This window comes from Chryseobacterium sp. 2VB (assembly GCF_005503635.1).
Classification (GTDB): domain Bacteria; phylum Bacteroidota; class Bacteroidia; order Flavobacteriales; family Weeksellaceae; genus Chryseobacterium; species Chryseobacterium cupriresistens.
Map to the genome: position 1 here is coordinate 1 of NZ_SCNC01000010.1, position 57,671 is coordinate 57,671.

The following is a 57,671-nucleotide window of genomic DNA, read 5'->3' on the forward strand; positions in this document are numbered from 1 at the left end:
AATAATGGGCTTTTAGATATGCAAAAAAGGAAACCGCATTAGTCTCCCTTTTCAATTTTCTGTATCATATAAAAGCTTACTTCATTTTGTAGCGAATGTATTGTTATAGCACAAGCTAAAACACCCAAGAGCATACTTACAATAACAATTGGAATGTACATACAGATGTACTCAAAATACTTAATTTTCATCTTTATTAGTTTGATTGTAAAATTTGTTGATTTTCTTTGATAAGACTTTCATCTAACTTTATTGCACCAGCTGCTTTATTTTTTAGTTCATCAACTACTTTCGCATAAATTTGAGTAGTGGTGACTTTAGTGTGACCCAGCATTTTACTAACAGTATAAATATCTGTTCCTAAAGAAAGTTGTAGTGTTGCAAACGTATGCCTGAAGCAGTGAAAAGTGATATGTTTGGTTATCCCAGCTGCTTGCATCCATTTTTCAAGCGGTCTGGAAATCCACGAGCTATCATGCAAATTTTCAAATACAAGTTGTTCTGGTAATCTTGGAGTTCCGCACAATTGAATTGCTTGTTCAGAAATTGGTGTATACTCAACCCCTTTTGTCTTTTTCTGTCTGAAGTGAATTTTGATTCGATTGGATTGCACATCAAGTTCTTTCCACGTAAGCCTTTTAATATCGCAATGTCGTAAACCCGTTAGAGCAGAAAATAATGATGCTCGTTTCAGTTCATCATTTTCACAAGGTGTATTTACTAAAAGATTAAGTTCCTCCAGAGAGAGATGTTCACGGAAAGATTCCTGCTCTCCAATACCTTTAATCTTTGCTGATAAGTCAATCATAAAATATCCATCTATAAAAGCTTGGGAAACTATTGCTTTAAAAATAGAAAAGTACGTTGCAGCACTATTATTTGAAAGTGTTCCTTTCTTATTTCCACGATATGGTGCCGACAAAAGATAAAGCTTAAAATCGTCAGCAAAACTTAAATCAATTTTAGAAAACCTTAAATCATCACCCGCAAACTCTACAATAAATTCAATTAGACATTTCCAGTTAGTTCTAATGGAATCTGAACTGTTTGCAGACCCGTGCCTTTTCTTCAGTAAACGATTACAGTAATCTGTAAACTTCTCTTTTTGCTTTTCTTGTAATTCAGCTTTTACAGCATCACCTTCACTATATAGATCTACACTATCATACTCTTTTTGACGAAGTTTGCGAATTCCATCTGCATATAACATAGTTTCACGATCGCGTTCACTTTTGCATATAATGACACCATTATCATCACGCCTTGGCTTAAATGTCTTTATACCACTTTTTGAATTAGTACGACCTGTTCTTTTTTTATCCCATTCAACAGTCTGAACAATTCTATTCAAATATTCCCTATCACGTTGAGGCTCATCTTTGCCAGCTACAAAAATTGGATAACTTTCCAAATAGACATACCATTCATTTCTGTCTTCAGCTTTACGCAGTCTAACGGTCACTTGAGTTTTTGAAAGTTGTTTCATACGCTAGTCTATAGTTCCATTATATAATTTATCAATCTCGCTTTTTGGAGCATAAACATAGTTACCAATTTGACGAGTAGGAATTGAGTATTTTCTAATATGCTTGTATACGCTGGTATCGTGTAATTGAAATTTTTTGGAAATCTCTCCTATCGTATAACAATTCTCTTCAGCAAGATCGTAAACAAAAGGATTTGTACTGATTTTTTCTGTTTTTGGCTTAGATATAGGGAAAAGTTTTTCCAAAGCCTGTCTATCTACTCTAATTAATCGAGATCCCTCGTTAACAGAAGGAACACTTTTATTTTTAATTAGCCTGTAAATTGTTGTTTTCGCAATATCAAAAATCAATATTGCTTCAGGAACAGTGATAAATGTTTTATCTATTGGAATCTTTGCAATCAAACCTTGTCTTCGCATTTCCCTCTTCTCTTCCGTTTTTCTTTTTTGATAAGCCTTCTTGGAACATTGTTCTGTACAATAAACCGAAGTTACAGTCTTTGGTGTAAACTGCTCTGAACAATGTGGACATTCCCTTTTAATCCTCTTAATCATATTTTTAGAAAAACTAAAGATATAAAAAAAATCCTTAAGTTCCACTTCTTCGCATATTAAGTTCCGGTACAAATATGGTACAAATGTCTAATTAAAAACGGTTAAAAACACGCAAAATCAAACAATATAAAAAAAACAAAAATCCCCACAGACAGCTGTCTGTGGGGATTTTCGATATTTTATTAATTATTATTAATCAATAATTACTTAACTTCTTCGAAGTCTGCATCCTGTACATCTTCAGCTCCGGCGTTTCCACCAGGGTTCTGAGCACCTGCATCAGCACCTGGCTGCTGGCCAGCTGCGTATAATTCTTCAGAAGCGGCCATCCAGGCTGCATCTAACGCTTCAGTTTTAGCTTTTACGTCATCAGCATTTTTAGCTTCGAAAGCTGTTTTCAATTCTGCATGAGCTGCTTCGATGGCTGCTTTTTTGTCAGCAGAAAGTTTCTCACCGAATTCTTTCAGTTGTTTTTCAGTCTGGAAGATCAATCCGTCAGCTTTGTTGAAGATTTCAACTTCTTCTTTTCTCTTAGCATCTGCTGCAGAATTTTCCTGAGCTTCTTTCTTCATTCTTTCGATTTCTTCGTCAGAAAGACCTGAAGAAGCCTGGATTTTGATAGACTGCTCTTTACCAGTTCCTTTATCTTTAGCAGATACGCTTAGGATACCGTTCGCATCAATATCGAAAGTTACTTCAATCTGAGGAACTCCTCTTGGTGCTGGTGGAATATCTGTAAGGTCAAATCTACCGATTTCCTTGTTATCGTTGAACATTGGTCTTTCCCCCTGTCCTACTCTGATGCTTACAGCCGGCTGGTTGTCAGAAGCTGTAGAGAATACTTCAGATTTTTTAGTTGGGATCGTAGTGTTCGCTTCAATTAATTTTGTGAATACAGAACCCATTGTTTCGATACCTAAAGAAAGTGGAGTAACGTCAAGTAATAATACATCTTTTACATCACCTGTCAATACACCTCCCTGAATAGCTGCACCAATGGCAACAACCTCATCCGGGTTTACTCCTTTAGATGGTTTTTTACCGAAGAATTTTTCTACTTCTTCCTGGATAATCGGGATTCTTGTAGAACCACCTACCAGGATTACTTCGTCGATATCAGAAGTTGATAAACCAGCATCTTTTAATGCCTTAGCAACAGGCTCCATAGATCTTCTTACAAGATCAGCAGATAATTGCTCGAATTTAGCTTTTGTTAAAGTCTTCACTAAGTGTTTAGGACCTGTAGCAGTAGCTGTTATATATGGTAAGTTAATTTCAGTCTGAGGAGAAGAAGACAATTCAATTTTAGCTTTTTCAGCTGCTTCTTTCAATCTTTGAAGAGCAATGGCATCAGCTTTCAAGTCTACACCTTCTTCAGCTTTGAACTCGTCAGCCATCCAGTTGATGATCACATCATCAAAGTCATCACCTCCCAGGTGGGTATCACCGTTTGTAGACAATACTTCGAATACACCGTCTCCAAGGTCAAGGATAGAGATATCGAAAGTACCACCACCAAGGTCATATACTGCAATTTTCTGATCTTTATGGTTTTTATCAAGACCATAAGCTAACGCTGCAGCGGTAGGTTCGTTGATGATTCTTTCTACTTTAAGACCTGCAATTTCACCAGCTTCTTTAGTAGCTTGTCTCTGCGCATCGTTGAAGTATGCAGGAACAGTGATTACCGCTCTTGTTACTTCCTGGCCAAGATAATCTTCAGCAGTTTTCTTCATTTTCTGAAGCGTCATTGCAGAAATTTCCTGTGGAGTATATTCTCTATCGTCGATTTTTACTTTTACTGTATCGTTTGGTCCGGCAACTACTTTATAAGGTACTCTTGTGATTTCAGAAGCATCATCTTTAAAGTGTGTTCCGATAAATCTTTTGATAGAGTAAACAGTTTTTGTTGGATTCGTTACAGCCTGTCTTTTTGCAGGATCACCTACTTTTCTTTCTCCGTCTTCCGTAAAAGCTACGATAGAAGGAGTAGTTCTTTTACCTTCTGCGTTAGGAATAACAACAGGGTCTTTCCCCTCCATTACAGCAACACAAGAGTTGGTTGTTCCTAAGTCAATTCCAATTATTTTACTCATAATATTTTATATTTTTTCTATTTTTAATTTTAATTTACACTCTCAATTTCTCAATATCTGTACCATTCAAAAAAATATGACAAAATGACACAATAAAAATAAAAACCCCATTAAAGCTGGGGTTTTGAAATTATATTCAGGAAAAAAAATCATTTTTTTGAATGGAGATGTGTCAACTTTCATCAGTTTGCCGTGAGATTTTATTTACTTTCTTTTAAAACCTGAATCAAAAAATAGCCAAGATCCGGATCCACAGGATATATTCTTCCAGTATTAATGCCAACTCCCACTCCATTTGTTCCAAAACCTACACCGTCTATTCCGATACCTGAGAAACTGTAGAATTTATTAAACTGCTCCGGTTTCCATTTTGCCCATACCGTCATTCCTGTAATCCCTCCTTTTACTATTTTCACCTCTTCATTTTCCTTTAGAGTAATGGCTGCAAATGTATTGTCTGTCACTTCTCTTTTCTCTCCGTTTACTTTAAACTTTGAAGTATTTCCGCCGTTTAGAATGGGCTCGCCAATAATATAAATTCTATTTTTTTCAATAAGCGTACTTTGATGTCTGATGTCGGAATCCTGTATATAATAAGTATCTATTACTAATTCAGATTCATTTTGATGATCTCCTTCTTTAAAGCTTACAATGTGATAAGCATTCGCTCCTGAACTTTTTGCTTTATCAGCAATGGCTGTAAATAAATGTCCGAGATAAGTATTGGGATAATAAGCTTTGTACCTTCCTACAAATGCTGATTTATAGTTTTCCTGCTGCTGTAAAGGAATCATAAATTTCCGGGGAGACAGGTTTTCCAGATTTCCTTTCTCCAGAACCTCTACATATTGACTGTGCCCCCAACCAAATAACTGCAGCAGAAGTATGATTATCAATTTTTTCATGACTAAAAGTTTTTTATAATCCCGGTAAATATTTTCAAATAATGAATAAATTTTTGATAATAACCTGATATAAATATAGCAAAAACAACTGATAACCAGACCTTTTACAAGAAGTCCCAATAAATAGAAGGAATCCCACATTCAATCTTCAAAAATTAATCAAAGTTTAACCTAAGAAATAGAGGCAGAATCTTTGTGAATTATTATTTTTGATAAAATATACACATTTAGAATGTCAATACACTTTAATCCCCGAGATATTACATGGCTTGCCTTTAATGAAAGAGTTTTGCAGGAAGCCATGGATGAAAAAGTTCCCTTACATTTAAGAATACGTTTCCTCGGAATTTTCTCCAACAATTTAGATGAATTTTTCAGAGTGCGTGTTGCCGGATTAAAGCGCGCCATGGATTTCAAGGAAAAAGTGATTGCCGAATCTTTTTATCAGCCGCCATCCAAGATCCTTCAGAGAATCAATGAAGTTGTGATGAGACAACAGCTGAATTTTGATAAAACCTGGAAAAAAATCCAGACCGAAATGGCTGATCATAAAGTTTTTATTAAGAATGCCAAAAACCTGACAGCCAACCAAAAAGAATTTGTCAGACAATATTTCGATGAAGTGGTAGAATCCAATGTGATCCCGATTCTCCTTCACGAAAATACTCCTATGCCTTATTTGCGTGATAAAAGTCTTTATCTGGGAGTAGCCATGAGAAAAAAAGACTGGCAGTATTCCAGTAATTATGCCATTATTGAAATTCCTTCCCGTTTTATAGGAAGATTCGTATTGCTGCCAACAGAAGATCCGGAAGAAAAAAATGTAATGCTTCTGGAGGATGTAATCGCCTTCAACCTTCCGCACATATTTTCTTATTTCGGATATGATGAATTTGCAGCCAATGCATTTAAAGTAACAAAAGATGCCGAACTGGACCTGGATAATGATATCAGAACCAATTTTGCAGAAAAAATAGAAAAGGGACTCAAAAACAGAAGAAAAGGAAAGCCTACCCGTTTTGTTTTTGATAAAGATATGGATAAAGCTCTGCTGGAACTTCTTATCAGAAAGCTTAACTTAACCAAGAAAGACAGCATCATTCCGGGAGGCAAAATTCATAATTTCAAGCATTTCATGGATTTTCCCGATGTTTTTGAAAAGTATGAAAGACCTGTAGAAAGAACCTCTTTTACGCATCAGGCATTTGAGCATGGGGAAAGAGTGACAGATGTCATTTTAAAAGAAGATGTACTTTTAACTTTCCCTTACCACAAGTACAATCCGGTGATTGATCTTCTTCGCGAGGCTGCGATGGATCCGGATGTAAAATCAATACAGATTACCGCTTACCGTCTTGCCAGCAGCTCAAAAATCATCAATGCCCTGATCTACGCGGCCAGAAATGGTAAAGAGGTAACGGTAATGCTTGAACTTCAGGCAAGATTTGATGAAGAATCCAATCTTGAATGGAAAGATATGCTGGAACCGGAGGGAATTACCGTACTTGTCGGCATTCCAAACAAAAAAGTACATGCCAAACTTTGTGTCATCAAGAAGAGAGCCCACAATAAAACAATCCAGTATGGCTTCGTAAGTACCGGAAATTTCAACGAAAAAACAGCCAGAATATATGGTGATCATCTGCTGCTGACTGCTGACCGCGGCATCATGGCAGATATCAATAAAGTCTTCAATGTGTTGAAAAAACCGAAAGATGATTTTATTTCCATTTTGAAAACTTGTAAAAATTTATTAGTTTGCCCTCAGTTTATGCGTGAAAAGATTGTTCACCATATCGATAAGGAAATCGAAGAAGCTAAGGCAGGACGAAGAGCAGAAATCATTGTCAAAGTAAACTCAATGAGTGACCGCGCACTGATTGAAAAAATATATGAAGCTGCTAAAGCCGGAGTGGTAACCAGAATGATTGTAAGAGGTATCTATTGTGCTGTAAATCAAAAGGAATTCAAAGAAAAAATAAAAGCTATCAGTATTGTAGATGAATACCTGGAACACGCCAGAGTTATGTATTTTTACAATAAAGGGGCTGAAGACATGTACATTTCTTCCGCAGACTGGATGACAAGAAACCTTGACTACAGGATTGAAGCAGCCGCTAAAATCACTGATAAGAACCTTAAGAAGGAATTAAAAGATATTCTTGATATCCAGCTTAGAGATAACGTAAAAGCAAGGATTTTAGATAAAAAACTGAGCAATGAATACGTAAGAAATGATAAAAAAGAATGCCGATCACAAATAGAAACCTATAAATATTTAAAAGCTAAAACAAGCAAGAAATGAAGATAGCAGCGATAGACATAGGGAGTAATGCAGCCCGCCTTCTTATCAATGAGGTAAAGATCAATAACAGAAAGCCTGAATTTATTAAGCTGAACCTTCTCAGAATTCCTCTGAGACTGGGAATGGATGTTTTTACCATCGGAAAGATAGGTCCGGAAAGAGAAAAAATGGTCATTGATTCTATGAAAATCTTCAGTGATCTGATGAAAATATACAAAGTAGACCACTACAGAGCCTGTGCTACCAGTGCTATGCGTGATGCTGCCAACGGTAATGAAATTATTGATCTCGTAAAAAATACCTCCGGAATTGATATTGAAATCATTTCCGGTGATGAAGAAGCAACGCTGATCTACGAAAATCATGTTGCAGAAGGTCTTGACAAAGAATTTGCCTATCTATATATTGACGTGGGCGGAGGTTCTACAGAGCTTACTTTCTACGAAAATGGTAAGATGGTTTACGAAAAATCTTTCAACATCGGAACGATCCGTCTTCTCAACAATCTTGTTACGATGGATAACTGGAAAGAAATGAAAGAGGAAATCAAGAAAAATATTGTCAGTAAAAAGCCGATTGTTGCCATCGGTTCGGGAGGAAACATCAACAAAGTATTCTCTATGAGCAAGACCAAAGATGGAAAACCAATGTCTCTGTCTCATCTGAAAAAGGTTTACAAAGAATTCAATGAACTTTCTGTGGAAGAAAGAATGACCAACTACAACCTTAGAGAAGACCGTGCTGACGTACTGGTACATGCCCTGGGAATTTTTAACAATGTTATGTCATGGTCTGATATCAATAAAATCTTTGTTCCTAAAATTTCCGTAGCAGACGGATTGATCCATAATATTTACAGTCAGCTGCAACATAAAAAATAAAGCTTATAAAGATATTGAAGGCCAGCGCAAAAATGCGCTGGCTTTTATTTTAAAAGTTTTCCCCATTGTCATTGCGAGAAGCATAGCGACGAAGCAATCTGTATAATTAAGTTTTAGCTAAATCCAGTACAAGGCGGCTCATTTTTAAGGCGGGCTAAAGCCCACCCCTATTGAATTATTGAATCCGGACATTTAAGACAATATCTTTTATCTTTTATCCAAAATTTTAAAGTAAAACCCTATGCCTATCCGTCATACCTATATCAATAGCAAAGCAATGAACCCAATCAAAATAATTCTTACAGGAGCTACGGGAATGGTAGGCGAAGGTGTTTTAATGGAATGTCTTGAAAACCCGGATGTTTCCGAAATCCTGAGCATAAGCAGAAAACCCTCCGGGAAAACGCATCCTAAGCTGAAAGAATATCTCGTCCCTGACTTTTTTTCGCTCGATCTGAATGATGAAAAACTAAAAGGTTATGATGCCTGCTTTTTCTGTGCAGGAATCAGCAGTATAGGCATGAACGAAGAAGAATACACCCAAATCACTTATGATACAACCCTTCATTTTGCAAAAGCTGTTTTGAACCAAAATCCTGAAATGGTGTTCAACTATGTTTCCGGGGCAGGTACAGACAGCACAGAGAGTGGAAAAATGATGTGGGCCCGTGTAAAAGGAAAAACAGAAAATGATCTGAAAAGAATGAATTTCAGAGGCGCTTATAATTTCCGTCCGGGATTTATGAAACCTGTTGAGGGTCAAATCAATGTAAAATGGTTTTTTAAACCTTTTATTTGGATTTTTCCTGTATTTTTTCAGTCAAAATCATTAACTTTACACGAAGTGGGTAGAGCAATGATCAATGTGACACAAAAGGGATACCCTACATCTACTTTAGAAATTAGAGATATTAAAAATTTAGCGCTATGAGAGACATGTTAAAAAGAATTGTTCTGGTTATTTTTGTACTCTTGCTTGTGACTGCTGTTTCAGGATATTTTTATATGCAGAAACATCCTTTGGAAGGAAATAAATCAGGAACAATTTTAAACTTTTCGGGAAAATCAGGAAAATAATTTCACTATAAAGTTTCTTATTCACATAATTTTTATCTTTTATTGGAAATAAACCTATTTTTTAAACATTTCTTAAAGTTCCATTAAAATAATTGCAAGGTATAAAGTTCATTTTTGTATTTATCTAATTGAAATAAAAAATGATCAACAACTACCTATTAAAAGGGTCTGTGATTGCCGCATTCTTCTTTCAGAGCGGTCTTTTCGGGCAGACACTGATTCATTACTGGAATTTTAACGATAATGCTTCTGCATCCACAATTACGACCCCTACTTCTACGATGGTAAATGGTTCTCTTGCACCTATAGCAGGAGGAACGAGTGTTATTGATTTTGCCGGAGGTACCGGACAGAATTTTAGTCTGCAAAATTTAAATGCCAGAAACGGTGATGGATCCGGAACCCATTTAAGATTCAACAATCCGATTGGAGGGGCTTTACAGTTTAACCTTCCTACAACGGGCTATAATAACATTATTGTTAAGTTCACCACCAGAAGATCCGGTCAGGGAGCAGGAACACAGACCTGGTCTTATTCCACAGACGGAACTACTTTTGTACAGTTTCAGACCGTGAATCCTCAGGATGCAGATCCCCAGCTGATAACACTCGATTTTTCTGCTGTACCGGGTGCTAATAACAACCCTAACTTTAAATTAAAGGTAGAATTTTCCGCAACGGGAGGTGGAACAGGCGGGAACAACCGTTTTGATAACTTTACAGTAGATGCTGTTCCAGCAGGAGGCCCTGATACTACTCCACCAACGGTTACTTATTTACCTGCTCACAATACCAATAATGCTTCGACGGCTGTAAATCCGACCTTATCTTTTAACGAAAATATAAGGCTAACAGATAATTCTGCGATCAACGATTACAATGCACAGAACCTTATTGATTTCCGTCTGGGAAATTCTTCAGGTACCCCAATTCCTTTCACTACAACATTCACTAACAATACCATCACTGTAATTCCTGCTTCCGGACTTGTGCCGGGGCAAGCCTATTATTTAGCGCTTAAGCCCAATATGGTGGAAGATTTTAGTGATAATGGAATTACCACTGTTACTTCGAGTACTTTTACTACTGCTGGAACAACAGTTGCTTTAGAAAAGAATTTTATTAAGGTTAATGAAAATGCGGGAAATCTTGCATTTAAAATCAACATTACCAATCCTTCTGCTTCTACGGTAAACCTTGTTGTAAAGCCTGCTCCTTTCAGTACAGCCGATTCCAATGATTTTACTTTAGCCAACCAGACTATTAACATTAGTCCATCTACAACGAGTTACACCGTCAATATTCCGATTATTGATGACACAGTGGCAGAACAGCAGGCTGAATATTTTGTAGTAAGTCTTGAAAATCCTGTGGGAGCTACTATTTCAGGAGACAATTCTGCAACGGTTTATATCGTAGACAATGATAAACCGGCTCCGGTTCCTTCCCATCAGATTCAGCTGAATTATCTTCTAAGTTTTGACCCGTCAGGAAATAATAACAGTTCTACAGAAATTGTGGTTCATGATCCGTCAACACAACGTTTATTCACAATCAGTTCGATTACTGATGTATTTGATATTATTGATTTCAGTAATCCTTCAATACCTTCAGTCATAAAAACAGTCAATATGGCTCCTTATGGTGGTATCACAAGTATCGCTGTGAAAAACGGAATCATTGCAGCCGCCTCTCCCAATACTGATCCTCAGCAAAATGGATCTGTAGTATTTTTTGACATCAACGGAAATTTCCTGAAGCAGGTAACTGTAGGAGCTTTACCGGATATGGTGACATTCTCCCCTGACGGAACAAAAGTAATTACTGCCAATGAAGGAGAACCTAATGATGCTTACACTATTGACCCTGAAGGCACTATCAGCATCATTGATATTTCCGGAGGTATCGGAAATCTTACCCAAAGTAATGTAACAACACTTAATTTTAATAGTTTTGATAATCAGGTAGCAGCATTAACCGCTGCCGGTTTAAGAAAAGTAAGAACGAGTAATACCCTTTCTCAGGATCTGGAACCGGAGTATATAACCATCAGTGCCGACAGTCAGAAAGCATGGGTAACTCTTCAGGAAAACAATGCCATTGCTGAGATTAATCTGGTTACAAAAACCATCACAGGAATCTGGGGATTGGGAAAAAAAGACATGAGTATTCCGGGTAACGGTTTTGATGCCTCAGATAGCAATGGAGAGGTTTTAATTGCCAACTGGCCGGTAAAAGCTTACTATGTTCCGGACGCTGTACAGAATTATAAAATAGGAAGCACCAATTATATTATAACGGCTAATGAAGGTGATGAAAAAGATCTTTCAGGATTCAGCGAAAGAACTACAGTAGGTGCTAACAATTATACTTTAGATCCTGTATTGTTTCCGAATGCAGGTATTTTAAAAGCAGCTTATAATCTTGGCAGATTCAGGGTTTCATCTGCTACAGGAAATATGGATACAGATTCGGAGTTTGAAGAAATGGCGGCTTTAGGAGCGCGTTCTTTCTCTATTTTCAATGCTGATACTAAACAGATTGTCTACGACAGCGGAGATCAGTTTGAAAGATATATTTCAGCTTATCATCCTTTAATTTTCAATGCGGATAACGAGTCTAACGGTATTAAAAACAGAAGCCGCGCCAAAGGCCCGGAACCGGAAGGAGTTGCTTTAGGAAACATCAACGGACAGACGTATGCTTTCATCACACTGGAAAGAACCGGAGGTGTTATGGTTTATAATATTACGGACCCTAATAACCCTACGTTTACAGATTACAAACATTCCCGTTCTACTTCAGCATACGGAGGAGACAATGGTCCTGAAGGAATCATTTACATTGCCCCTGAAAATACAACAACCAATAAAGGGTATGTGATCGTTGCGAATGAGATCAGCGGAACTTTATCCATGTATGAAGTAGCCACGCCTGCTACGCTTGGAACAGGTGAGATAAAATCTGAACAGGCAGCTTTCAATGTATTTCCAAACCCTGTCAACAAAGGAAATACACTTTATTTCAACAGAAAACAGGATTACGAATTGTACGATATGTCCGGAAAATTGATCGGAAAAGAAAAGGATGCTTTAACAATCAATACTTCTACACTTTCTGCCGGTGTTTATCTGGTAAAAACGTCAGAAGGACAGATCAAGAGAGTTATTGTAAAGTAAATATACATTACAGCATACCATTTTATCTAAGGCTTCGGATTTTCCGGGGCTTTTTTGTCATTGGAATATACAATATGCCATATGAAGACTCTTTATTTAAGATGATTTAACTTTTGAAACACTTGGAAGAAAGCATTTTATATCTATATTTATCCCGAATAAAAAACCAATTCGCATGAAGAATATTAAAACCGCAGGAATTCTTACTTTCCTGTTGCTGGGAACAGCTACTGCTTTCTCACAATCCAGAAAAACAGAATCTACAAAAGGTGTGGAGAAAACCGAAGGCAATAAAGTGGTACATGTAGAAGGTGTAGGACATACACTCAATTATACACTCAGCGGAGGCGTTGTTGAGGTAGAAGGTGGTGATAACAAGCTTACGGTAAAAGGGAGTGCAAAAAAAGTTACAATCTCAGGAACAGGTAACAAAATATACATCGATAAAGTAGACAAAATATCCATGGAAGGTGGTGATAACACCGTTTACTACAGAACTTCAGGAACAAAATCAGGGAAACCGGATGTTTCTATTACAGGAGTGGGAAATAAGGTTGTAAAACAATAAAAAAACATTTTTCGGAATCTGAAAAATCTCATCCTAGACCTAAAGTATCAATTAATTAAAAACCTGCCGGGCTTTAAAAACCCGTCAGGTTTGGTTCACCAAGCTGAACCAAACTTCTTGCTATTAATACAAATAAAAGACAGTCCTTAAAAATTCCTGCTTATAAAATATCTCCTTGTGACCTTTTTCAAATAAAAATCTCAATCAAATTTATTATATTATTTGTATATTTAAATAACATTTTAATATTTAACAGTAAAACCATTTTACAGTTAAAAAACACAAAACCAAAAGAAATCATGAAAAAAGTACTATTGTTCTCATTAAGCTTATTTTTCAGCTTATATTTTGCTCAGGTAGGGATAAACACAAGCTCTCCCACTGCAACTCTTGATGTAAAAGCATTAACAACAGCCACAGCTCCTGCTATTGCTGAGGGATTAATCACTCCTAGATTATCAAGAGCTGACCTTATTGCTAAAGACGGGGCTTATAATTCCCCACAAACAGGTACATTGGTGTATGTATTAGATACAACAGGTACCCTTACAGTAAAAACAAACAATGTTACTACACCCGGCTACTATTATTTTGATGGAACTATCTGGCAAAAAGTAATTACCTCTGTTCCCAGCGATACCAGTATATATAATACAGATGGTACGATACAAGCAAATCGTACTGTCGCCATGACTAATAAAACATTATCTTTTACGGCAAGTACCCCCAGTGTCAATCAATTTAATATTGACGGCACTACTTTTTCAGTAGATACACAAAATGACAGAATAGGAATCGGGACTTCCGCACCTACTACTAAATTGGATATTAATGGTAATGTGAGAATTGGGACTGCTGCAAGTTCCAATTCATCAACTAATGTTTCTACCCTTGTGAGAGACAACACAACAGGAGAAGTGAAAATTGCTGTTTCATCAACCGGAAATACATCACCGCTAAATTATATTGTTTATACAATTTCTAACGTTAATGGAGACTGGATTGCTAATTATGACACTAAAATAAGCAGCACAGATTATACTGTGACAGTAGTAGGAAATAGTTTTAACACCTCTTTAAATACTAATACAGGAACAACACCTCCTACTTATGCTCCCGCAAATGTGTTTGCATTTACTTCTGCCGGAACATGGCGTTTATCAGCTGACTATTTAGCCACGGCTACTCCAGGTGGAGTGAATGGAACATGGACAATCTACTGCCTTGTTATCAATAATAGTGTACTTAAAACGCTTACACCAGTGTCTCAAAACTTAGGAGGATTAAATAGTGGAGCAGCAGCTGCACCTCCGGCAGGATTATAATTTTCATTTATTACGTGAAAATATACTCAAAAATTAATAAACCTGACGGGTTTGGTTAAGCTTGGTGAACCAAACTTATTGTTATTAATGCAAATAAAAAGACAGGCCTTAAAAAAAGCCTGTCTTTTTAAAAATATCTCAGATATAATTTACTCTACGTTGATTACCTTTTCGATTTCCGGAGCATGTTGTTTGATTGTATTTTCAACACCCAGTTTTAAGGTTGAAAAATTCAATGAACACCCGGAACAGTTACCTAAAAGTTTTACAAACACCTGATTATCTTTCACATCAATAAGCTCAATATCACCACCGTCTTTATTCAAAAACGGCCTGATGCTTTCCAGAGCTTCCATTACTCTTGTTACTGTATCTTCGTGCGTTATGTTTGTTTCCATATTTTTTCAGTTCAATTCGGTTTCTTCAAATTTTATTGAAATTATTATTATTTTGCTTTTGGCGAGCACCCTGCCATTGTGGAAATCTTCACTGCTTCAGTGGGAGGAAGATTTTTATTTCTTTTCACTAAGCTTTCTACCATTTTTCTGGCAGTTTCTTTGTAGATATCTGCAATTTTAGATCCTTCCTGAAGTGCTGCCGGTCTTCCAACGTCACCTGCTTCTCTGATGCTCTGGATTAGTGGAATTTCACCCAATACCGGAATTCCAAGATCTTCCGCTAAATATTGTGCTCCCTGGTTTCCAAAGATATAATATTTATTGTCAGGAAGTTCTTCCGGTGTAAAATACGCCATATTTTCGATCAAACCAAGCACAGGAATGTTAATACTTTCCATCTGGAACATGGCAATTCCTTTTCTTACGTCTGCCAATGCAACATGCTGAGGTGTACTTACAATGACCGCTCCTGTTACCGGTACTTCCTGGATAATTGACAAGTGAATGTCACCTGTTCCCGGAGGAAGGTCAATTAGAAGGAAATCCAGTTCTCCCCATGCAGCATCTCTGATCATCTGGTTCAAAGCTTTTGAAGCCATAGGACCTCTCCATACTACTGCCTGATTGGCTCCTGAGAAGTATCCTATTGAAAGCATTTTTACTCCATAATTTTCGATAGGCTTCATCAGATTCTTACCATTCACTTCTACAGAAATTGGTTTTTGTCCCTCTGTATCAAACATGGTAGGAACTGAAGGACCGTAGATATCAGCATCCAGTAATCCTACTTTAAAGCCCATTTTAGCTAACGTTACTGCCATATTTGCAGAAACTGTAGACTTCCCTACTCCTCCTTTACCCGAAGCAATAGCGATAATATTTTGAATTCCCGGAATCTGTTTTCCTTTGATCTGACTTTGCTGAATTTCACTAGGCTCCGGAGAAACGATTTTAAGTTTTAAATGAATGTCTTCTCCAAACTCACTGGCAAAAGCCTGTTTCATGGCAGCCTCCAGTTTTTTCTTTTCGTGCATTGCAGGCGAATGGGCAGTCATATCAATATAAACATCGTTACCCATAATCTGAAGATTATTCACCAAATCGTCTACTTCTATTTCTTTAAGGAATTCCTGAACCTTTTCTTTCGTCAACATATAAATATAAATTGTTTACAAATTTACGCATTTTTTCGGTAATTTAGAATCAATAAAATCTATAATATCAGGTGATAAATCAGATCGTTAAAAATTTCTTATTCTGTTTTTTTATTCTGATACCACATTCCTCCCCCAGAAAGCAATTGATATGAAAACGACCTCCTATCCTTCCAAATATGCACAGCCAAAAGGAATTATTATTGTTGGAAAAACAAAATTCAAATGGTATGACCTGGCCAATGATCCTGCAGAAGTTTCACAACAGGACATTGAAAATGCCCAAAAGTGTATTGAAAGTGCTGAAGAAAACTTTAAAAACATTGATGATCTCGGATTTGTCATTATGCACCGCTGCGGAAAAAACTATCTTTTACTGGTATGTACATGGGGAAATGAAAACGAATTATGGGAGAGCGTGTATTATGATGGTTCCGGACAATTTGAAATATGGGACAGAAACAAAACCCACCTCCCGACGTATTGTGTCTGGGAAATGGGTATTGTCTATCATGAATCTCAGTCCTGGAAAAAATATCTGGGCTCCGGAAGAGAAGACAAAGATAAAGAGACCTATCTCAATCATTTTTTTGAAGGAGAAGTGTAATTTTAATTGGCTCTGTCTTCTTATGAATGAGATCGTTTTTAACAGGACAAACGGTAATGATCTTTTATTGCATCACTTTTACTGTTTTTCAATATCTTCGTCTGATAAAATCAGAACATGAAAAAAGGGCTTATTGCATTTTCTATATTTATTACTCAGATCATTTCTGCACAGAGCTATTCCCAATATGTCAATCCGTTTATAGGAACCGGAGGACATGGCCACACTTTTCCCGGGGCAATCGTTCCATTCGGGATGGTACAGCTTTCTCCCGATACAAGAATTGATGGAAGCTGGGACGGATGCAGCGGATATCATTATTCGGATTCTGTAATCTATGGTTTTTCTCATACTCATCTGAACGGAACGGGAGTTTCCGATTATGGAGATATCATGCTGATGCCTACGATGGGAAACCCAGGTCTGGGCAGCAAGGATTATTCTTCAAGGTTTTCACATAAAAATGAAAAGGCGGCTGCCGGATATTATTCTGTAAAATTAGATAAGAATAATATTGATGTCCGCCTTACTACTACCAGAAGGGTCGGCTATCACGAATATACGTTCAACAACGCAGGCAATGCCAATATTATCTTAGACCTCAATCACAGAGACAAACTTCTGGAAGGGGAAGTAAAGATTATTGATGATAAAACCATTGAGGTTTTCAGAAGAAGTGAAGCATGGGCCACCAACCAGTATATTTACGCCAGAATTGAGTTTTCAAAACCCATGAAAATTTCAAAAAAAGAAGTTAACGGAAAGCAGGAAAACAATCTTTTTACCGGAACAAAACTTGCTCTGGCATTTTCAGCCACCGTTAAAAAAGGAGAAAAGATCAATGTAAAAGTTTCTGTTTCTCCTACAGGATATGAAGGAGCAGGAAAAAATATGCTGGCAGAAGGACAGTCAGGCGATTTTGACATTGTAAGAAAGCAAGCTCAATCTGACTGGGACAAAGAGCTTTCAAAAATTGAGGTGAAATCTGATGATAAAAACAAATTAGCCATTTTTTACACCGCTCTTTATCACGTTTTCACACAACCCAACATCAATATGGATGTAGACGGAAGATACAGAGGCAGAGATAATAAGCTTTATACCACCAATGGTTTTGATTATTATACGGTATTTTCACTTTGGGACACCTTCAGAGGAGCACATCCGCTGATGACTTTAATCGACAGAAAAAGAACTGCTGATTTTATCAATACTTTCATTAAACAATATGAACAGGGAGGAAAACTTCCGGTATGGGAACTGGCTTCCAATGAAACAGAATGCATGATTGGCTACCACTCCGTTTCTGTCATTGCAGATGCAATGGCAAAAGGAATTCAGGGATTTGATTATGAGAAGGCATTTCAGGCAGCAAAAGGTTCAGCCATGCAGGATATTTTTGGATTGAATGCTTATAAACAGAATCATTATATCAGTATAGATGACGAGCATGAAAGTGTTTCGAAAACTGTAGAATATGCTTATGATGACTGGTGTATTGCTCAGATGGCAAAAATTTTAGGCAAGAAAGAAGACTATCAGGAGTTCATGAAACGTTCTCAGAACTGGAAAAACCTTTACAATCCAAAAACAGGTTTTATGCAGCCGAGAAAAAACGGGAATTGGTATGAACCATTTGACCCGAGAGAAGTCAACAATAATTATACGGAAGGAAACTCATGGCATTATTCATATTCTGTACAGCAGGACATTCCGGGACTTATTGCGGCTCATGGCGGGAAAGAAAAGTTTGAACAGTTTATTGATGCTATCTTTACTGCTCCTGATAAAACTACGGGAAGAGAACAAGTGGACATCACAGGATTGATGGGCCAATATGCCCAGGGAAATGAGCCAAGCCACCACATTGCCTATCTGTATAATTTCGTCGACAAGCCAGAAAAAACAGATGCGAAAATCAAATACATTCTTGATAATTTTTATAAAAACACCCCTGACGGATTGATCGGAAATGAAGACTGCGGCCAGATGAGTGCCTGGTATGTTTTAAGCTCAATGGGAATTTATTCTGTAACCCCGGGATTACCGGAATGGGAAACCACCACTCCTTATTTTGATGAAATTAAAATTCATCTTGAAGACGGTACTACAAGAACGATTTCCAAAAATACCAGCAAAGCTGAACTTAAAAAACTGGGGTTCGAAAATGTAAAACCTGTTAAAGATTTTAAATATGCTGAACAAACCGCTTCACCAGTAATTGCTGCCGACAGAATCTTCGACTTTTCTACCAAAGTTGAAATCACTCCATTAAACCCAAGCGACAAAGTATATTATATGACAATGGATGAGAGTGACAGCAATAAAAGAAAGACGTTTTCAACTTATAAAGGACCATTCTCCATCACCAAAACCACTCAGGTAATGGCTTATGCTGAAAGAAACGGAGAAAAAAGTTCTGTGACAACCGCTCATTTCAACAGAAGACCAAACTATTGGGATATTAATATTCTGTCAAAAGTGACTCCGCAGTACAGTGCTACCGGAAGCCTGGCACTTATTGACGGAATCAGGGGAGATGTTAATTGGAGAAAGGGTGAATGGCATGGTTATCAGGGACAAAATTTTGAAGCTATTATTGATCTTAAATCCCCTCAAAACATTAAATATTTATCTTCAACGTATCTTCAGGACAGCAGAGCATGGATTCTGATGCCTAAAAAGGTGGAATATTACGCTTCCATGAACGGAAAAGATTTTGTCCTTCTGAAGACCGTTGACAATACTATTGATCCTAAGGATGAAAAAGTACAGATCAAAGATTTTTCTACAGAAATTCTTCCTACCGAAGCACGTTATATCAAAGTAAAAGCCTACTACTTCGGAAAACTTCCGGAATGGCATCAGGGAGCCGGAGGCGATGCGTATATCTTTATTGATGAGATTGGTATAAAGTAAGGAAGATGGAAGTTTCTATCTGCCGGAGTACTTTTTAAAGTTGGCTTGAAGAAAGGTTAAAATTAAAAATTTGATAAGTAAACATAGATTAATCTTTAGACTTTCAGAAACTTCCAGCATCCAGCTTCCTACAAAAAAAATCACCCTTCGAAAATTCGAAGGGCGTATTTTTTATCCATTCATTCTTTCCGACCATTGCAGAACTTCCGGAAGTTCTATATCAGAAAACTCGATGTGAATGACTCTTCTTTTCCTTCCGTTCGTTGTTCTGTTAGAACCATGAAGCGTTAAAGGTTTCATCAGCATAATTCCCCCTTTTTCTACGTTGCAGATTTCTTCTGTTTCTACAGTCCAATCAATAGTCTCGGGTCTGTAAATGCCTTTTGCATGAGACTTTGGAACCACTTTCAGCGCTCCGTTGTTTTCATCGGTATCATCCAGATGGATTCTGATGGTATAGATATTTTCCAAAACGTTGAGTGGAGGCTGTACCGCAAACTGATTTTGTTTGGTGGTCCAAGGTCCGAAATTAGCGAGTTCCAACTTCTTATCTACAGAAATAGTAAGATCCTGGTGATAGGCTACATACCAGTTGGAGGTTTCAGGCTTATCAAAATAGATACTTTTAACCACAAAATATTTTTCACCGAAGATTTCTTTCACCACTTTCCGGATGTTTTCATTAAACACAAGATCTTTGATTTCCGGAACTTCTTTTAAGAACTGCCTGATAGCAAAAAGGTCTTCAGACTTTCTAAAATTTTCTTTTGAAGTGTCTATATTTTGCAGCACAACATTGATGTCTTCAAGTTCTTTCTGCGAAAACACATCATTGATAACAGCAAAGCCATATTCTTCAATATGGCTTTTATGATTTTCTAAGTTATGTAAACTCATTGATATTTAAATTTTGTCCAATGGTTCAGTTAACTGCCCTTCCCATTTTGAAACTGCTGTGGTTGCCAGCGTATTTCCAAGTACGTTGGTCATACTTCTACCCATATCACAGAAATGGTCAATTGGTAAAATCAAAGCAATACCTTCTGGCGGAATCCCGAACATTGAACATGTTGCCACAATAATTACCAGGGAAGCTCTTGGAACTCCTGCAATTCCTTTTGACGTAAGCATTAATACCAAAAGCATAGTGATCTGCTGTCCAAGGGTCATTTCGATTCCGTAGATCTGAGCAATAAAGATTGAAGCAAATGTCATGTACATCATACTTCCATCCAGATTGAATGAATATCCTAAAGGTAAAATAAAAGATACTACTCTGCTGTTACACCCGAATTTCTCCAGTTCTTCCACCAATTTCGGGAATACTGCTTCTGAACTTGTAGTAGAGAAAGCAATTAGCAAAGGCTCTTTAATTCTTTTTAAAAGATCAAAAAGACGGTTTCCTAAGATGAAATATCCTACCAGTAAAAGGACCAGCCAGAGAACTCCTATAGCAAAGAAGAAGTCTCTTAAATAAATAGCATATACTTTAAAAATTTCAAAACCATTGGTGGCCACTACCGCTGCAATAGCGCCCAATACTCCAAGCGGAGCAAACCACATGATATACCCTACCATTTTAAGAATGGCGTGAGCAATAATATCAAATAGTTTCACAACAGGCTTAGCGTATTCTTCTCCAAGATTAGCCAAAGCAACTCCAAACATTACCGCAAATACAACAATCTGCAATACCTCGTTGGTAGCGAAGGCTTCAAATAAACTTTTAGGAATCATGTGTTTTACAAAGTCTTCCATGGAAAAACTTTTGCTGCTTTTAAGAAGCTCATCAGCAGAAGCCACATCCTGAATCGGTAATTTTGTAACATGTCCCGGCTCCAGCCAGTTAACAAGGATCAACCCGATAAAAAGGGAAATCAGAGAAGCTGAAATAAACCAAAGCATGGCTTTTGTACCTACTCTTCCAATCATTTTGATATCACTCATTTTGGCAATCCCCACTACTAATGTTGTAAAAACCAATGGAGCAATAATCATCTGTACCAATCTGATAAAAACCGTTCCCAACAGTTTTATGTTTTTAGAAAAGGGTTCTGCACTATCCGGATAGCTCACGTGTACAATACCTCCGATTCCTACGCCCAGAAGAAGGGCAATGATAATTGCTATAAAAAGTTTATTCTGTCCTTTCATATATATAGTTCAATTTGCGCAAATATAATGGTTTTTCAATTGGCAGACGATTTTCTTCTATAGCGTTGAATTTTGCATTAAGTTTTTAATCCCTGAAAATTAAAACCCTGGTTTAGAAAATATTGTAAAAAAATTAAGAAACATTTATTGAATTTTTATTCCTTTGGTACAAATTTTATTATTACATTTGAGTGTATAACAACATTAATAAATATACAATATGAAAAAAACTATTGCAATGGCTGCATTAGCTGTAGCTGTATCTTTCGGTGCTATTTCTTGTAAAAAGAAAGTTTCTGATGCCGACCTTCAGACTCAGGCTACAACTATAGTAACTTCTAATCCCAATGCTTCTGTTGAAGTAAAAGAAGGTGTAGCTCACTTAAGCGGTACTTTCGCAGATCAACAGTCTAAAGACGCAATGATTGCTAAATTAAAAGCTATCAGCGGGGTAAAAGACGTAATGGATATGTCTACTATAGCAGCTGCACCTGCACCTGCACCAGTGGAAACTGCTTCTGCTGTAGATCCTGCTGTTCAGAAAAAAGTTCAGGATGCGGTGAAGGATTTCCCTTCTGTAAAAGTAGAAGTTGTAAACGGACAGCTTACGCTTACAGGAAATGTTTCTGCTTTACAGGCCAGAAAAATCAAAGAATCTGTAGATGCTTTGAAAATCGGAAAGTATAACAACAACCTAATCGTAAAATAATTAAAGATGAGCGAATTACAAGATAAATATTCAAGTGTAGTTTCAGCGGCACAGTCTGCAGGGATTTCCAATCTTCAGGTTCAGGAGCAGGATGGAATTCTTTATGTTTCCGGAAATGCTTCCAATACTGCAGCTAAAGATGCTGTATGGAATGCTTTAGGAGCTATTGATTCTACTTATTCTGCTTCAGATATCAATATTGATGTACAGGTTGCAGGTCTTGCTTCAGGGGCTTCTTTAACAGTGGCTACTGAAGAATCTAATCTTAACATCAGACAGGAACCTTCTACTGAGGCTGCCGTTGTAGGTAAAGCTGCAAAAGGTTCTTCTGTAACTCTTATTGAGCAGACTTCTGATGACTGGTGGAAAGTGAAAAATGCAGATGGTCAGGAAGGATATGCTTATTCAAGATATTTAAGAGCATAATTTTTATTAAAAAATAATAAATTTTCACAAAAAAAACATCGAAACATCCCAGATTTGGGATGTTTTTATATTTTTACGGCTCTGAAAAAAAAACTAATGAAGAAAACTCTGCTGCTATTGACTTTGATGTTCACAGTCATTATTCTGCACGCCCAAAAACTACACATTGACGGAAAAATATCCGATTATGAAAAGAAAGCGATAGAAAATGCCACCGTTTATCTTTTGAAAGAAAAAGACTCATCCATTATCAATTACACAGCTACCAACAAAGAAGGGAAATTTTCTCTGAAAATTGATGACATAAAAGAACCTTCCATTCTTAAAGTAGACGCTGATAAATTATCTTCCTATTCGAAAAAATTTGAAAAAATAAACCTGTCATTATCACTGGGGGATATTCAGCTCGAGAAACAAGGCATTGTGAATACGATTGATGAGGTAAAAATTACGGTTTCTCCGGTAAAAATTAAAAAAGATACTATTGAATTTAATGCAGCCGCAATCAAAGTAAGACCTGACAGTAAAATTGAGGAACTTCTGAAGCAGATTCCCGGTGTAGAGATCAGCAATGAAGGAAAAATTACGGTGAATGGAAAAGAGGTGGATCAAATCATGATCAACGGAAAACCTTTCTTTGATAAAGACGGTAAAATTGCCCTCCAAAATCTACCTGCAGATATCATCAAGAATATCCAGTTTACCACCACCAAAACAAAGGAGGAGGAACTGAGCGGAAAAGCAGCCAAATCCCAGAATACCACTATCAACTTTAATATTGATGAAAAGAAAAATAAAGGTTTGCTGACAAGACTTACGGTCGGCTATGGATCAGACAAGCGGTATGAAGCAAGCGGACTGGCCAGTTATTTTAAAGGGGATACGAAAATAAGTTTGTTGGCTTCTTCCAACAATATCAATTCCCAGGGATTTTCCAGAGATGAGGTTTTTGACAGCATGGGTAATGGCCGGAATGCCTGGATGATGCAGGGAGGATCTGTCTCAACGGTAGGAAATGTAACTTACTTTAACCAGGGAGGTGGTACAAAAGGAATTCAAAGGTCTACGACCATTGGCTTAAACTACAGTGACAAACTTGGAAAAGATGCCGATCTGGATTCCTTCAGTCTAATGAATTCCGATTCTAATACAGAAACAAGGTCTAAAGTCTCAAGGTCTACCCTTCTCCCTGCTTACACGCTTCAGACCAATTCTGAAAGCAATGGAGAAAATGAATCCAAACAATACAGTTTTGATACTTCGGCTAAAATCAAACTGGATTCTATGACAAGTATCTACCTTTCTCCGAGATTTACAAAAAACAGCAGTTTCAGTTTCAATAACTCAAGATCCTCTTCTTTAAGGAATGGCAGTCTTCTGAATGAAAGTAATGCGTATTCCAGTAATGATTCGGAAAGCAATTCATTTAATCCATATCTCTATTTTTCAAGAAAATTCAGAAAAAAAGGCCGTTCAATTTCCGCTAATATGAACAGTTCCATTTCAGAATCCAGAAGGGATAATCTGAATCAATCTCAAAACACGTTCTATCAATCCAATGGAATATCAACAGACAACAGGGATCAATTAGCCAAAAATAAAAATCAGAACAGCAGTTTCAATTTCAATGCCGGATATACAGAACCTGTTTCCGATTCGTCCAGTGTAAGTTTTGAAGTGAAATATGAAACCCGATCTACCAGAGACTTGAGGAATGTAAATGATTTTGATAATACAACCGGAGACTACACTAAATACAATCAGCTTTTATCCAACAATATGAAGCAAAGAATTAATCAGATCTCTCCTGAGCTTACATATCAGATTAATAAAAAGAAACTGAATTTCTGGGCTTCCATGAATCTTGATATTTCAGATATGAAGGTAAATTCTATCTATAACGGACAGCAATATGATCTGCAGAAAAATTTTGTACTGCCCCAATATAATGTCAATCTTTACTATCAGCTGAGTGAAGGAAAAACCTTGAACATTTATAACTATTCCAACTTCACCATTCCCACCGCAGAACAATTGACTCCATATAAAGATGAATCCAATCCTTTGATTACCTATCAGGGAAACCCTGATTTGAAAAATACCTGGACCAACAATCTTTATGTGTATTTCAACAATTATAATAAAGTAAAAGACCTCAGCTACTATTTCAATATTGGCTTTACGTACAGAAATAATGACATCATCAATTTTTCCACCTATGATAATGCAGGGAAACAGGTAATTACTTATGACAACGTAAGCGGAAATAAAAGCATCAATGCCGGCGGAGGTTTTAGTAAAGTATTGAAATGGAAGAATAATAAACTTATTATCAATCCAAGACTCACCATGAATTATGCTTACAATAACGGTTTTATTGACGGACAATCTTTCACCAGCAATTCTTACAATCTAAACCCAGGTCTTAATCTTACCTATGAAATCAAGGATAAAATGACCATCAAACCTTCTTACAGACTTGGATACAGTTTCTCCAATTATACCAATTATAATGTAACGAATGTAAATACAGCCAATCAATCCTTAAAACTGGAACTCACCAATTATATGCTGAAAGGCAATTTCGTATTTGGAAACGATTTTGAATACAATACCAATTCCAATATTGCTCCGGGCTTTAAAAAGGACTTCTACTTCTGGAATACCAGCCTTGGATATTCGTTCTATAAAAAACAGTTTACGGCAAAAGTAAAAGTTTATGATGTTTTAAATCAAAATCAAAGCGTAAGAAGAACGATCACCGATTCTTATTTTGAAGACCGTGAAGATCTCATCCTGAAACGATATATCATGTTCTCCATCAGCATGAAACTGAATAAATTTGCAGGAAAAAAGAAGTAATAATCACACCATACTTTATATATAATTTTTGATAATGGCCGGATCTTTCCGGCTATTTTTATGTATATACTGAATTTCATTCCTGAACGATATTACAACTGAAGACGTTATATTCCCATCCTCCGGAGGGGTGGCGAAAATTCAAAGAATTTTTGACGGGGTGGTTTACCATGAAATATTATCTTACTCATCCAGATAGATACTGACAACAACAACCTTTTAAACAAGATTTACGAATAAACGTGTTTTTATTTTTAAATTAGCATCAAATTTTTTTTATGAAAATCCATATTTCAGTATTATGTATTCTTTTTTTCATTCTTGGAAAAGCTCAGAAAACGGAACAGAAAGATACCTTCGTTAAAGACAATTTCACCAAGAAAGAATTTTATATTCCAATGCGTGATGGCGTGAAACTTTTTACTGCGGTATATATTCCGAAAGATATATCGAACAAAAACAAATATCCGTTCCTGATGCAGAGAACCTGTTACAGCATTGCACCGTACGGAGAAAGTGAATATAAAGCAAAGGTAGGTCCCAACACGTATCTTATGAAAGACAAGTATATTTTCGTGTATCAGGACGTACGCGGAAGATATATGAGTGAAGGTACTTTTACCAATATGACACCGCAGGTGGAACGCAAGACCAAAAAAGATGTTGATGAAAGTACTGATACTTATGACACCATCGAATGGCTTTTGAAAAATGTGAAAGATAACAATGGTAAAGTAGGCCAATTCGGTACATCATACCCGGGATTCTATACTGCTGTAGGAACGTTGTCACAGCATCCTGCTTTGGTAGCTTCTTCACCACAGGCACCTATTTCTGATTTCTGGAATGACGACTTTCTTCACAACGGAAGATTTATGCTCGGCTATTTCAGAACATTCCCTGTTTTTGGGGTTCAAAAAACGCAGCCAGAGAAACAGGCCTGGTATATGGATTCTTTCATCAAACAGACTTCTGAAGACGGTTTGAAATTCTACAGAGATATGGGTACGCTGAAAGATGGATATGAAAAATATTACAAGAATAATTTCTTCATGACAGAGATTATGAATCATACCAACTATGATGAATTCTGGCAAAAAAGAGGTCTTCTTCCTCACTTAAAGAATATTAATCACGCTGTAATGACTGTCGGAGGATGGTTTGATGCAGAAGATCTTTCAGGACCATTGAATATTTATAAAACCATCGAAAAAACAAGCCCTAAGGCCAAAAATACCATCGTTATGGGACCTTTCTCCCATGGCGGCTGGTCCCAGGAGCAGGGAAAACATTTTCACAGTGAAACGTATTTTGGAGATAGTATTGCTACTTACTACCAAAAAAATATTGAAACAAGGTTTTTCAATCATTATCTGAAAGGCAATACAAAAGAAGATGCAGGACTTCCTGAAGCACTGATGTATGACACCGGTGCTAAAGCATGGAAGGAATTTGCTTCTTACCCACCGAAAAATGCTCAGAAAGTGAATTTCTATCTTTCTGATAAAACCCTGAAAAAATCATCAGGACAAGGCTATTCTGAATATTATAGTGATCCTAACAATCCTGTTCTAAGCTCAGATCATTTAAAAGACTTTAACGGTTTCACTCCAAAAAATTATATGTCGGAAGACCAGAGATTTGCTGTAGGAAGACCAGATGTATTAACATTCACTACTGATGTATTGACTGATGATATTACATTTGCCGGAGAGATTATGGCTAAACTGAATATTGCTTCCACGTCTACAGATGCCGATTTTGCAGTAAAACTGATTGATGTTTATCCTGAAGATTTTCAGCCTGCAGAAAAGAAAGAAGGCGTTATCTATGGCAACTACCACCAGATGGTAAGAAGTGAGATCATGCCTGCAAGATTCAGAAATACCAAAGAAAAGGGAGAAGCTCTGGTTCCTAACCAGAAAACTGCTGTTAATTTCAGACTTCAGGATGTAGTTCATACGTTTAAAAAAGGACACAAAATCCAGATACAGATCAGCAGTACGTGGTTTCCGCTTTTCGCCATCAACCCACAGAAATTTATGGATAACCCGAATTTTGCCAATAAAGAGGATTACACCAAAGCATTTATTAAAGTATATGATGACAGCTCCATTGAAGCTGAAATTTTAAAATAAATTGAAAAAGCTGTTCGTTTGAACAGCTTTTTTGTTTTTAGAGCTTGAAGTTTATTTTGGTTTTGGCTAAAGCCGGATGATTTTGTTCTTTTGGTTTAAGTGGGCTAAAGCCCACTTCTATTGATGGAGATGATAAGCGTAATTCTCTAAAGTCTGCGTAAACAGCTTGCCATTAGATAAAGCATCATTGGGACTCCTTCGGAGTAACAAACGTTATGGATAAAATTTCTCTTAAAAACTATTCTTCAATGGTTCTGAAAGTCAGGTTGACTCTTGGAGTTTTCACTTTTGTAGTGGGTGGAAGCCTGTGAAGCCAGTTGTCCTGGGTAGTTCCTTTCATAATTAATAAACTTCCGTTTTCGAGGAATATCTCAACTTTTTCTTTAGTTACTTTATGTTTAAATAAAAATTTTCTTTCGGCGCCAAAAGTCAGAGAAGCAATGGCTCCATGTTTTTTCAGATCTGTCTCGCCATCGCTATGGTAGGCCATTCCTTCACTTCCGTCGTGGTACAAATTAAGCAGACAGGAATTGTAGGTTTCTCCCGACACTTCTTCACATTTTTTCTTCAGCTCCAGTAATTCGGGAGTCCAGAATTTTGCATATTTTGTTCTTTTTGAATAAGTGTATTCAAATGCTTTTTCTCCAAACCAGGCCACTTTTCTTTTGGTTAAAATCAGTTTTCCAAAGATTACCGCCTCATCATTCTCCCACGGAATCTGATTAAGCAGATATTTATAGTAAAAATCTGATTGTTCTTTGGTGAAGACCTTGCCATAATAATGAACGGTTCCATCGTGTGGAAGGATATTTAGGGGATAATCTGATATTTCTTCGAAAAGGCTCATCATCGTTTTTAATTTTTTTTCATTAAACACAAATTACACTAATATTTTTCACAAATGACACGAATTTTCGCATCAATAGAAACGGACTTTAGCCAAAACTTCAATTAATAGTTTTCAGCCACAAAAGATTCTTTCATTAAACACAAATTACACCAATGTTTTTCACTAATGACACGAATTTTTATATCAATAGAAACGGGCTTCAGCCCGTTTAATAAAATACAAGAATCCATTGGCTTTAGCCAAAAACTTAATAATTGCAGAATCCTTTTGTGGTAAAATAGATTACGAGTAAATATGTGAGCCCTCCCAACCCACAATCAACTGTTTCCTATCACTTCCCCATCGGTAGCCACCGAGATGTCCTGTAGACTGAATCACGCGGTGGCATGGGATAAGAAATGCAACCGGATTACTTCCAATAGCCGTTCCCACTGCTCTGGAGGCTTTAGGATTTCCTACTTTTTCGGCTAACTTGCCATAAGTAGACAGTTTACCCATCGGAATAGTCAGCAGACTTTCCCATACTTTCAACTGAAAATCGGTTCCTTTTAAGTGTAGTTTTATTGTGTTGAGTTTTGTCCAGTCTTTATCAAATATGGACAGTGCGTTCTTTTGAAGGGCATCCTGTTTTTCAATAAAAGAAGCATTGGGGAATTTTTGTTTCAGTTCCCCGAATGCTTTTTCTTTATCGTCTTCAAAAGCCATATAGCAGATTCCTTTTTCTGTAGAAGCTACTAAGATATTTCCGAAAGGACTTCCGGAAAAACTGTAATGAATACTAAGGCTTTTTCCTCCGTTTTTATATTCTGCCGGAGACATTCCTTCAATCTTTACAAACAGGTCATGAAGCCTGCTGGTACTTGAAAGTCCTGTCTCATAGGCGGTATCAAACAAGCTTGCTTTTTCTTCCTTCAATAAATTTTTAGCATGTTCAAGACTGATGAACTGTAAAAATTTTTTCGGACTTGTTCCTGCCCAATCTGTAAAGATTTTCTGGAAATGAGCCGGACTTAAGTGAATATTTTCTGCCACTTCCTCCAAACTTGGCTGAAGCCTGAAATTGCTCCGGATATATTCTATCGCTTTGGCAATTCTGTTATAATCTATCTGACTTTGTGTGGACATCATATTATTGTTTTTACCTCACAAATATCCAAAGAATATACGGCAGAAAAAATCCGATTCTTGCGGAATATTAGTTGTTGTTATAAATATCGTAGTAAGCAAGCATTTTGTAATATAACTTTGCAGACAGGAAAGCTGTTGGCTTAGCCATTGGTGAATCCATTAATTCTACAATATCAAATGCTACTACATTACATTTTTCAAATACTTTTCTTAATAATTCCAGCGTTGGATACCATTGTAATCCACCTGGCTCAGGAGTTCCTGTAGATGGGGCAATAGAAGGATCAAAAGCATCTAAATCAATAGTGATATACACATTTCCCGATACTTTTTCCAATACATCGTTGATCCAGTTTTCGTTGTTGGCAATTTCGTGAGCAAAAAATACTCTTCCTTCAGGTAAATATTGCGTTTCTTCAATATCCATAGAACGGATTCCCACCTGTACCAGATTATGCTTTTGATTGGCTTCAAAAACAGCACAAGCGTGGTTGGAAGTAGAACCGTGAAACTCTGGACGTAAGTCTGTATGAGCGTCTAATTGAAGTACTGTTAAATTTTCAAATTTTTCTCCTACTGCACGGATAGAACCGATAGAAACAGAGTGCTCTCCACCGAAAAGAGTAAATAATTTACCGTCATTGTCCAAAAGCTCTTTTGTTTTCTGATAAACCGCTTCCGTCATTGCTTCCGGTGAAGAATTTTCCGAAACTTCTCCTGCTAAGTAAACTCCCTGTAAGTAAGGTTCTGTTTGAGTTTCAATATCGTAAAGCTCCATGTTTTCAGAAGCGTTTAAGAATAATTCCGGACCTTTATCAGCTCCTTTCCCCCATGTTGAAGTTCCATCGTAAGGAACAGTTACCAACATTACTTTCGAATTCTCTAACGTTGCGTTTTCCTCGGGAATTCCTGCGTATGTTCTCATGCTTTATTTAAAAATTTTAATGTTTTAAAATTGAAATATTGACCACAAAGATACGAAGAGTTTATGAGTTGGAGAGTAAGAGTGTCGGCGAGTTTATGAGTTACAAGTCTGCTACCTAAAACCTATCATCTATCATCTATCATCTATCATCTATTATCTATCATCTGTTACCTCTTCCCTTTCCACTCTCAACTCAAATAACTATTTTTGTATAAAACTCATTATATGCCTTTAAAAGCTGTACTTTTCGATATGGATGGAGTTATTGTAGATACGGAACCCTTACATAGAAAAGCTTATTTCAAAACTTTTGACGAACTGGAAATCGTAGTTTCCGAGGAGCTGTACACTTCTTTTACTGGTGCTTCCACCAAAAGAGTCTCTGAAACATTGATTAATGAATTTAATTTAGATCAGACTTATGAAGCCATTGCTGGATTAAAAAGATCTCATTTCAAGGATTACTTTTACAATGATGATGAGTTTGATTTAATTCCGGGAGTAAGAAAACTGATAGAGCATTATCATGAAAACGGACTCAAACTGATTCTGGCATCTTCTGCTACAATGGTAACCATCAATATGGTTTTTGAAAAATTCGGACTGGAGCAATATTTCAGCGGAAAGATCAGCGGTGCGGATTTAAAAGAATCAAAACCTCATCCTGAAGTTTTTTTACTGGCCGCTGAAATGGCAGGAGAACCTGTTGAAAACTGTATGGTTATTGAAGATTCCACCAACGGAATTTTGGCTGCGCACCGTGCAAAAATCTTTTGTGCAGCATACAGAAGCCCACATTCAAAAAATCAGGATTATACGTTGGCAGATACTGTGGTTTCAGATTATGAAGAATTAGAACTGGATAAGATTTCAAAATATTTTTAAATAAAAAGCTCTCAGTTTGTCTGAGAGCTTTGTTTTGGCTAAAGCCAATGTAATTTATTATTCTTGATGAAACGGGCTAAAGCCCGTTCCTATTGATATAAATTATTTATAACCAAGAAGTTTCAATACATCTTCCGGTTCCTGTTTCTCACGGAAAATCTCATATTGTAATTCGCCGTTTTCATCTTTCTGAATCAGGACGTGTCTCGGCTGAGGCATCAGACAGTGATGTACTCCGCCATATCCTCCGATTGTTTCCTGGTAAGCTCCGGTATGGAAGAATCCGATATACAAAGGTTTTGTATCACTGAAAACAGGTAAATAAATGGCATTGGTATGCTGTTCAGAGTTATAATAATCATCCGAATCACAAGTCAGTCCTCCCAAGAATACTCTTTCATACGTATCTTCCCAACGGTTAAGCGGAAGCATGATAAAGTGTCTTGAAATGGCCCATGTATCAGGAAGAGTGGTCATGAAAGAAGAATCAATCATATTCCATTTTTCTCTGTCGTTCTGACGTTTCTGAGAAATGATTTTATAAAGGTTGGCCCCACTTTCCCCTACGGTAAAGCTTCCGAATTCAGTATAAATATTAGGCTCTTCTACTCCTTCCTCTTCACAGAATTTTTTGATCTGAGAAACGATTTCTTCCACCATGTACTGATAGTCATAATCAAAATTCAAAGAAGTTTTGATTGGGAATCCACCTCCGATGTTCAGTGAATCCACTTCCGGAGCGATTTTTTTCAGACGTGCATATACACGAAGACATTTATACAATTCATTCCAGTAATATGCTGTATCCTTAATCCCTGTATTGATAAAGAAATGAAGCATTTTCAATCTTGCGTTCGGATGTTCCGCGATCTTCTGGCTGTAATAAGGAATAATATCTTTATATCCGATTCCTAATCTTGAGGTATAGAATTCGAACTTCGGTTCTTCCTCTGATGCAATTCTGATTCCGATATCAAAAGTGGAATCAATACTTTCAGTAAGCTTATCCAGCTCTCTGTAATTATCAAGAATCGGCGTAATATTTTCAAATCCGCTATTGATCATATCTGAAATCTTTGCCAGATAATCATCGGTTTTAAAACCATTACAGATCACTTCGATATTCTTATCTACCTTACCCTTCTCATAAAGAGATTTTACGATATCCATATCATAAGCTGAAGATGTTTCTATTGAAATATCATTCTTCAGAGCTTCTTCCAATACAAAATTAAAATGACTGGATTTTGTACAATAGCAGTAGGTATAATTCTTTTTATATTCGGTTTTCTCAAAAGCTTCTTTAAACCAGCCTTTCGCTTTCTGAATATTTTGAGAAATTCTCGGCAGGTAGCTAATCTTTAGCGGGGTGCCAAATTGTTCAACAACATCCATTAACGGAATATCGTGAAACAACAAATTGTTCTCAGAAACATTAAATTCCTCCGTAGGAAAATATAATGTCTGATCAATAAGTTCCGAGTACTTTATTTTCATTTCTAAACAAGTGAATTAAGAAATGCAAAATTGCTAAAAAACTTTCATTTTTAGGTGTTAAAATTATTATAATTTTAAATAAACACTCAATATTGAATCCCAGAAAAATTTATCTCTGATAATCAATACGTAAACTTCTGAATGTATTCTTTTCTTCTGGCATCTGAAATCCCTAATACCTGCTGAATATAGACATCTGTAGAGCCATATTTTTTATTGATCTCTTCAAAAGCCGCATCAAGGTATCTTTTTTCTACCCAGCTGAGTTTTTCCAGCACCTGTAAATCCATTTTCGGATAGAGGAAATGTAAAGTACTGGCAAGGCGTAATCTTTTTTGAACAAGATTTTTTCTGTAGTTATTGGATAAAAGATATTCATTATAAACAGTCTCTTTATCAAACTTCAGAATGGCAAGAATTAGTGCGGTGGTAATTCCGGTTCTGTCTTTTCCTGCGGTACAATGGTAAAGGATAGGATCTTTGGATTCCAGTATTTCCGTAATAATTCTTTTTATCATTTCCGGATTTCCGGTAACGTACTCGCGGTAAAAATCGATCATTCTTTTATCAGCATCGGAAGCATTTACTTTACCTTTAAGAACAAGTTTTTTGGCCTGAGCCAGCTGATCTCCTTCATCTTCAAATGCTGAGAAGTTTTTGTAAACATTTTCCGAAGGCAACTGATCGGGCTTTTGAGCAATTTCCCTGGAGTTTCTGAGATCAATAATTTCTTTGATTCCCAACTTTTCAAAATCGTCGAAAGATTTCTTTTTAAGCTTATGAAGATGGGCACTCCGGTAAAATTTCCCTTCTTTTAAAGTTCTTCCATCTGCATTTTTGATATTTCCTACCGTACGGAAATTGGTTACTTTCCTGATCGGGATCACTTTTTCAGTTTCATTTTTTCCATATTCGGGTGTTTCAAAATGCTGTGTTTTGCATGAGAAAATACAGCATAATGAAATGGTGAAAACTGATATTCTGATTAGTTTATTCAATGGTTTTTAATAAATTTTGGCTGAAGCCAATGGATTCTTGTATTTTATTAAACGTGCTTCCTTCGTCTAAGTTCAGGATTATTGTCCGTTCCTATTGATATAAAATTAGTGCCATTTGTGAAAAACATTGGTGTAATTTGTGCTTAATGACAGTCTTTTTTTACAATGGGTAAGGCCCATTTCTATTGATAATCATCACTCTAATAAATTGCAGGATATTCAATCTCCTTGATCCCTACAAAAAACAAGACATCTCCTGATTCATACTCTATAGAAACCTCATCTTCAACAGCGAAATTCCGGGTTCCTATTCTTGAAGTAATGCTAAGGCTTTCATTAGTCAAGGGCCAATTGAGACCTTTTGTCGTGATATTATTCACTGATGGAAACGGATAAAGAGAAATCATCCTGTTTTTCGCTCCTTTCAATGTAAAATGATTGGGAATGAAATAATATTCTGAAAACTCATCATAAAATTTAATATTCATCAGGTCTTTGAATGCAAAAGCAACGGTAAGATTCCCAAGAAAATGATCCTGTTCACCACCGCTTCCTCCAAAAACATCGACCTCTGAAAAACCTTTTTCCTGAATAATTTCCAGCGCTTTATGAAAATCTGTTTTTTCCTGATCTAATGTAAGGATGAATTTTTCCTCATACATATCTTCATCTGATCCGGAGTGCGAATCAAAATCGCCAGATATAAAAGCCAGCTTATCCAAAGGAAATCCCATTCTTTTTAAATAATGAAAGGCACCGTCTGTGCAGGCAATCAATTCATAATTTTCGGGGTTGGGTAATGATTTTGGAGCATCTCCGTTGATGAAAAGTAATGTTTTATCTTTCATTCGGGTTCCAGTATTCTTCCGGTTCGTTGTTCAGTTTTGAAATATATCTGGCCAATACAAAAAGATAATCTGAAAGCCTGTTTAAATATTTAATCAGTTCGGGACGTACTTCCTCAGATTCATTCAGGAATACCAGTGAACGCTCTGCTCTTCTGCATATTGTTCGGGCTGCATGTAAAAAGGTCGCCGGTTTACCTCCTCCAGGCAGAATAAAATACTGAAGCGGTTCCAGTTTTTCGTCAAAAGCATCCATCCATTGTTCCAGTTCTTCAATTTCTGTTTCTGAAATAATGATCGGAAGACGGGATTTTCCATTGGCAAGCATCAGCTTATCCACAGGTGTTGCCGCCTCTGAACCTACAGTGAATAAATCAAACTGTATTTTCTTCAGCTGTCTCAGCACTTCTTCATTTTCGATATGGCTTTTTGCAATTCCAATGAATGAATTCAGCTCATCTATATTTCCATAACTGTCTACTCTTGCACTGGCTTTGGAAACTCTTGTTCCGCCATACAATGCAGTCTGACCTTTATCTCCTGTCTTTGTATAAATTTTCATAGTACTAAAATACCTTTTTTTATACAATGTAAAAAGTAAAATGTAGTAATAACTTCCTATTCTATCTGAAAAAATAAAACTGACATTAGAAATTAATGTCAGTTAGTATTTGCGTAGATGGCTTTTATATCTTTTGGGGTTACTTTCCCTATATTAAAGCACTAATTATTTATTTATACATTAAAATGTGTAATTAACATTAAGCTGAAAAGTGGTTCCGTTAAATCCAAACTGGTTGACCTCCCACGGATATTTGAATCTTCCTCCAAGATCTGTCACTACATCTCCTTTGCTGTCTATGACGTCCGGGTAAATATTAAATAAATTATTTACGACTCCGGAAACTTTAAGGTCATTCGTGATTTTATAGGTTAAAACGATGTCTGTAACCACCTTACCGGAAAATGTCTGATCTTTGGCAGGATCAGTGGCATGCTGCCATGTAACAGAACCAAAATAGGTATTATTAAGGTTAAAATTAAACTTTGTAATGTCATACGACAGACTAAGGATCGTTTTTGTTTTTGGCCTTGCAGAAGTAATTCTGGATTGTTCCTTTCTGTCAAAAAAGTTTTCTGAATAGCCATTTTGCGCCAAAATAGACGGAACAGCAATATTATCTACTATTTTAGTTTCGTTATAATTGAAGGCAGCAATAACGCCTAATCTTCCTTTTCCAATAGCTGAAGTATAATAATTCGCGACAAAGTCTATTCCCTGAGTAACTGTATTGACAGCATTGGTGAAAAACTTCAGGGAAGTTATTTTATTATTGTTTAATATGACTTCCACAGGGTTTGACAGATCCGGACTTCCGGGAGCTCCGGTTTTGTATCCAATATCTCCTGAAAAAAGTACACGGTCTTCAATTTTTATTCTGTAATAATCTGCTGTAATAGTAAGATTTTTAAAAGGTTTTACAGCCAATCCCCCGGTAATGTTAAAGGCTTTTTCAGCATTTAATTTTGGAACCCCAAGATCAGATCTTACAATTGGAGAGTCATTATTAAAGGTACCCTGATTGGCTACTGTATTCCCTGTAATTTTAGTCTGAACATTGGAATAATATATCTGGTGTAAGGAAGGGGCACGGAATCCTGTAGAAACAGATCCACGGAAAACCAATTTATCATCCAGCAATTTATATCTTGCATTTCCTTTCCAGGAAACATTATTTCCGAAATCACTGAAATTTTCATATCTCACCGTTCCTCCAACTAATAGGTTTTTTGTAACATCCCATTCAGCATTGAAATAGGCTCCGATATTCTGACGGTTTTTATTGACTTCATTTTGAGGCTGCAGTCCCGGAAAGGATTCCGCGCCACTTCCTATATAAGAAGCTTCTTCTCCTGCCCTTGCCTGATAGTTTTCATTGCGCACCTCAACTCCGGCTCCTAAAACAAGTGCACCAAAATCTCTGCTGACATCTATGTTTCCTATCATATTACTGAACTGATGACCACCTGCTTTAAAATAAGTTGGTGAATTTGCTCCTAAAGAAGTATTAATGGTATTTGCTACAGCATAATCTACTGCATTAGAGCCAAAGGTGGCACTCCCGTCAAAACTCCATTTTCCAAACATTCCTTTCCATCCGGAGGTTAAATTATAATCATAAACATCTGTTTTAAATTCCGGCTGAAATCCATTGTAAGCCTGTCCTTTTGGAGTTAATAAACCAAAATCTGACGGTACCCAATAAGGTGTTCTGTACAAAGCAAAACTGGTCCCATTTCTGTAAGTTGTCCCCCCAAAAGCATAAAATTTACCCGTCTCACCTGTTGGCAATTCAAAATTTACAAACATATTGCCCACTTTGGTCTCCGGCTGCCCGATGATCATTCCTAAACCGGGATTGGCCTGAGTCCAGGCATTATCCACCCCAAAAAGTTCATCTTTTGTAACAGAACCTGCGCGGTTCGTTTTATTTTGGGAAGAAAATCCTAAGGTAAGATTCAGGCTTCCCGTTTTTGCAACCCTGATTCCTGTATTAAAATCTGCTCCGATATTGAAACCGTCTCCTTTTGAAGTAATTCCGGAAAAGAGATTCACTGTGCTTTTCCCAACACCATTCTTAAGGATAATATTGATCACTCCTGCAATAGCATCAGATCCGTATTGTGCAGATGCTCCATCCCTCAGGACCTCTACGTTTTGTAAGGCTGCTGAAGGAATACTTTTCAGGTCTGTACCTACTTCACCTTTTCCCGGTGTATCATTTACGTAAATGAGAGCACTTTGATTTTTTCTTTTATTATTAACTAAAACTAATGTTCTGGAAGGCCCCAAACCCCTTAAGTCTGCCGGATCAAAATGGGCCGTGGCATCAGAAACAGTTTGTTGTGATGAATTAAAAGAGGGAACAGCATAGGTTAAAGCTTTGTCAAAAGTAACCTGACCTGTAGATTTTAGCTGCGCTGCTGAAATATTGTCTATAGGAATTGCTGAGGTAATGATGGTTCTGGGCTTAGTTCTCCCCGTGGTCACCACCACTTCGTCTATTTTATTTTGTTTTATGCTGTCCTGAGCATATCCCATAACACCAGCTCCGCTTAATACTAAGACATAGATTTTTCTATTCAATAAATTTTCCTTCATATTAATTGTTAATTATTCAATAAAACTAGTAAAAAAATCAACATTAAACATAAAAATAAAAAATATAATAACAATTTTATTTAATATTTACGAAAACCATGCCATTTCATAAAAACAAGAATTAATATACGAAACGTAAAGTGATTTATTAATAACAATAAAAAATATAAATCAATAACATCAAATTTGTATAAAAAAATCAATTAGTTAACATCAGAAATAAACATGATTTTATTCGTTCTGAAAAGTAATTTTCAATGAGTTGAGAAGCGTTTGCTATGGCTCGCAATAATCGAAAAATGAATGGAAATAAAAAATGGCCGGGAGAAACCGGCCATATCCAAATTATTTATTTACCTCTACGTATTGTATGATGGTCTGATTTTTTGGGTTGTAGATAATGGTACTACTGTTCGGAAATCTTTTCAGCTTATAATACTGAATATTTTTATCGGATTTAATATCTTCGAGAATACTGGTATCAAAAGTATTTTCAGGAAGGAATTTTGACAGAAAGCTTATTTTATCAATAATGTTCTGGCCATCAATCTTTCTGGCAGTTTTATCAGATTTATTTTCATCAGACGTTGGCTGACTTTCCAAAAATGGCAGCAACACTGTAATGTCGGCTTTATATTTAAAGATATATCCTTCTGGTCTTCCCGGAATTTTAATTTTCTTTCCTTTTTCTTCAGAAACAATGGAAGCACCTGTACCAGGGAAAACGGTATTAAACTTTACGTCTTCGGCGTTGGTTAAAGAATTTATAGATTCATTGACTGTTTTCTTGACTGTTTCTTCTACAGCCTGATGTGTTTTTTGTTGTACTGCTTCTGTTGTTTTCTGAACAGTCTGGTCAATTTTTTCCTCAATCTTATTGCATGATACTAATAAAAAACCAGTAATAACAGGCAAAATATACTTCTTCATAATTCTAATAATAGCGATTTTTTTATTAATATCCTCTTTTCTAACGTAAAAACGGGCCAGGATATTTTAGCAAAGAAAAAAATATTTTTTCAATATGAAAAATCCTGCTGACAAACTGTTGTCATAAACCTCTCTTACCTTTGTATCAACAACAAACAAAAAACAAAACATTATGACAACTACAGCAACAGCCACTAAACAATTCATGACTACAGATCAGTTATTAAAAGACTGGCAGGGACACAGAAATCTTACAAGAAGAGTGATTGAAGCTTTTCCTGAAAAAGAATTATTTGAATTTTCCGTTGGAGGGATGAGACCTTTTGCCAAACTTGCCACAGAGATGATCAGCATTGCAGGTCCTGCTTTGAAAGGAATCATTGAAGGGAATATGGAAGGTTATAATGAAGAAGGGTTCAATCCTTCAACTAAAGAAGAGTTATTAAAAAAGTGGGATGAAGAAACAGAAGTAATCAACCACTATTTCAATCAGATTTCTGAAGAGCGTTTCCAGGAAGTATTCAACCTGTTCGGACAATATGAATTCCCGGTGTATGAAAATATTCTGTATTTTATTGATAACGAAATCCACCACCGTGGGCAGGGATATGTTTATTTAAGAGCTTTAGGGATTGAACCTCCTTTCTTCTGGGAGAGATTTTAATACAATGGGAAGGTAAAATTGCAGAAAGGGTAAACAAAACTTATATCTTTTTTTGCGACACAACAAATTTTCTTATTTGCAATTATGCCTTTTCCGTAAACCATTTCATTTATTGCCTCAATTAAGTCTTTAAACCTCAACAGTCTTGTTGGGGTTTTATTATTGATGTCTTTCAACCATTTTTACAAGCAGTTCATTCAAACGGACACGAAGACTTTCCGGTTCCAGAACGGTAGCATAATCTGCAAAAGTAATGAGCCAGCGGGGAAATCCATCACTGATCCATTCTGTTTCAAAGGTGAGTTCCATCCCTTGTTCGGTTTCTACTTCTTCTATCAATCCGTAATATTTTTTAGAATTTACAAGATGATTCATGATCTTTTTATCAACCAGCAGTTTGGCTTTAACCTTATTTCCGTTTGATTTTTTACGGTAATCATTCACCTGTCCGTATTCCTGTAAAAAAGGATTCTGTGTTTTTGAGATTTCCAGAATTCGGTCGATACGAAACTGTCTGAAATCTTTTCTCAAGGTACAGTAGGCCATGATATACCAGAAATTAAATTCGAAAAACATACCAACTGTTTCAATCGTTCTGTTGTTTACTCTTTCATCTACAGTCTTATACCTGATATTGAGCTGGGTTTTCTCCGCAATACTTTCCAGGATAATAGGAATTACGTTTTTCAGTGAATCTCCGGAATCTGTATGAAAACTGAAAACATCTATTTGCTTCTCGATATTTTTAATCAGATTTTTATCAGAATATTTCAGTACCGAACGTACTTTTTCCATGGCAGCCTGATAATGATTTCCCAGGCTTTGGTGGGAAAATTTCTGCATCAGCTTTTCAGCGGTAATGAAACTTAACACTTCTTCTTTGGTAAACATGATCGGAGGAAGCTTATAGCCTTCCATTAAAGAATAGCCGTTTCCAGCTTCTCCCACAATAGGAATACCGGCATTTTCCAGGGTTTTTACATCACGGTAAATAGTTCTGATACTTACATCAAACTTTTCAGCCAGATCCTGAGCGCGTACAACAGGTTTCGACTGCAACTGGGTAAGGATGGCCGTTACCCTATCGAGCTTTTTTAAATAGTGATCGTTCATGATGGAACAAAGCTAAAATTCTTTTTTGAGGTATGACTTATAAATGAGAGGGCTTTTTGACTTTAATTTTCTTTAAAAGTATTCACCAGTTTATCGAGATTAAGACTCCGGGCAGAGGCATCAAAAATCTCACGGTATGTTCCTTCTTTATTGTACAGTTCATCATGAGTTCCATTTTCAACCACTCTGCCTTTTTTCATCACATAAATGGTGTCTGAATCCAGGATCTGTGAAAGAGAATGGGAAATAATGATCACCGTTCTTCCTTCTTTAATAGCATCCAGAGAATTCTTGATCTGTTCGGTGGCAATAGCATCAAGGCTGGCTGTAGGTTCATCCAGAAAAATAATCGGTGGATTTTTAAGAAACAGTCTGGCAATGGCAATTCTCTGCTGCTGTCCTCCTGAAAGCTGAGTAGCATCATGCTGATATTTTTCAGGAAGATCCATGATCTGATCATGCAGATAAGCTTTTTTTGCAGCCTCCTGAATTTTTTCAAAACTAGCATTCATATCTCCATAACGGATATTATCTTCTATGCTTCCCTGAAAGATATGATTTTTCTGAAGTACCAACCCAAGATCGCTTCTCAGGAAAGTATTTTCATATTCATTAAGGTTGACTCCATCCAGAAGGATTTCTCCAGAATCCGGAAGATAGAATTTACACAAAAGATTGATCACCGTTGATTTTCCTGCACCGCTCAACCCTACCAAAGCAGTCGTTTTTCCGTTTTCAATTTTCATGGAAACATCATGCAAAGCTTTTGTACCGTTAGGGTAAGTAAAATCCACATTTTTCAATTCAAAAGTTCCTTTGATTTCTTTTTCTACAAAGTTTCCGTTGGATTCTGTTTCATGATCTGCATTTAAAATATCAAAGTACCCTTCGGCGTAAATCATGGCATCGTTCATATCATCATAGATTCTGTGAAGCTGTCGGATAGGCGCTGAGACATTGTTAAAAAGCATAATATGAAGCATGATAGCACCGATAGTCATTTGCTGGTCAAGCACCAGATAAACGGTTAAAAGGATAATCAAAACAACTCCAAATTGTTCAATGAACGTTTTTAAACCATCATAAATAAAATTGGTTCTTCTTGTGATCATCTGGCTTTCCATCAGCTCCATCTGAAGGTCATATTGTTTTTTCCCTTCAAATTTTTCACGGACAAAGCTTTTAATAACCATAATAGAATTGATCAGGTTCAAAAGTCCGGAGGTCTTTTTTTCTCTCTGATTCCTAAGCTGACGCCTCACTCCGCCCAGTTTTTTGGCCTGCAGGGAGCTGATGTAGAAATAGATCGGTACAATAATCGTAGAAACCAGTCCCACATACACATTCTGCATATACATAATGATGAGGGCAATAATGGCATTGGAAAAAAGAGGAAGGATATCAATAAAAAAGTTCTGAACCAATCTTGTCAGACTTTCTATTCCACGGTCTATTCTGATCTGTAATTTTCCGGACTCATGGTTTTCATCATTAAAATAAGCGACTCTGTAGGTTAAAATCTTATCAATGGCTGATTGTGCCAACACTGAGCTCACATTGATCCTTATTTTTTCGCCATAAAATTTCTGTCCGAAGTTGATAAAGATGTTCAATAATTCTTTTCCCAGTAAAATAATGGAAATAATAATGAGAATATGAATTCCCTCCGACATCGGATGTGGAAGGTGAGTAAGCTTGGTAACCTCATCCACTGTATATTTCAGAACAATCGGGTTCACCTGTGCTGCAAGAGCTCCCAGAAAAGTAAGAAACAATGTTCCGTAAATCATAGGTCTGTAAGGTCTGATGAACGGGACAAGCTGTTTATAGATTCCGAATAGGGTGACGGTTCTGTTAAAAGGTTTAGCCATAGAAATCATTTTAAATGAAAAACGTACCGCTTTCAAAAGAAAAAGGTACGTTTTATTATCATGTTCAGCAAGTGAATGCTTATATTTTATCCTTCAAATACATAGGTTGTAAGGTAGTGCAGTTCTTTTCTGCTGGCTTCTTTAGACTCTGCTTCTGCCTGTTCTAAAGAATATTGGGAATTGATTTCCTTCTTCTGTAAAACAAATGAATTGTTGGCATTTTTATCCACTACATCATTGAAAATATGTTCAATTTCAGAATTCGCTAAGGTTGCAAAGCTGACTTCTTCAAAGCCATGTAACAATCTAAGATCATCAAACTGACTGAAATTTTCATTGACAAATCCCTGCAGCTGTGATTTTGAATCAAAATTACCAGCCCAGATATTGTAAGCATACTTCTTCTTTTTAGGCTTATCCAGAATACTCTGATACACGAAATTTTCACCCAGATAAGCTTCTCTTACCTGCGGATCATTGGCAAGATCTTCCGGAAGTCCTTCTTTAAGGATCTTTCCTTCAAACATGATATAGGTTTTATTAGTAATTGCCAGGGTTTGCTGTACGTTGTGGTCGGTAATCAGAATTCCGATATTTTTATCAACAAGACTTCTTACGATTTTCTGAATATCTTCTACGGCAATCGGGTCTACCCCTGCGAAAGGCTCATCCAAAAGAATGAAGTTCGGGCTTGTGGCCAAACAGCGTGCAATCTCGGTTCTACGTCTTTCTCCCCCGGAAAGAAGATCTCCTCTGTTTTTACGGACATGCTGCAAAGAAAACTCCTCAATCAGTTCATCACATTTGATCTGCTGTTCACGCTTCGAAAGCTTGGTCAGCTGTAATACTCCCATAATGTTTTCTTCCACAGACAACTTTCTGAAAACCGAAGCTTCCTGAGCAAGATACCCGATTCCCTTCTGGGCTCTTCGGTACATAGCATCTGTAGTAATCTCCTGCTTATCCAAAAAAATTTTTCCTGAAGTGGGCTTAACCAACCCTACAATCATATAAAACGATGTGGTTTTCCCTGCTCCGTTCGGACCCAGCAAACCAACAATTTCTCCCTGTTGAACCTGTACAGAAACGCCTTTTACAACTTTTTTAGGACCGTATTCCTTGATTAAGTTTTCTCCTCGTAAAATCATAGGGCAAATATATCAAAAATATAAACTTCACTTATACGTTAATCTAAACTTGTTTACGTTAAATACAAACTTGTTCATTTACAACCTATTGTAACTTTTCATCATTTTAATCTACTCATCGTAAAACATATCAATCAATTATAAATAGTAAGCAATGGAAAATTACGGATATACTAAAACAGAAAATAGACAAAACCAGCAAAGCGATGTTCCCTATCGTTCAGAAAAGAAAATCCCGGCCGCTATATTGGGCATTCTTGTGGGATGGCTGGCTTTAAATAAATTTTATCTTGGATATACGAAGGAGGGAATTATTCAGCTGGTTCTGAATGTCGTTACTTTTGGTACGGCTTCAATTATTCCTTTTATTGAGGGAATTCTCTATCTTTTTATGAGCGATAAACAATTCGATGATACTTATGTCTATGGAAAAAAAGGATGGTTGTAAAAAATTATCATCACCTCATTAGACATAAAAAGAGACTACCGATTGAGTAGTCTCTTTTTTATTGGAATGAATTTAATCATTATTTATTTAAAAGAATAGCTGCTTCTTTTGCAAAATAAGTAAAGATCATATCTGCTCCTGCTCTTTTAAAACAAGTCAAACTTTCAATGATCGTTTTGTCATTATCCAGCCAGCCGTTTTGAGCAGCAGCTTTTACCATGGCATATTCTCCGCTTACATTGTATACTGCAATCGGAAGATCAATGGCTTCACGTACTTTGGAAACGATATCCAGGTAAGGAAGTCCCGGTTTAATCATGATTACATCGGCTCCTTCATCTATATCTTTAAATACTTCATTCAAGGCTTCGCGTGAGTTGTGGAAATCCATCTGATATGTTTTTTTATCTTTCGGAATTTCCATATCATCTTTCGGAGCACTGTCTAAAGCACTTCTGAAAGGGCCATAGAAAGAACTTGCATATTTCGCAGCATAGCTTACAATTCCTACATCTGTAAATCCGCTTTCTTCCAAAGCTTCACGGATAACCATTACTCTGCCATCCATCATATCACTTGGTGCTACAAGATCGGCTCCTGCTTCTGCATGAGATACTGACATTCTTGCCAGTGCATCATTGGTAGCGTCATTTACAACTTTTCCGTTTTCAATGATCCCGTCGTGTCCATAGATTGAATAAGGATCTAAGGCTACATCCGGCATTACAATCATTCCCGGAACGGCATCTTTGATTGCTTTGATGGTGTTCTGCATCAATCCGTCTTTGTTCCAGGCTTCTTTTCCTGTATTGTCTTTCAGATGTTCTGACACTTTCATATACAAATTGACAGCTTTTACCCCCAAAGAAAATAATTCCTTACATTCCTTCACCGTTAAATCTATACTGCGCCTGAAAATTCCCGGCATAGACGGGATTGCCTCCTGCTTGTTTTCGCCCTCCATTACGAAGATCGGCATTACAAAATCATCAGTTGTAAGCACATTTTCTCTTACCAGACTTCTGATAGATTCATTAACTCTAAGTCTTCTATTTCTTGAATGTATCATTTTGGAATACTTTTTGAATAAGTTTCTACAAATTTAATATAAGTTCTGCAAAAAACTATTGTACGAAATTGCAGAATGTATTACATTTGTTATATATATTCGAGAAATTATAAATTTGATGAAAAAACTTTTACTTTTATTTCTATTTGTAGGCACTTTTGTTGGTTTTTCCAACAATTTCAAAGCTCAGCTTAGAGAGCCGGGTTCCACCACTCAAAAGGCGGATGACGGCGTATTGCTTGCCTATCCAAATCCTGCAAAGGATTTCCTTATTATTAAGGCAAAAGATTCTTCTTTAAGAATCAAAAGCGTGACTTTTTATTCAATTTTGGGTATGCAGGTCGCTAATTATACGGTGAATATGAATTCCGGAGAGATTAATATTGAAAAATTAAAGCCCGGAAAATATATGATCCGATATATTTTAAGTGACAATACACAAAAAGTTACTCAAATCGTGAAACAATAAATTAAAATCCTGATAATCATCAGGATTTTTTCTTTTACATTAATTCTGTTTTAATATTTCCGTAACTTTCGGGACTTTTTCATACTAATAGTAAAAAAGAACAATTTAATGCTAAAAGCTGAACATATTAAAAAGACCTATAATGCCGGAAAAAAGGTCGCCCTGGATGATTTCAGCATCCATGTCCCGAAAGGCAGTATTTATGGCCTTTTAGGTCCCAACGGAGCCGGAAAAACTTCTTTTATCCGTATCATCAACCAAATTACTCAGGCAGACTCTGGAGAAATCCATATCAATGGCCAAAAGCTTAATCCAGGTCACATTAAAGATATTGGCTATATGCCTGAAGAAAGAGGACTGTACAAAAACATGACGGTTGGTGACCAGATTCTCTATTTCGGGGAACTGAAAGGCATGAAAAAAAGTGATGCCTTGAATGAAGCCAAAAAATGGTTTGAAAAACTGAACATCGACCAATGGTGGAAGAAAAAGCTTTCTGAACTTTCTAAAGGAATGGCTCAAAAAATCCAGTTTGTAGTTACTGTTCTTCACAGGCCTCATCTTTTAATTCTTGATGAGCCGTTTTCAGGTTTTGATCCGGTAAATGCCAACTTAATCAAAGATCAGATTATTGATCTTAAAAATAACGGAACAACCATCATTCTTTCTACCCACAGAATGGAAAGTGTGGAGGAAATGTGTGATTATGTTGCATTGATCAACAATTCAAAGAAGATTATTGACGGAAGGGTTTTTGATGTAAGGGAAAAATTCAAGAAAAATATTTTTGGGATTACGCTTTCTGAAGTAAGCAATGATCAGTTTGAAAATTTCAGAAACAAATATGAGATCTTCAATTTATCCAATGAAAACAATCTTGTTTCTTTTGACCTGAAAAATGAGGAGAGCCAGAATAATGTTCTTCTTGATCTTGTACAGGTAGGTAAAGTGAGATCATTCGACGAAAGAATCCCAAGTATGAATGAAGTGTTTATTAATGCTGTAAGTAACCATTCTTAATTTTATGAATAATATTTTTTTAATTACCAAGAGAGAGTTTCTTACCCAGGTTAAGAAAAAATCCTTTATCATATTGACTCTGCTTGCCCCTGTCTTGATTATTGCTTTCGGAGCAGTGGTAGGGCTAATGTTTAAGGCGAATGAATCACATAGTATCATAGAAGTGGTTGACAAGAGCGGCTTGTTTACCAATCAGCTTCAATCAAATGATAAATTAAGCTATGTTTTTGTTTCTGCGGCGGATGAAAAGTCCAAGATTAACAATCTAAAAGGGAATGAATCTCTCGATGGCATCCTGATTCTTCCACAGCTGAAAAACCAGAATTTTGATGAGCTTGAAAAGGAAACCAGACTGATTATCAACAGTAAAATAGGGTTTGACACAAAACAGAGAATTGTATCTGATATCAGCAATGTTGTCCGAAAAGAAAAGATCAAGCAGCTGGGTATTCAGGAAACTCAATTAAATGATCTTGATAAAAACTTTAGCTTAAAAACCATCAACGTTACGGATAATAACAAAGAGGACTCGGATCTTGTTTTCGGGGTGAAATCCGGATTGAGCATGGTACTGATGTATGTTACTTTTATGTTCATCATTATTTACGGGGTAAGGGTAATGAGAAGTGTACTTGAAGAAAAAAACAACCGTGTTGTGGAGATCATCATTTCTTCTGTAAAACCTTTTGAACTGATGATGGGTAAAATTCTGGGAGTAACCATGGTTGCACTAACCCAGTTTCTGATCTGGATTACCATGTCTGTTATTGGTGCATTGGTACTCAATACAGGGTTCTCTTCTATTCAGAAGAATATTCCAGGGGGAAATGAGGAGATGGCAAGTAAACTGGATATGGGACAGCTTGCTACCCAGATTTCTCACAGCCTGCTGGAGTTGAACTTCCCGCTCATCATTTTTGTATTCATCGTATTTTTCCTTTTAGGATATATCTTCTATAGTTCTATTTATGCAGCTATTGGTTCTGCAGTGGATAACGAAACAGAAACCCAGCAGTTTACTTTATTTGCGATCTTACCGTTAACATTAGGTATGTATGGAAGCTTTACACTGATGAACAATCCGGAAGGTCCTTTAGGCTTCTGGCTGTCAATCATTCCGTTTACTTCACCGGTTGCTATGATTGCCAGAATTCCGTTTGGAGTTCCTGCATGGCAGATTGCATTGTCTATTACATTATTGCTGGTAACTACTATTTTCATGATCTTCCTTGCCGGAAAAATCTATCGTGTAGGAATTTTAATGTATGGAAATAAAGCTACGTTAAAAGAGCTTTGGAAGTGGATTAAAGGGTAATCAAAATGTAAAGCAGCGTAAAAGCTGAGAACGTTGGTTTGCCAACTGATATAAAATAAAAATCCCGGAAACTGCGTTTCCGGGGTTTTTTATATTCTGAAATATTCTATTTGAATATATAGCTTAAAGTAAGTGCAATTACCTGTTCTGATTTTTTCTTATCAGTACCTTTGGTTTCTTTAGCAAGACCAGGATAAGTATCGCTTAGACCTAAGTCATATTTTACCGCTACTTCAAGTTGTCTTTTGTAGCTATATCCTACACCCAGACCAAGTCCCCAGTTAAAACTGTTCGCCTTACCGTTTACACCTGCCGGCTGGTTAGGATCAGTAACATCGGGATCATAATAAGGTCTGCTTACTGGAGCGTCTTTAACGTTCTGGCTCAGCAAGAAGTTAAATCTAGGTCCTATCAATCCAAAGAATTCTGATTCTGCTTCAGAAAAATATCCTTTAAAATAAAGAGGTACACTCAGGTAGTTATTAGCATATAATGCGTCATAACCACTTACCCCTTTAGCATCTTTATCTTTTCCTGTTTCTCCTGCACCATAATACAGAACTTCGGGTTGAATAAAGAATTGGTTTGCCTTTCCTACGGGAATCAATGCCAAAGCTCCAGCCTGGAAAGTGTATCTTGGGCCTGAAGGATTATGGGCGTTAGATACTCTGGAGTAGTTTAAACCTCCTGTTACTCCAAATCTTGTACTTTTCCACTGCACTTGTGCAAATGATAAAGCAGAAAACATTAAAGCTGAGGCTAATAAAAGTTTTTTCATATGCTGGGTTTTATATTATCCTAGAATCTTAGCTACAGTAGCACCAATATCAGCAGGAGAATCAACAACGTTGATACCGTTTTCTCTCATGATTTCCATTTTAGCCTGAGCTGTATCTTCAGCACCACCTACGATAGCACCTGCGTGTCCCATTGTTCTTCCTTTTGGAGCAGTCTGTCCTGCGATGAAACCTACAACCGGTTTAGTAGATCCGCTAGCTTTGTACCATCTTGCAGCTTCAGCTTCAAGACCTCCACCGATTTCACCGATCATTACAACAGCTTCAGTTTCAGGATCGTTGATGAATAGCTCTAATGCTTCTCTTGTAGTTGTTCCGATGATTGGGTCACCTCCGATACCGATTGCAGTAGAGATACCGTAACCTGCTCTTACTACCTGGTCAGCAGCTTCATAAGTAAGCGTTCCTGATTTTGAAACGATACCTACTTTTCCTTTTTTGAAAACGAAACCTGGCATAATACCAATTTTAGCTTCTTCAGAAGTAATGATTCCAGGGCAGTTTGGTCCGATTAATCTGCAGTCTCTGTCAGCGATATAAGATTTTACTTTTACCATATCAGCTACAGGAATACCTTCAGTAATACATACAATTACTTTGATTCCTGCTTCAGCAGCTTCCATGATAGCGTCTGCTGCGAATGCCGGTGGTACGAAAATGATACTTACGTTTGCTCCTGCTTTTTCAACAGCGTCAGCTACTGTATTAAATACCGGCTTTCCTAAGTGCTCGCTACCTCCTTTTCCTGGGGTAACACCACCTACTACGTTTGTTCCGTATTCAATCATCTGACCAGCGTGGAAAGTTCCTTCGTTCCCTGTAAATCCTTGTACAATTACTTTAGAATCTTTGTTTACTAAAATTGACATTTTATTGTTGTTTTAATTTATTTATTATTTTATTAATGCTCACAAATTTACTCAAATTTCTTTGATTTTGGATAAAACCTTTGGAATTGTTTATTTGAGATTTCTCAGTTTTACTTCTTTTTTCAGATAAGTTTTAAAATCTTCTGCAAACATCCCGATATAGGTTCCTTTTTCAAGATCTCTGTTGACGCCGGTTTTCCCCAAAAGTACAGATCCCGACTCAATTTTGTTTCCGGAAGCGATTCCTACCTGTCCCCATAATGTCACTTCATCACCGATGATACAGCATCCTGCAATTCCAACCTGAGAAGCAATCAGACATTTTTTTCCGATAACGGTATCATGTCCGATCTGAATCTGGTTATCCAAAACGGATCCTTCTCCAATGATGGTAGAGTCTGTAACTCCTCTGTCAATGGTACACCCGTTTCCAATCTCCACATTGTTTTCAATAACAACATTTCCAACAGAAATCAGACGATCAAAATTTCCATTTAATTTTCTGTAATAAAATGCATCACCTCCTAAAACGGTGTTGGACTGAATAATTACGTTATCTCCGATTTCCGTACGGTCACCAATGACAACATTAGGAAAGATTAAGGTATTTTTCCCGATTTTCACGTTGTTCCCGATTACTGCCGAAGAATGGATTTTGGTTCCCTCTCCTATTTCAACATCGTGTAGTTCTTCCGTGAAATTATAGATTCTGGTAAAATGGGTATTGATTTTATTAAAGTCTCTGAAAGGATCATCAGAAACCAAAAGTGCTTTACCTTCCGGGCAATCTACTTCTTTATCAATTAAAATAATAGTAGCTGCAGAGTTTAATGCTTTGTCATAATATTTAGGGTGATTCACAAAAACGATATCACCTGGTTTTACCATGTGAATTTCGTTAGTTCCCAATACTTCAAAATCTTCCGGCCCTACAAATGCTGAGCCTATTAAATCTGCAATCGTTTTAAGCTTTTGCGGAGAATGGAATCTCATAACAATAGATTTTCTTATAAAACAAAATTCGGAGTGCTGATGCAAACCGAATTTATGTAAATTTTATTTATTCTTTTACTCTTTCTAAGTAGCTGCCGTCTTCAGTGCTTACTTTAATTCTGTCTCCCGGTTCAATGAACAAAGGAACCATTACTCTTGCTCCTGTTTCAACGATTGCGTTTTTAAGAGCATTGGTTGCTGTGTTTCCTTTTACACCCGGATCAGCTTCAATAACATCAAGGTATACGGATTGTGGAAGTTCAGCAGAAAGTGGAGTTTCATCAGCTTCTTTCAAAATGATAGTCACTTCTTCACCCGCTTTCATAAACTGAGAGTTCTCAATCATTTCTTTGTTGATGTATAACTGAGAGAAATCATCATTGTTCATGAAGTGGAATCCGTTCTCATCATCATACAGATACTGGAATTTTCTGGTGATTACTTTTACTTCATCAATTTTGTGTCCTGCAGAGAAAGTATTATCAATTACTTTACCGTTTGTCACTGACTTTAATTTTGTTCTTACGAAAGCAGGTCCTTTTCCCGGTTTTACGTGAAGGAACTCGATTACTTTATAAATATCATTGCTATATTCGATGCATAGCCCTTTTCTGATATCGTTACTTGTTGCCATTAATATATTATATTCTTTTATTTATTATTCTCTTTGTTCACCAAATCAATTATATCCTCTAAGTAATACTGATTGGTCTTTAGTTTTGAAATGACTTCAGGATCATTATCTGTGAGCTTCACAATAAGTTTTGTATCTACTACCAATCCGAAGCTGACATCTCTTTTATCAGAGGTATTATTTGATTTTTCAATATCAATCAAAAGAACCTTGTAAGAATTTCCTTTTTTATCCTTCCACGCAAACTTAGGAGTCAGCCCTGCATTTAAAGCACCTCCCAGCAAACCTCCTCCATAAGGATTATTGTATGAAATTGCTTTTTTATCTTTTACTTCATCAAGATAGACCAGAAAATATTTCTTCCCAATTACATTGACTCTTGCAAATGTATCAAAAGAATAGATATACGCTGCATAGGTCATACTAAAATACAGATTATCCTGATATTTCATCAGCCATGCTCTATTCTCCTTTTTTGCTTTTTTATCTGTATCTGTATATCTGAATGGAGATATTTTGATGTAATCTTCATTCTGACTTTTTACTTCTGCATAAACACTGGGTTTAGCAAGGCTGTCTTTTTTATAGTCCGAGAAGCCGTAATAGAACTCCATACCTGTTATTCTCTGGTTCTGGGACAGATAAAAATGGGAAATTGCCAGTACAAAAAGGAAAGACAATTTTTTCATCAGTTACTTTCTTTACCGGTTCCGTATCCTTTTACGATACCTCTTGGTGAGTTTTGAATAAACTGTAAGATCTCATCTCTCTCAGCCGTTGGAAGCATTTCTTTTTCAATATGGGAAATAGCCTGTGAAACGTTCATCTTCATCTGGAAGATGGCTCTGTAGATTTTCTGGATTTCAAAGATTTTCTCATTGGTAAATCCTCTTCTTCTTAGACCAACAGAATTGATACCGGCATAAGACATAGGCTCTCTTGCAACTTTTACGTAAGGCGGAATATCTTTTCTTACCAGAGTACCTCCGGAAATCATGACATGTTTTCCGATTTTACCGAATTGGTGAACTGCTGATAAACCTCCCATTACAGTATAATCTCCAATCTCCACATGTCCTGCAATACCACAACCGTTTACAATGATAACGTGATCTCCGATAACACAATCATGGGCAATATGTGAGGTAGCCATAATAAGGCAGTTCGCTCCTATTTTAGTATATCCCAAAGCCTTTGTCCCTCTGTTTACGGTAACACACTCTCTGATTGTTGTATCATCACCGATAATTACCTGGGTATCTTCACCATCAAATTTCAGATCCTGAGGAATTGCAGAGATTACAGTACCCGGAAAAATCCTACAGTTTTTTCCTATTCTTGCGCCATCCATAATGGTTACATTAGGACCAATCCACGTTCCTTCTCCAATTTCTACGTCCCCTGCAATGGTAGTGAAAGGTTCTACGATTACATTTTTGCTGATTTTCGCACGTTTATCTACGGCTGCTAATTGATGAATCATTTAATCAACTTTATTTTTTGCAACTTGAGCCATAAGCTCTGCTTCTACTGCTACAGTATCTCCTACATATCCATACCCCTGCATATGAACAATTCCTCTTCTGATAGGCTCTATCAATTCAATTTTGAATATAAGTGTATCTCCTGGAATTACTTTTCTCTTGAATTTCACCTTATCAATTTTGATGAAATAAGTAGAATAGTTTTCAGGATCCGGAACGCTGGCCAACACAAGAATTCCTCCTGTCTGTGCCAATGCTTCTACCTGAAGAACTCCAGGCATTACAGGTTCTTTTGGGAAGTGTCCCACGAAGAAAGGTTCGTTCATGGTTACGTTTTTCAAACCTACTACGTGAGAGTCTGAAAGTTCAAGAACTTTATCGATCAATAAGAACGGAGGTCTGTGAGGCATAAGCTTCATAATTCCGTTGATATCGAATACTGGTTCTTTTGTCAGGTCAAAATCCGGAACGTTTTTCTTTTTCTGCAATTTCCACTGGCGGTTTAGTTTTTTCGCAAACTGAGTATTCACAAAGTGTCCCGGTTTGTTAGCAATAACTTTACCTTTTATTTTTACTCCTGCCAAAGCAAGGTCACCGATTACATCCAGTAATTTGTGTCTCGCCGCTTCGTTAGGATAGTTTAAGTTAAGATTATCAAGAATACCGTTGGGTCTGATCGATACATTATCTTTTCCAAAGGCTTTTTTTAATTTTTCTGTAGTTTCAGGAGTAAGATCTTTATCTACATATACAATAGCATTGGAAATATCTCCACCTTTGATCAAACCGTGATCTAAAAGCATTTCCAATTCATGCAGGAAGCTGAATGTTCTTGCTGATGAGATTTCGTCTTTAAATTCTGAAATATTTTTAAGAGTAGCATTCTGAGTACCTAATACTTTAGTCCCAAAATCTACCATAGTAGTTACCTCGTAAGTATCTGAAGGAATGATTGTGATTTCCGAACCTGTAGCCGGATCACTGTAGGTAAGCACCTCTTTTACAACAAGATATTCTCTTGCAATAGCTTGTTCTGCTACTCCCACACTTTCGATAGCTTCCACAAAGTATTTTGAGGATCCATCCAAAATTGGTGGTTCAGAGGCATCCATTTCTAAAATTGCGTTATCAATATCACAACCAACAAGGGCTGCCAGAAGATGTTCGCAAGTGGTAATTTTTACCCCTAATTTTTCTAATGTAGTTCCTCTTTCGGTTGCTACAACATAATTTACATCAGCTTCTACCTGAGGATGTCCCTCCAAGTCTGTTCTTACAAATACAAAACCTGTATTTTCTTTAGCAGGTTTAATGGTAAGTTTTACTTCTTTACCTGTATGAAGGCCAATTCCAGAAAGAGTTACCTCTTGCTGAAGTGTTTTTTGCATATCACTCATTAGTATTATCTTTTGAGTTATTCTCAAGATTATTTATTCTATTTACTATTCCAGGCAAGTTCCTGAAATGAACATAACTCCTTAAATAGTCATTGTAACTGATTGCAGGTGAACCGTACAAAGTTTCTCTGTCATTAACACTGGAATTCACTCCACTCTGAGCCTGAATTTTCACCTGGTTTCCTATTTTAATATGTCCTACGACACCTACCTGGCCACCAATCTGATTCCAGTCTCCGATAGTGGTGGAACCTGCAATTCCTGCCTGTGCAGCAATGACGTTGTTCTGACCAATTTTCACGTTATGGGCAATCTGAATCAGATTATCAATCTTGGTTCCTTTACCTATTATTGTAGAACCTATCGTGGCTCTGTCAATACTACAGTTTGACCCGATTTCTACATCGTCTTCAATGATTACATTTCCAAGCTGCGGAATTTTCTTGAAGCCTTCAGCCGTTGGCTGGAAACCAAAACCGTCTCCTCCGATTACCGTGTTGGAATGAATCACACAGTTATCTCCAATAATACAGTAGTCGTAAATTCTGGCACCACTGTCTATCTTACAGTTTTTACCAATTTTCACTCCTTTCCCTATATATACATGTGGATAGATCTGTGATCCTTCCCCGATCTTAGCTTTCTCGGAAACATAAGTAAATGCCCCGATATACGCTTTATCTCCTATGACAGCGGTATCATGAATAGATGAACCGTTCTCAATACCTTCTTTTCTTCCCTGCATTTCCTGATATAAATTCATCAGAATCTGAAAAGAAAGATAGGCATCTTTTACAACGATTAAGGTAGGGTTATAATGATTTTTCTCCAGAAGTTTTTCCGAAACGATGATAACAGAGCATTTTGAGCTATCCAAAAAATGAGAAAACCGATCTTGTGCTATAAAAGAAAGATGTCCCGATTCCCCATTTTCAATTGGTGAAACTCCCGTAATAAGTGCATTCTCGTCACCTATTATTTTTCCGTCAATAAAACTTGCAATTTGCGAAGCTGTAAATTCCATATTCTGCAAAGATAAGAAATTCTATAATTTGCAAACATGTTTTAGTTTCAGATCGTAAATTTTAATATTCTTTAAGAGTCCAGTCTGGAGATATCTCTTGGAAACATAAGGATATAGCGGGTCGTCTTATTTACGATTAATCCTGATAAAAGCTGATCTTCCGACTCATGCAGCCTTGTTCTTTTTCCATTTTTATGCAGTAAATAAATGGGCTGTTTCTCTGCGTGATAAGGCAATAATTTTCTTTTAATTTCATGAACCAATTCATCACCATTATCGATTACGAAAAATTCATTGCTCTTTTTTATTTTTTCATCAATTATTTTCTCATCAAACGGATGTGATGAAATAATTGTTTTAGGCAAATTTCTCTGAATTACACATTTACACCAGTATGACAATACAAAATCTTCTGAATTCTGCCATTCTTTCATGGCCTGAATTACATCATTATCATCAAGCTGAGTAAATCTTTCTATATCTTCATCTGTGGCACCGCTCTTTTCACGGTATAAAAAATATTTCAGATTGTCTGTTGCCGAAAGTGCTACACCCTGGGAAATCAGATATTTTGCCCTTTCAAGAATTTTAACCAAAAGAAACTCTGCCAAGGCTGAAGTTTTATGATAATACACCTGCCAATACATAAACATTCTGGCAGTAAGGAAATTTTCAATGGAATAAATTCCTTTTGCATCAATCACCAGTTCGCCTTCTTCGCAGACATTCATCATAGAGATAATTCTCTGGGTATTAATATTTCCTTCTGAAACTCCTGTAAAAAAACTGTCCCTTTTTAGATAGTCCAAACGGTCAACATCCAGTTGGGAAGAGATCAGCTGGTTAAAAAACTTTCTGTGATACTTCCCCTGAAACATTTCAATAGCCATGGATAGTTGGCCTTCAAATTCCTCATTAAGCTTATTCATCAGCAGCAAAGAAAGATTTTCATGATGCCAGTCATCCATCAGCATACTTTCCAATGCGTGTGAAAACGGACCATGACCGATATCATGCATCAAAATGGCCAGCATCGCCCCTTTTTCTTCTTCCTCAGAAATTTTCACTCCTTTCTGCTTCAATGTTTCTAAAGCTGTAAACATCAAATGCATCGCTCCAAGAGCATGATGAAATCTTGTATGGGTAGCACCGGGAAATATCAGGTTCAGAAGTCCGGTCTGCCCGATTCTCCTTAATCTCTGAAAATAGGGATGCTCAATGATATCAAATAAAATTTCGTGTGGAATTTTGATAAACCCGTGAACAGGATCGTTGATGATTTTTAGCTTATTCTGCATTGAAACTTCAGTATTAGTAAACAAAGTTAGGCATTTTAAAATTTAGCCTTTTATTAAATTACTATTAAGATTTTGGGATAACATGATGATACACCAAATATTTTTCATCAAAAACATCTTCATATCAACTTCAGAAATTCCTAAATATCTATTTATTATCAATTCGAGATTTTTTGAAAACCTTTTGCGCCTGTTATATTAAAGGATTATCTTTGAGAGAAAACACGGCAACCTTTAATGAGACGCTTCCCGCTTTTCCTCTTTTTACTTTTAAGTTTGAACTTTTCCGCACAGATCATCACTGAGACCCAAAAGCTGGAATCTCTTTGCAGGATTTGGGGATTTTTAAAATATTACCATCCCCGTGTGGCAAAGGGAAATCTTAACTGGGATAAACAGCTTTTTCAAAAAATAAATGAACTTGAAAATATTAATGATAAACAGTCTCTCAATAATTTTTATTCTGAATGGATTGAGAGCCTGGGAGAAGTTCCGCCATGCAAAGAATGTTCAGGTAAAGATCAGAAGGTGTATTTCCTTAAAAATTTTGATCTCCGCTGGATGGACAATTCACAAATTTTCTCCGATGATGTATCTCAAAAACTTCGTTATATCGAAAAAAACAGAAATCTTGGAGACAATCACTATGTGGGAAAAGGGGGAAGAAAAATATATTTCAGGAATGAAAAATCCTATGGTTCTCAATTCACTTCCACAGCCATTAGTTTACTGGAGTTGTTCAGATACTGGAATTACGTGGAATATTTCTTTCCTTATAAATATGAAACCGATCAGAACTGGAATGATGTACTTACAGAAATGATTCCCAAATTTCTATTGGTTGATAATGATGAAAATTTTCACTTAACATTAGCAGAACTCGTGGCTAAAACGGATGATTCACACGCTTACCTTTCTTCAAAGGAGATTCAGCTTCATCTGTATGGCCAACGAAAAGTTCCTGTAGAATATATATATGCTGAAGGAAAACTAGTGATTACAAAAGTTAATGACACACGGCCCGGACATCAAAGCCCGCTGCTTACCGGAGATGTCATTTATGATATTGAAGGAAAAACCATTCCGCAGATGA

The 57,671-nt window shown here is 36.7% G+C and carries 49 protein-coding genes and 1 pseudogene (1 of these 50 running past the window's edge); 20 read left to right on the top strand and 30 right to left on the bottom strand.

Annotated elements, in window-relative coordinates:
- Window positions 1–196 precede the first annotated feature (196 nt).
- The 4 genes from FFS26_RS11130 to FFS26_RS11145 form a co-directional block, all read right to left on the bottom strand.
- Window positions 197–1,486: a site-specific integrase gene (locus FFS26_RS11130; RefSeq protein WP_110009970.1), complete on the bottom strand. Its 1,290-nt coding sequence runs from the start codon at window positions 1,484–1,486 to the stop codon at window positions 197–199.
- A 3-nt stretch (window positions 1,487–1,489) separates the two neighbouring features.
- On the bottom strand, window positions 1,490–2,041 hold the full coding sequence (locus FFS26_RS11135; protein ID WP_137905053.1) for a helix-turn-helix domain-containing protein: 552 nt from the start codon (window positions 2,039–2,041) through the stop codon (window positions 1,490–1,492).
- 203 nt (window positions 2,042–2,244) lie between these two features.
- The gene (gene dnaK / locus FFS26_RS11140; RefSeq protein WP_110009971.1) at window positions 2,245–4,137 is read right to left on the bottom strand and encodes a molecular chaperone DnaK; all 1,893 of its coding nucleotides are present in this window, start codon (window positions 4,135–4,137) and stop codon (window positions 2,245–2,247) included.
- Window positions 4,138–4,337: 200 nt separating this feature from the next.
- On the bottom strand, window positions 4,338–5,042 hold the full coding sequence (locus FFS26_RS11145) for a hypothetical protein (protein ID WP_137905054.1): 705 nt from the start codon (window positions 5,040–5,042) through the stop codon (window positions 4,338–4,340).
- 232 nt (window positions 5,043–5,274) lie between these two features.
- On the opposite strand from FFS26_RS11145, the gene ppk1 reads away from it, so the two are divergent.
- From ppk1 to FFS26_RS11175, 7 genes are all read left to right on the top strand, one after another.
- Window positions 5,275–7,347 (top strand): polyphosphate kinase 1, encoded by a 2,073-nt coding sequence (gene ppk1 / locus FFS26_RS11150; RefSeq protein ID WP_137905055.1) that lies wholly within the window; start codon window positions 5,275–5,277, stop codon window positions 7,345–7,347.
- Window positions 7,344–8,228, top strand: coding sequence for an exopolyphosphatase (locus FFS26_RS11155; RefSeq protein ID WP_110009974.1), 885 nt, complete (start codon window positions 7,344–7,346; stop codon window positions 8,226–8,228). The genes ppk1 and FFS26_RS11155 overlap by 4 nt, the downstream gene beginning before the upstream one ends.
- 277 nt (window positions 8,229–8,505) lie before the next feature.
- Window positions 8,506–9,159, top strand: a complete 654-nt coding sequence (locus tag FFS26_RS11160; RefSeq protein ID WP_137905120.1) for an NAD-dependent epimerase/dehydratase family protein — start codon at window positions 8,506–8,508, stop codon at window positions 9,157–9,159.
- Window positions 9,156–9,305 (top strand): hypothetical protein, encoded by a 150-nt coding sequence (locus FFS26_RS22515; RefSeq protein WP_156106575.1) that lies wholly within the window; start codon window positions 9,156–9,158, stop codon window positions 9,303–9,305. The genes FFS26_RS11160 and FFS26_RS22515 overlap by 4 nt, the downstream gene beginning before the upstream one ends.
- A gap of 140 nt (window positions 9,306–9,445) precedes the next feature.
- Window positions 9,446–12,484 carry a choice-of-anchor I family protein gene (locus tag FFS26_RS11165; RefSeq protein ID WP_137905056.1) on the top strand — a complete coding sequence of 1,013 codons (3,039 nt, stop codon included), beginning with the start codon at window positions 9,446–9,448 and terminating at the stop codon, window positions 12,482–12,484.
- 175 nt (window positions 12,485–12,659) lie between these two features.
- Window positions 12,660–13,052, top strand: a complete 393-nt coding sequence (locus tag FFS26_RS11170; RefSeq protein ID WP_110009976.1) for a DUF3060 domain-containing protein — start codon at window positions 12,660–12,662, stop codon at window positions 13,050–13,052.
- Window positions 13,053–13,351: 299 nt separating this feature from the next.
- Entirely contained in the window at window positions 13,352–14,377 is a 1,026-nt protein-coding gene (locus FFS26_RS11175) for a hypothetical protein (RefSeq protein ID WP_137905057.1), read from the top strand.
- Between the two features lie 149 nt (window positions 14,378–14,526).
- On the opposite strand, the gene FFS26_RS11180 is transcribed toward FFS26_RS11175, so the two are convergent.
- Window positions 14,527–14,775, bottom strand: coding sequence for a NifU family protein (locus FFS26_RS11180; RefSeq protein ID WP_002977212.1), 249 nt, complete (start codon window positions 14,773–14,775; stop codon window positions 14,527–14,529).
- Window positions 14,776–14,822: 47 nt separating this feature from the next.
- Window positions 14,823–15,929 (bottom strand): Mrp/NBP35 family ATP-binding protein, encoded by a 1,107-nt coding sequence (locus FFS26_RS11185; protein ID WP_137905058.1) that lies wholly within the window; start codon window positions 15,927–15,929, stop codon window positions 14,823–14,825.
- A gap of 151 nt (window positions 15,930–16,080) precedes the next feature.
- Here FFS26_RS11185 and FFS26_RS11190 point away from each other — a divergent pair, with 151 nt between their 5' ends.
- Window positions 16,081–16,536, top strand: a complete 456-nt coding sequence (locus FFS26_RS11190) for a hypothetical protein (RefSeq protein WP_137905059.1) — start codon at window positions 16,081–16,083, stop codon at window positions 16,534–16,536.
- A gap of 117 nt (window positions 16,537–16,653) precedes the next feature.
- Window positions 16,654–19,455 (top strand): GH92 family glycosyl hydrolase, encoded by a 2,802-nt coding sequence (locus FFS26_RS11195; protein WP_137905060.1) that lies wholly within the window; start codon window positions 16,654–16,656, stop codon window positions 19,453–19,455.
- A gap of 171 nt (window positions 19,456–19,626) precedes the next feature.
- Here FFS26_RS11195 and FFS26_RS11200 read toward each other — a convergent pair whose 3' ends face one another.
- Together FFS26_RS11200 and FFS26_RS11205 are read right to left on the bottom strand one after the other, a co-directional pair.
- Entirely contained in the window at window positions 19,627–20,352 is a 726-nt protein-coding gene (locus FFS26_RS11200) for a phytanoyl-CoA dioxygenase family protein (RefSeq protein WP_110009981.1), read from the bottom strand.
- Between the two features lie 6 nt (window positions 20,353–20,358).
- Entirely contained in the window at window positions 20,359–21,609 is a 1,251-nt protein-coding gene (locus FFS26_RS11205; RefSeq protein ID WP_047434424.1) for a dicarboxylate/amino acid:cation symporter, read from the bottom strand.
- A 220-nt stretch (window positions 21,610–21,829) separates the two neighbouring features.
- Here FFS26_RS11205 and FFS26_RS11210 point away from each other — a divergent pair, with 220 nt between their 5' ends.
- From FFS26_RS11210 to FFS26_RS11225, 4 genes are all read left to right on the top strand, one after another.
- Entirely contained in the window at window positions 21,830–22,318 is a 489-nt protein-coding gene (locus FFS26_RS11210; protein WP_110009982.1) for a BON domain-containing protein, read from the top strand.
- A gap of 6 nt (window positions 22,319–22,324) precedes the next feature.
- The gene (locus FFS26_RS11215; protein WP_076596553.1) at window positions 22,325–22,744 is read left to right on the top strand and encodes an SH3 domain-containing protein; all 420 of its coding nucleotides are present in this window, start codon (window positions 22,325–22,327) and stop codon (window positions 22,742–22,744) included.
- Window positions 22,745–22,840: 96 nt separating this feature from the next.
- Window positions 22,841–25,606, top strand: coding sequence for a TonB-dependent receptor (locus FFS26_RS11220; RefSeq protein ID WP_171006291.1), 2,766 nt, complete (start codon window positions 22,841–22,843; stop codon window positions 25,604–25,606).
- 278 nt (window positions 25,607–25,884) lie between these two features.
- Entirely contained in the window at window positions 25,885–27,744 is a 1,860-nt protein-coding gene (locus FFS26_RS11225; protein WP_137905062.1) for a CocE/NonD family hydrolase, read from the top strand.
- 238 nt (window positions 27,745–27,982) lie between these two features.
- On the opposite strand, the gene FFS26_RS11230 is transcribed toward FFS26_RS11225, so the two are convergent.
- The 3 genes from FFS26_RS11230 to speB form a co-directional block, all read right to left on the bottom strand.
- On the bottom strand, window positions 27,983–28,591 hold the full coding sequence (locus tag FFS26_RS11230) for an alpha-ketoglutarate-dependent dioxygenase AlkB family protein (RefSeq protein ID WP_110010096.1): 609 nt from the start codon (window positions 28,589–28,591) through the stop codon (window positions 27,983–27,985).
- 285 nt (window positions 28,592–28,876) lie between these two features.
- Window positions 28,877–29,719, bottom strand: coding sequence for a bifunctional helix-turn-helix domain-containing protein/methylated-DNA--[protein]-cysteine S-methyltransferase (locus tag FFS26_RS11235; protein ID WP_137905121.1), 843 nt, complete (start codon window positions 29,717–29,719; stop codon window positions 28,877–28,879).
- Window positions 29,720–29,789: 70 nt separating this feature from the next.
- Window positions 29,790–30,647, bottom strand: a complete 858-nt coding sequence (speB, locus tag FFS26_RS11240) for an agmatinase (RefSeq protein ID WP_137905063.1) — start codon at window positions 30,645–30,647, stop codon at window positions 29,790–29,792.
- A gap of 225 nt (window positions 30,648–30,872) precedes the next feature.
- Between speB and FFS26_RS11245 the strand changes: the two genes are divergently transcribed.
- Window positions 30,873–31,532 (top strand): HAD family hydrolase, encoded by a 660-nt coding sequence (locus FFS26_RS11245; RefSeq protein WP_137905064.1) that lies wholly within the window; start codon window positions 30,873–30,875, stop codon window positions 31,530–31,532.
- A 102-nt stretch (window positions 31,533–31,634) separates the two neighbouring features.
- On the opposite strand, the gene FFS26_RS11250 is transcribed toward FFS26_RS11245, so the two are convergent.
- From FFS26_RS11250 to FFS26_RS11275, 6 genes are all read right to left on the bottom strand, one after another.
- Complete coding sequence (locus FFS26_RS11250) at window positions 31,635–33,029, bottom strand: decarboxylase (RefSeq protein ID WP_002977177.1); 1,395 nt, start codon at window positions 33,027–33,029, stop codon at window positions 31,635–31,637.
- A 122-nt stretch (window positions 33,030–33,151) separates the two neighbouring features.
- Complete coding sequence (locus FFS26_RS11255) at window positions 33,152–34,027, bottom strand: tyrosine-protein phosphatase (RefSeq protein WP_137905065.1); 876 nt, start codon at window positions 34,025–34,027, stop codon at window positions 33,152–33,154.
- A gap of 200 nt (window positions 34,028–34,227) precedes the next feature.
- Window positions 34,228–34,875, bottom strand: coding sequence for a thiamine diphosphokinase (locus FFS26_RS11260; RefSeq protein WP_137905066.1), 648 nt, complete (start codon window positions 34,873–34,875; stop codon window positions 34,228–34,230).
- The gene (locus FFS26_RS11265) at window positions 34,865–35,434 is read right to left on the bottom strand and encodes a cob(I)yrinic acid a,c-diamide adenosyltransferase (RefSeq protein ID WP_137905067.1); all 570 of its coding nucleotides are present in this window, start codon (window positions 35,432–35,434) and stop codon (window positions 34,865–34,867) included. Before FFS26_RS11265 ends, FFS26_RS11260 begins: the two co-directional genes overlap by 11 nt.
- A gap of 180 nt (window positions 35,435–35,614) precedes the next feature.
- Window positions 35,615–38,035: a TonB-dependent receptor plug domain-containing protein gene (locus FFS26_RS11270; protein ID WP_137905068.1), complete on the bottom strand. Its 2,421-nt coding sequence runs from the start codon at window positions 38,033–38,035 to the stop codon at window positions 35,615–35,617.
- Between the two features lie 345 nt (window positions 38,036–38,380).
- A complete protein-coding gene (locus tag FFS26_RS11275) occupies window positions 38,381–38,965 on the bottom strand; it encodes a hypothetical protein (protein WP_110009991.1) in 585 nt (194 codons plus the stop codon).
- Window positions 38,966–39,137: 172 nt separating this feature from the next.
- Here FFS26_RS11275 and FFS26_RS11280 point away from each other — a divergent pair, with 172 nt between their 5' ends.
- Window positions 39,138–39,629, top strand: coding sequence for a DinB family protein (locus FFS26_RS11280; protein ID WP_110009992.1), 492 nt, complete (start codon window positions 39,138–39,140; stop codon window positions 39,627–39,629).
- Window positions 39,630–39,788: 159 nt separating this feature from the next.
- Here the strand turns inward: FFS26_RS11280 and FFS26_RS11285 are convergent, their stop codons facing one another.
- The 3 genes and pseudogenes from FFS26_RS11285 to lptB all read right to left on the bottom strand — a co-directional run.
- Entirely contained in the window at window positions 39,789–40,742 is a 954-nt protein-coding gene (locus FFS26_RS11285; protein WP_110009994.1) for a helix-turn-helix transcriptional regulator, read from the bottom strand.
- Window positions 40,743–40,804: 62 nt separating this feature from the next.
- Window positions 40,805–42,532 carry an ABC transporter ATP-binding protein gene (locus tag FFS26_RS11290; protein WP_110010097.1) on the bottom strand — a complete coding sequence of 576 codons (1,728 nt, stop codon included), beginning with the start codon at window positions 42,530–42,532 and terminating at the stop codon, window positions 40,805–40,807.
- Window positions 42,533–43,035: 503 nt separating this feature from the next.
- Window positions 43,036–43,761: pseudogene (gene lptB / locus FFS26_RS11295) on the bottom strand (LPS export ABC transporter ATP-binding protein); the annotation flags it as partial.
- A gap of 154 nt (window positions 43,762–43,915) precedes the next feature.
- Here lptB and FFS26_RS11300 point away from each other — a divergent pair.
- Window positions 43,916–44,209: a TM2 domain-containing protein gene (locus FFS26_RS11300; RefSeq protein ID WP_137905070.1), complete on the top strand. Its 294-nt coding sequence runs from the start codon at window positions 43,916–43,918 to the stop codon at window positions 44,207–44,209.
- 79 nt (window positions 44,210–44,288) lie between these two features.
- Here FFS26_RS11300 and hemB read toward each other — a convergent pair whose 3' ends face one another.
- On the bottom strand, window positions 44,289–45,278 hold the full coding sequence (hemB, locus tag FFS26_RS11305; protein WP_062674069.1) for a porphobilinogen synthase: 990 nt from the start codon (window positions 45,276–45,278) through the stop codon (window positions 44,289–44,291).
- A 118-nt stretch (window positions 45,279–45,396) separates the two neighbouring features.
- On the opposite strand from hemB, the gene FFS26_RS11310 reads away from it, so the two are divergent.
- From FFS26_RS11310 to FFS26_RS11320, 3 genes are all read left to right on the top strand, one after another.
- Complete coding sequence (locus FFS26_RS11310; RefSeq protein WP_110009998.1) at window positions 45,397–45,747, top strand: T9SS type A sorting domain-containing protein; 351 nt, start codon at window positions 45,397–45,399, stop codon at window positions 45,745–45,747.
- 108 nt (window positions 45,748–45,855) lie between these two features.
- Entirely contained in the window at window positions 45,856–46,767 is a 912-nt protein-coding gene (locus FFS26_RS11315) for an ABC transporter ATP-binding protein (protein ID WP_137905071.1), read from the top strand.
- Between the two features lie 4 nt (window positions 46,768–46,771).
- Window positions 46,772–48,082: an ABC transporter permease gene (locus tag FFS26_RS11320; protein WP_110010000.1), complete on the top strand. Its 1,311-nt coding sequence runs from the start codon at window positions 46,772–46,774 to the stop codon at window positions 48,080–48,082.
- 106 nt (window positions 48,083–48,188) lie between these two features.
- Here FFS26_RS11320 and FFS26_RS11325 read toward each other — a convergent pair whose 3' ends face one another.
- From FFS26_RS11325 to FFS26_RS11365, 9 genes are all read right to left on the bottom strand, one after another.
- On the bottom strand, window positions 48,189–48,860 hold the full coding sequence (locus tag FFS26_RS11325) for a porin family protein (protein WP_110010001.1): 672 nt from the start codon (window positions 48,858–48,860) through the stop codon (window positions 48,189–48,191).
- 15 nt (window positions 48,861–48,875) lie between these two features.
- Window positions 48,876–49,748 (bottom strand): succinate--CoA ligase subunit alpha, encoded by an 873-nt coding sequence (sucD, locus tag FFS26_RS11330; RefSeq protein WP_002977143.1) that lies wholly within the window; start codon window positions 49,746–49,748, stop codon window positions 48,876–48,878.
- Window positions 49,749–49,838: 90 nt separating this feature from the next.
- Entirely contained in the window at window positions 49,839–50,741 is a 903-nt protein-coding gene (locus tag FFS26_RS11335) for an LpxD N-terminal domain-containing protein (protein ID WP_062674061.1), read from the bottom strand.
- Window positions 50,742–50,808: 67 nt separating this feature from the next.
- Complete coding sequence (gene efp / locus FFS26_RS11340) at window positions 50,809–51,375, bottom strand: elongation factor P (RefSeq protein WP_002977139.1); 567 nt, start codon at window positions 51,373–51,375, stop codon at window positions 50,809–50,811.
- Window positions 51,376–51,392: 17 nt separating this feature from the next.
- Window positions 51,393–52,064, bottom strand: a complete 672-nt coding sequence (locus FFS26_RS11345) for a hypothetical protein (RefSeq protein WP_137905072.1) — start codon at window positions 52,062–52,064, stop codon at window positions 51,393–51,395.
- Window positions 52,064–52,858 (bottom strand): acyl-ACP--UDP-N-acetylglucosamine O-acyltransferase, encoded by a 795-nt coding sequence (gene lpxA / locus FFS26_RS11350; RefSeq protein WP_076596575.1) that lies wholly within the window; start codon window positions 52,856–52,858, stop codon window positions 52,064–52,066. The genes FFS26_RS11345 and lpxA overlap by 1 nt, the downstream gene beginning before the upstream one ends.
- The gene (locus FFS26_RS11355; protein WP_110010003.1) at window positions 52,859–54,256 is read right to left on the bottom strand and encodes a bifunctional UDP-3-O-[3-hydroxymyristoyl] N-acetylglucosamine deacetylase/3-hydroxyacyl-ACP dehydratase; all 1,398 of its coding nucleotides are present in this window, start codon (window positions 54,254–54,256) and stop codon (window positions 52,859–52,861) included. It lies immediately after the preceding gene.
- A complete protein-coding gene (gene lpxD, locus FFS26_RS11360) occupies window positions 54,249–55,280 on the bottom strand; it encodes a UDP-3-O-(3-hydroxymyristoyl)glucosamine N-acyltransferase (RefSeq protein WP_110010004.1) in 1,032 nt (343 codons plus the stop codon). The genes FFS26_RS11355 and lpxD overlap by 8 nt, the downstream gene beginning before the upstream one ends.
- 71 nt (window positions 55,281–55,351) lie before the next feature.
- Window positions 55,352–56,578, bottom strand: a complete 1,227-nt coding sequence (locus tag FFS26_RS11365; RefSeq protein ID WP_110010005.1) for an HD domain-containing protein — start codon at window positions 56,576–56,578, stop codon at window positions 55,352–55,354.
- A 237-nt stretch (window positions 56,579–56,815) separates the two neighbouring features.
- Between FFS26_RS11365 and FFS26_RS11370 the strand changes: the two genes are divergently transcribed.
- Window positions 56,816–57,671, top strand: partial view of a S41 family peptidase gene (locus FFS26_RS11370; RefSeq protein WP_137905073.1) — the 5' portion only. The gene runs 785 nt beyond the window's last position; 856 of the gene's 1,641 nt are visible here — the first part of the coding sequence; its start codon is at window positions 56,816–56,818; its stop codon lies off the right edge, out of view.

What these genes read in the sequence shown, in the direction of transcription:
- FFS26_RS11130 (WP_110009970.1), bottom strand. Translation starts at nt 1,486, where the DNA reads ATGAAACAACTTTCAAAAACTCAAGTGACCGTTAGACTGCGTAAAGCT.
- FFS26_RS11135 (WP_137905053.1), bottom strand. Translation starts at nt 2,041, where the DNA reads ATGATTAAGAGGATTAAAAGGGAATGTCCACATTGTTCAGAGCAGTTT.
- dnaK (WP_110009971.1), bottom strand. Translation starts at nt 4,137, where the DNA reads ATGAGTAAAATAATTGGAATTGACTTAGGAACAACCAACTCTTGTGTT.
- FFS26_RS11145 (WP_137905054.1), bottom strand. Translation starts at nt 5,042, where the DNA reads ATGAAAAAATTGATAATCATACTTCTGCTGCAGTTATTTGGTTGGGGG.
- ppk1 (WP_137905055.1), top strand. Translation starts at nt 5,275, where the DNA reads ATGTCAATACACTTTAATCCCCGAGATATTACATGGCTTGCCTTTAAT.
- FFS26_RS11155 (WP_110009974.1), top strand. Translation starts at nt 7,344, where the DNA reads ATGAAGATAGCAGCGATAGACATAGGGAGTAATGCAGCCCGCCTTCTT.
- FFS26_RS11160 (WP_137905120.1), top strand. Translation starts at nt 8,506, where the DNA reads ATGAACCCAATCAAAATAATTCTTACAGGAGCTACGGGAATGGTAGGC.
- FFS26_RS22515 (WP_156106575.1), top strand. Translation starts at nt 9,156, where the DNA reads ATGAGAGACATGTTAAAAAGAATTGTTCTGGTTATTTTTGTACTCTTG.
- FFS26_RS11165 (WP_137905056.1), top strand. Translation starts at nt 9,446, where the DNA reads ATGATCAACAACTACCTATTAAAAGGGTCTGTGATTGCCGCATTCTTC.
- FFS26_RS11170 (WP_110009976.1), top strand. Translation starts at nt 12,660, where the DNA reads ATGAAGAATATTAAAACCGCAGGAATTCTTACTTTCCTGTTGCTGGGA.
- FFS26_RS11175 (WP_137905057.1), top strand. Translation starts at nt 13,352, where the DNA reads ATGAAAAAAGTACTATTGTTCTCATTAAGCTTATTTTTCAGCTTATAT.
- FFS26_RS11180 (WP_002977212.1), bottom strand. Translation starts at nt 14,775, where the DNA reads ATGGAAACAAACATAACGCACGAAGATACAGTAACAAGAGTAATGGAA.
- FFS26_RS11185 (WP_137905058.1), bottom strand. Translation starts at nt 15,929, where the DNA reads ATGTTGACGAAAGAAAAGGTTCAGGAATTCCTTAAAGAAATAGAAGTA.
- FFS26_RS11190 (WP_137905059.1), top strand. Translation starts at nt 16,081, where the DNA reads ATGAAAACGACCTCCTATCCTTCCAAATATGCACAGCCAAAAGGAATT.
- FFS26_RS11195 (WP_137905060.1), top strand. Translation starts at nt 16,654, where the DNA reads ATGAAAAAAGGGCTTATTGCATTTTCTATATTTATTACTCAGATCATT.
- FFS26_RS11200 (WP_110009981.1), bottom strand. Translation starts at nt 20,352, where the DNA reads ATGAGTTTACATAACTTAGAAAATCATAAAAGCCATATTGAAGAATAT.
- FFS26_RS11205 (WP_047434424.1), bottom strand. Translation starts at nt 21,609, where the DNA reads ATGAAAGGACAGAATAAACTTTTTATAGCAATTATCATTGCCCTTCTT.
- FFS26_RS11210 (WP_110009982.1), top strand. Translation starts at nt 21,830, where the DNA reads ATGAAAAAAACTATTGCAATGGCTGCATTAGCTGTAGCTGTATCTTTC.
- FFS26_RS11215 (WP_076596553.1), top strand. Translation starts at nt 22,325, where the DNA reads ATGAGCGAATTACAAGATAAATATTCAAGTGTAGTTTCAGCGGCACAG.
- FFS26_RS11220 (WP_171006291.1), top strand. Translation starts at nt 22,841, where the DNA reads ATGAAGAAAACTCTGCTGCTATTGACTTTGATGTTCACAGTCATTATT.
- FFS26_RS11225 (WP_137905062.1), top strand. Translation starts at nt 25,885, where the DNA reads ATGAAAATCCATATTTCAGTATTATGTATTCTTTTTTTCATTCTTGGA.
- FFS26_RS11230 (WP_110010096.1), bottom strand. Translation starts at nt 28,591, where the DNA reads ATGAGCCTTTTCGAAGAAATATCAGATTATCCCCTAAATATCCTTCCA.
- FFS26_RS11235 (WP_137905121.1), bottom strand. Translation starts at nt 29,719, where the DNA reads ATGTCCACACAAAGTCAGATAGATTATAACAGAATTGCCAAAGCGATA.
- speB (WP_137905063.1), bottom strand. Translation starts at nt 30,647, where the DNA reads ATGAGAACATACGCAGGAATTCCCGAGGAAAACGCAACGTTAGAGAAT.
- FFS26_RS11245 (WP_137905064.1), top strand. Translation starts at nt 30,873, where the DNA reads ATGCCTTTAAAAGCTGTACTTTTCGATATGGATGGAGTTATTGTAGAT.
- FFS26_RS11250 (WP_002977177.1), bottom strand. Translation starts at nt 33,029, where the DNA reads ATGAAAATAAAGTACTCGGAACTTATTGATCAGACATTATATTTTCCT.
- FFS26_RS11260 (WP_137905066.1), bottom strand. Translation starts at nt 34,875, where the DNA reads ATGAAAGATAAAACATTACTTTTCATCAACGGAGATGCTCCAAAATCA.
- FFS26_RS11265 (WP_137905067.1), bottom strand. Translation starts at nt 35,434, where the DNA reads ATGAAAATTTATACAAAGACAGGAGATAAAGGTCAGACTGCATTGTAT.
- FFS26_RS11270 (WP_137905068.1), bottom strand. Translation starts at nt 38,035, where the DNA reads ATGAAGGAAAATTTATTGAATAGAAAAATCTATGTCTTAGTATTAAGC.
- FFS26_RS11275 (WP_110009991.1), bottom strand. Translation starts at nt 38,965, where the DNA reads ATGAAGAAGTATATTTTGCCTGTTATTACTGGTTTTTTATTAGTATCA.
- FFS26_RS11280 (WP_110009992.1), top strand. Translation starts at nt 39,138, where the DNA reads ATGACAACTACAGCAACAGCCACTAAACAATTCATGACTACAGATCAG.
- FFS26_RS11285 (WP_110009994.1), bottom strand. Translation starts at nt 40,742, where the DNA reads ATGAACGATCACTATTTAAAAAAGCTCGATAGGGTAACGGCCATCCTT.
- FFS26_RS11290 (WP_110010097.1), bottom strand. Translation starts at nt 42,532, where the DNA reads ATGATTTACGGAACATTGTTTCTTACTTTTCTGGGAGCTCTTGCAGCA.
- FFS26_RS11300 (WP_137905070.1), top strand. Translation starts at nt 43,916, where the DNA reads ATGGAAAATTACGGATATACTAAAACAGAAAATAGACAAAACCAGCAA.
- hemB (WP_062674069.1), bottom strand. Translation starts at nt 45,278, where the DNA reads ATGATACATTCAAGAAATAGAAGACTTAGAGTTAATGAATCTATCAGA.
- FFS26_RS11310 (WP_110009998.1), top strand. Translation starts at nt 45,397, where the DNA reads ATGAAAAAACTTTTACTTTTATTTCTATTTGTAGGCACTTTTGTTGGT.
- FFS26_RS11315 (WP_137905071.1), top strand. Translation starts at nt 45,856, where the DNA reads ATGCTAAAAGCTGAACATATTAAAAAGACCTATAATGCCGGAAAAAAG.
- FFS26_RS11320 (WP_110010000.1), top strand. Translation starts at nt 46,772, where the DNA reads ATGAATAATATTTTTTTAATTACCAAGAGAGAGTTTCTTACCCAGGTT.
- FFS26_RS11325 (WP_110010001.1), bottom strand. Translation starts at nt 48,860, where the DNA reads ATGAAAAAACTTTTATTAGCCTCAGCTTTAATGTTTTCTGCTTTATCA.
- sucD (WP_002977143.1), bottom strand. Translation starts at nt 49,748, where the DNA reads ATGTCAATTTTAGTAAACAAAGATTCTAAAGTAATTGTACAAGGATTT.
- FFS26_RS11335 (WP_062674061.1), bottom strand. Translation starts at nt 50,741, where the DNA reads ATGAGATTCCATTCTCCGCAAAAGCTTAAAACGATTGCAGATTTAATA.
- efp (WP_002977139.1), bottom strand. Translation starts at nt 51,375, where the DNA reads ATGGCAACAAGTAACGATATCAGAAAAGGGCTATGCATCGAATATAGC.
- FFS26_RS11345 (WP_137905072.1), bottom strand. Translation starts at nt 52,064, where the DNA reads ATGAAAAAATTGTCTTTCCTTTTTGTACTGGCAATTTCCCATTTTTAT.
- lpxA (WP_076596575.1), bottom strand. Translation starts at nt 52,858, where the DNA reads ATGATTCATCAATTAGCAGCCGTAGATAAACGTGCGAAAATCAGCAAA.
- FFS26_RS11355 (WP_110010003.1), bottom strand. Translation starts at nt 54,256, where the DNA reads ATGAGTGATATGCAAAAAACACTTCAGCAAGAGGTAACTCTTTCTGGA.
- lpxD (WP_110010004.1), bottom strand. Translation starts at nt 55,280, where the DNA reads ATGGAATTTACAGCTTCGCAAATTGCAAGTTTTATTGACGGAAAAATA.
- FFS26_RS11365 (WP_110010005.1), bottom strand. Translation starts at nt 56,578, where the DNA reads ATGCAGAATAAGCTAAAAATCATCAACGATCCTGTTCACGGGTTTATC.